This window comes from Sphingomonas sp. IC-11 (genome assembly GCF_021043365.1).
In the GTDB taxonomy this organism is placed as follows: domain Bacteria; phylum Pseudomonadota; class Alphaproteobacteria; order Sphingomonadales; family Sphingomonadaceae; genus Sphingomonas.
In genome coordinates this window covers 1,613,619-1,669,708 of sequence record NZ_JAJNDU010000001.1, presented here as the reverse complement: position 1 = coordinate 1,669,708, position 56,090 = coordinate 1,613,619, and the positions used below count along the sequence as shown (strand labels likewise).

Sequence of the window (56,090 nt, the reverse complement as noted above, 5' to 3'; positions counted from 1 at the left end):
GGCGGCATAGGCCCGACCCTGATCGCGGATCGGATCCAGGCTGGCGGTGATTACCACCGCCGGTGGCAGGCCGACGAGGTTGCCGATCATCGGCGAGCCCCGGAAGTCAGTGAAGTCTGCCTGGTAGTGCTCCGCGAACCAGATCATCGTTTCGCGGGTCAGCAGGTAGCCGTCTGCGAAATCATTAAACGAAGGATATTCCTTGTTCATGTCGGCGGCCGGATACATCGGTGCCTGTACGATGACGGGGACCTCGGCCGCATTGTCGCGCAGGCTCATTGCGGTCGTGATCGTCAGGGTTCCGCCGGCACTGTCGCCTGACAGGACGAGGCTGGTCGCAGTACGGCCGAGCTCAGCCGGATTGGAGGCCACCCAGCGTGCAGCCGCTTCACAATCAATCGGGGCGGCCGGCCAGCGATGCTCCGGGGCGAGGCGGTAGTCCACGGACACGACCGGCAGGTCGAGCTGGCGCGACATTTCCGCCGTAAAACTGGCATGCGTGTCAATGTTCCCGATGACGAAGCCGCCGCCATGAAAGAAGACAACCACCGGTCCCGGCTCTCGGGACGCGCGCACGTCGAAGAGGCGAGCAGGAATGTCCCCGGCAGGACCAGGGATCGTCAGGTCCTTGATCGTGGCGAGCTCACCGAGTGGAGGATCGGCGACGTCTTTCATCGCCAAGTACATCTGGCGCGCCGCCTCCGCGGTGCCTTCATGCGTTTTCGGCCCCGGCGTGCTATTCAGGAAGTCGAGAAACCCGCGCACGTCTGGCCGGACGTACGGGCCATCATTTGACGGCGCCGCATCTCCTTGCTCCTCGCGGATCAGCGTATCAGTCATTTCTCTCTCCTCAGGTTCGCTTTTGCTACCTATCTTGGCGCAGATGATCGCTGTCGTCCATCACCCCGATTACGTCCCGGAAGCGCCGCGGAAGAGCAATTATCGCTGGGGCAAGAACGGGGCGATCCGCGACCTTCTTCTGGCCGAAGGCGAGGCGATCGACTGGCATGAGCCCGACGCGGCGCCGCGTGACTGGATCGAGGCAGCCCATGATCCTGTCTATGTCGCGGAGGTACTTGAAGCGCGCGTGCCGCGAGAAAAGGAACGACGCATTGGCTTTCCGGTGACCTCCACCGTGGCGCGGCGCGCGAAGGTTGTGCCGGGCGGAACATATCGCGCGGCGCATCTCGCGCTTTCCCGTGGCTTTGCCGCCAACACTGCGGGGGGGAGCCACCACGCACTGTCGGAAACAGGCGCTGGCTATTGCGTCTTCAACGACCTCGCCGTTGCGGCCCTTCAACTCGCCAGAGAGGGGCGGCGTGTGCTGATCGTGGACGTTGATGTTCACCAGGGCGATGGCACGGCGGCGCTCACCGCAGGTCATCCGGACATCGCAACCTATTCCATTCACGCGGAAAAGAACTTTCCGGCGCGCAAGGCGCGTTCGACAGTGGACGTGCCGTTGCCCGATGGCGCAGATGACCTCGCTTACCTCGCCGCATTGAAATCGAGTTTGCCGCCGTTGGTCGACCAGTTCGCGCCCAACCTGATCCTGTACCAGGGCGGCGTCGATCCATTCGGTGGTGATCGTCTCGGCCGGCTGTCGCTGACGGAGGAGGGGCTGGCGCGACGAGATCTGTTCGTGGCTGATCTTGCGCTTCGCCATGGCTTGCCGCTCGCCTGTACGGTGGGGGGAGGATATGGCGATGACGTTCTGGCAATCGCCAGGCGTCACGTGGACGTCATTCTGCGGTTGGGTCGCGCCTATCAGGACGGCTGGCGCGCGGGAGCCGCGCTGACATCAGCTGTATAGGAGTGCGATGACCACTATCGTCTGGTTCCGCCAGGATCTTCGCCTTGAGGATCAGCCCGCGCTGCTCGCCGCCTCGGCCGCGGGTGCCGTCATCCCGGTCTATGTGCTTGATAACGAAGGACCCGGTGAGTGGCGGATCGGTGGAGCGCAGCGCTGGTGGCTGCACCACAGCCTTGCGGCGCTGGACGCATCATTGCAGGCGAAAGGCAGCCGGCTGGTCCTGAGAAGAGGGCCTGCCGCGGAAACACTTACGGCGTTGGCCGAGGAAGTCGGTGCGGAGGCGATCCACGCCGTTCGCCATTATGAGCCATGGTGGCGCGCGGCGGAGACGAAGCTTGGCGAGCGGTTGTGCTTGCACGAGGGGGGGCACCTCCGGCCTCCGGAGAGTATCACCACAGCAAGCGGTGGCCAGTTCCGGATGTTTTCGGCCTTCTTCCGGACTCTGTCGGCCAGCTTGCCGCCAGACCCGCCCTTGCCCGCGCCGGAGCAGCTGGCGGCGCCCGATCAGTGGCCGCAAAGCGAACGGCTCGAGGATTGGAAGCTGCTGCCCACGCGGCCGAACTGGGCCACCGGCTTTGACGTATGGACGCCGGGCGAAGAGGGCGCGAACGATGCGCTGGATACGTTCGCGGATGCGTTGCGCAATTACGCGGAAGGCCGGAACTTGCCGTCCGTGGAGGGCACGTCCCGCTTGTCGCCCCATCTCCATCATGGCGAAGTGTCGCCGCGACAGGTGTGGCATGCGCTCCCGGGAGAAGGAGAGGGGGCGGCATCGTTCCGCCGCGAACTGGCGTGGCGGGACTTCACGGCCGGGTTGATCCTGGGGTTGCCGAACTATGCGCGCGAGAATGGGCGACCGCATTTCGATCGGCTGCCCTGGCGCCATGCCCCTGCGGATCTGAAAGCGTGGCAACAGGGACGAACCGGCTATCCTATTGTCGATGCAGGAATGCGGCAGCTGTGGGCGACAGGCTGGATGCACAACCGGGTTCGCATGATCACGGCCAGTTTTCTGGTGAAGCACCTGCTGATCGACTGGCGCGAGGGCGAACGCTGGTTCTGGGATGCGCTGGTCGACGCGGACTACGGCAACAATGCCGTGAACTGGCAGTGGATCGCGGGCACCGGGATCGACGCGAACATGTTCGGGCGGATCATGGCCCCGCTGAGCCAGTCGGAGAAGTTCGACGCGGGCGCCTACATCCGTCGCTGGGTTCCGGCATTGCGCGGGCTGCCTGACGCGGTCATCCATGATCCGGAAGAAGCCGGTCGGCGACCCGCCGATTATCCGCCCAAGATCATCGGTCATCGCGAAGCGCGCGAACGGGCGCTGGCCGCCGGCCGGAAGGTGCGCTGACCTCTTCCGCGCTGGCCCGCGCCGGTGCATGAGCGCGCGATGCACGGGAAGGTCCAACTGGCGCAGTCACGAAGCCGCTGGGCGCGCAGCATTGCGCCCATCTTTCATCGCATCCTCGACCGAATCGATGACGGCCTGGAGCTGGGTGCGATCGAAGCGGCGCTGCCCGATGGCACGCGACGGTTGCTGGGCGGAAAGGGCGCTGGGCCGATCGCGCATGTGACGGTGGCGAACTGGCGGGCGTTGCGCCGGCTGGTGACAGGCGGCTCGATCGGCTGGTACGAAGCCTGGGCCGACGGCGATTGGACGAGCCCCGATCCAGTCCCGATCTTTGACCTGTTCATGCGCAACCGCACCACCCTGGGCAACGTGGCGCGGGCAAAGCGCGGGGCGCGAGTTGCCGCCCGGCTGATCCATGCTCTGCGCCACAATGATCGGCGCAATGCACGGCGGAACATCGCGGCGCATTACGATCTGGGCAACGATTTCTACGAAGCCTGGCTTGACCCAACGCTGACCTATTCCAGCGCGCTGTTCGCGCCGGGAGATACGCTGGAGGCAGGGCAGCACCGCAAGCTGGCCGCAATCCTGGATCGGCTGGACGTGCCGGCTGGTGGCACCGTGCTGGAGATCGGTTGCGGCTGGGGTTCGCTGGCGGAAGCGGCGGGGAAGCGTGGCATCAAGGTGCGCGCCATCACCCTGGCGCAGGAGCAGCAACGCCACGTCGCCGCCCGTACCCGCGGCCTGCCGGTGGCGGCGTCGCTGACCGATTACCGGGACGTCGAAGGAACATACGATGGCATCGCCTCCATCGAGATGGTCGAGGCGGTCGGCGAGCGTTACTGGGATGATTATCTCGCCGCGGTGTCACGCGCGCTGAAGCCCGGCGGGCGGGCGGCGATCCAGTTCATCAAGATCGCCGAAGATGTGTGGCCGGCCTATTCCAGCAACGTCGACTTCATCCAGGCCTGCGTCTTCCCTGGCGGCATGCTGATCCACGAACCGCGGTTCCGTGCGCTGGCGGAGGCCCACGGGCTGGCTTGGCGAGATCGCCACGCCTTTGGCGAAGATTACGCGGAGACGTTGCGGCAGTGGCGGATCCGGTTCGATGCCGCCGTGGCGGAAGGGCGCCTGCCGGCGCGCTTCGATCCCGGCTTCATTGACTTGTGGCGGTTCTACCTGATGTATTGCGAAGGCGGGTTTCGTGGCGGCGGCATCGACGTCGTGCAGATCACGCTGGCAAAGGAGGGGGCATGAAACGGATCGCCGTGGGAGCGGCGCTGGGCGCGATTCTGCTCAGCGGATGTGCGGTTCAGCAGGAGGCGAGCCCTGCCTCGACCGTAGCGACCGGGGCGTCAGCAATCGGGCAAACCGAAGCAGTCAGCACGGCCAAACGCGACACAGGTGCCGCGGCGATCACCGCCGGTGTGCCGATTACCGATGCCAACCGTGACAAGCTGCAACAGGTCGGTGCTGCGGTTCTGTTCTGGTCCCAGCAGCAGCGAGACCAGAACTTCCCGCATATGGAGGATCAGTTTCCGGTCCACGTCGTGAAGGCTGGCGACCGGGTCCGCCCGCTTCCGAACGGCAAGGCACTGCCGGTGCCAGCGGCGGAGATCGACGCCTATATCCAGAGCCAGAATGTTGCCGGCCTGATCGTGGTTCATGACGGGAAGGTGCGGCTGGAACGCTATGCCCGCGGGCTGACTCGCGAGGGCCGTTGGACCAGCTTCTCGGTGGCGAAATCCTTCACCTCAACGCTGGTGGGTGCGGCAATCCGGGACGGCTTCATCCGATCCGTGGAGGAGCCGGTCACGAAGTACATCCCCGACCTTTCCGGAAGCGCCTATGATGGCGTGACGATCGCGCAACTGCTGACGATGACCTCGGGTGTGAAGTGGAACGAGGATTATGCCGATCCGAAATCCGACGTGGCGCGGATGTTCTCCATTGCCGTGCCCCCCGGCATGGACCCCAGCGTCGCCTATATGCGCACCCTGCCGCGCGAGGCGGAGCCGGGCACGAAGTGGGTGTACAAGACCGGCGAGACGAACCTGATCGGTGTGCTGGTTGGCAATGCCGTTAAGAAGCCGCTGGCGACCTACCTTAGCGAAACCGTTTGGCGCCGATATGGCATGGAGCGTGACGCTTACTGGATGATCGATCCTGCCGGGCGTGAAGTGGCGGGTTGCTGCCTGTCCGTCTCGTTGCGGGACTACGCTCGCATGGGGCAGCTGGCGCTGGAAGGCGGCGCGGGCGTGGTTCCCACCGGCTGGTTTGCCGAGGCGACGCGCGCCCATGCCTCCACCGGGCGGCCCGGCTTCGGCTATGGCTATCAATGGTGGACCTATCCGGAGGATCGGTTCGGGGGGCAGGGGATCTTCGGCCAGAGCATCACCGTCGATCCGAAAAGCCGGACGGTGATCGCGATGGTATCCGCTTGGCCCAAGGCGACCGGGACCGACCTGTCGCAGGCGCGAATGGCTTTTCTGGAGAAGCTGTTTGCGGCCGCTCGGCAGTAGCGGCTCAGTAGCGTAGCAAGCCGCGGGAGCGGCGCTGATGCGCGCGCTGCCCTGGCGGTAGTCCGCCCGACGCGACTGATCGCGTCGGGCAGGAGGTCGATCAGCCGGGAACCCGTTCCCAGAGGCCGGTTTCGAAGCCGTTGATTACGAGCGCCGTAATGTGATCCGCCACCGCTTCCGGCGGCTTCACCGATGCCGGATCTTCGCCGGGATAGGCGCGGGCGCGCATCTTCGTGCGGGTGGCACCCGGATCGATAATCGCGGTCCGCACGCGGCTGATTTCGGAGACCTCGTCCCCATAGGCGCCGAGCAGCGTTTCGAACGCCGCCTTCGACGCGCCATAAGCGCCCCAGTACGCGCGCGGCTTGCGCCCGACGGACGAGGTGACGCCGATCACCTTGCCAGCGTCGGATTGACGAAGGAGCGGGTCGAAGGCCTGGATGAGCGCGGCCTGGGCCGAGACGTTCAGCGTCAGGACGGCGGCGAGCTCCTTCGCGTCGATCGCAGGCACCGCGGCGAGCGTGCCGAGCGTGGCAGCGTTGAGCACCATCACGTCCAGCGCCTTCCACCGTTCGGAAATCGCGGCGGCGAGCCGGGCGATCGAGTCCTTTTCCGTCAGATCAAGCGGAGCAATCGTGGCCGAGCCACCAGCGTCGAAGATCGTCTGCTCGACTTCCTCCAGCGCCTTCGCCGTACGGGCAGTGACGACAACATGGGCTCCCTGTGCGGCAAGGGCGATTGCCGTGGCGGCGCCGATCCCGCGGCTCGCGCCAGTGACGAGGGCGAGTTTGTTCTCAAGCGGCTTGTTCATCCAGAATCCCAGGCAGGCGGGTCCGCGCGCCGGCGGGAACCCGATGCGTGCCCTCGAGGCGAGGGCACGCCAAGGTGGTTAGGCGACGCGTTCCTCGAGCATCGCGAACTGATCCACGGCGGCAGTATCGTCATGGTCGGTCAACGTGGTCGGGTAATCGCCGGTGAAGCAGGCGTCGCAATAACCGGGGCGAAATTGCGACCGGCCCTTTTGCCCCAGCGCCTTGTACAGGCCGTCGATCGACACGAAGGCGAGGCTATCGGCATGGATGAAGTCGGTCATCGCGCCGAGATCATGGGTTGCCGCCAGCAGCTTGGCGCGTTCCGGCGTGTCGACGCCGTAGAAGCAGCTGTGCTTCGTCGGCGGGCTGGCGATGCGCATGTGCACTTCCGCCGCACCGGCCTCGCGCATCATCTGAACGATCTTGAGGCTGGTGGTGCCGCGGACGATGGAATCGTCGATCAGCACGACCCGCTTGCCCTGGATGAGCGCGCGATTGGCATTGTGCTTCAGCTTGACGCCGAGATGGCGGACCTTGTCACCCGGCTGGATGAAGGTGCGGCCGACATAATGCGAACGGATGATGCCGAGCTCAAACGGGATCCCACTTTCCTGCGCATAGCCGATCGCGGCGGGGACGCCCGAATCAGGGACCGGGATGACGAGATCAGCCTCGACCGGCGCTTCGATGGCGAGCTGCTGCCCGATCGATTTGCGGACGGAATAGACGGAGTGATCGTCCACGATCGAGTCGGGGCGGGAGAAATAGACCCATTCGAAGATGCACGGGCGCGGGGCGACGGGTCCGAAGGGGCGGATCGAACGCATTTCCGTGCCCTGCACGATCACCAGCTCGCCCGGCTCCACCGTGCGGACGAACTCCGCGCCGACCACGTCAAGCGCCACGGTCTCGCTGGCGAAGATGATCGAATCGTTGAGCTTGCCCATGACAAGCGGGCGGATGCCGAGCGGATCGCGGCAGGCAATCATGCCCTCCGGCGTCATCACGATCAGCGCATAGGCGCCTTCCACCTGCTTCAGCGCATCGATGAAGCGATCGAGCAGGGTGCGGTAGTTGGATGTCGCGACCAGGTGGATGATCGTTTCGGTATCGCTGGTCGACTGAAAGATCGAACCGCGCCGGATCAGCTCGCGCCGCACCTTCATGGCATTGGAAATGTTGCCATTGTGCGCCACCGCGAAGCCGCCACTGGCCAACTCGGCATACAGCGGCTGGACGTTGCGCAGCGCTGTTTCGCCGGTGGTGGAATAGCGGACGTGGCCACAGGCAACCTTGCCCGGCAGCGCACCGATCACGGCCTCGCTGTCGAAATTGCCGGCGACGTGGCCCATCGCCTTCTTGGTATGGAAGTTGGTGCCATCAAAGGAGGTGATGCCGGCGGCCTCCTGGCCGCGGTGCTGCAGGGCATGAAGCCCAAGCGCAACCAGGGCAGCTGCACCATCGGAGCCGGAGGCTCCAAAGATGCCGCACTCCTCGTGCAGATGGTCGTCGTCGAAAGGATTGGTGGTCAGCATGGCGTGGGGGCTCGCGTCGTGCGCGGTCCATATAGCGCTTGTCGCCGATTTGTCATGGGGGCGGAGCGAATGGATCGTCGATCGGTTGTTTGCGCGCGAGAGGAGACAGCCAATGGCCAAAGATCACGGCGCGCAAATCAAGGACGACCGGCTGTACGAGGAGCTGCGCAAAAAGGGCGAATCAAAGGAAAAGGCAGCGCGAATCGCGAATGCGAAGGCGAACGGGTCCCTCGATCACCGCAGCACTCGCCTGGAGGAGCGAACCAAGGACGACCTGTACGAAGAAGCGCAGGAAATCGGCATCCAGGGTCGATCAAAGATGAACAAGGCGGAATTGGTAGACGCGATCCGCAACCACAAGTGATCCCGCCCGACAGCGGACAACCAGGCTGGCGATTCGCCCCGCCGCCCGGATAAGAGCGCGCCATGACTGATGCGCGCGAACAGGGCCTGGCCCTTGATCCCAAATATGATGCGGCGGGCCTGGTGACCGCCGTTGTGACCGATTCAGCCACGGGCGAGTTGCTGATGGTCGCGCATATGAATGCCGAGGCGCTCGCGGCGACTCGCGAGACCGGGAAGGCGACGTTCTGGTCGCGTAGCCGCCAGTCGCTTTGGGTGAAGGGCGAGACCTCGGGCCATGTGCTGAGCGTGCGTGAGATGCGGATCGATTGCGACCAGGATGCCATCTGGATCATTGCAGAGCCGGCGGGCCCTGCCTGCCACACAGGTGCGCGATCCTGCTTCTATCGCCGCATCGTGCCCGACGGGCTGGAGCGCGTCGGTTGAGAGCAGTGCCGGCCGCGCTGGCGATTGGCCTTTTGCTTGCCGGTTGTGAACGGGGCAAACCGGATGCGGCAGATGGCGTTGGCGGCGCCGGGGCAGGAGCGGCGCTGGAGCAAGCGGCCATAGATGCAGGCATCGTCACTGATCCGGCAAAGCTGAATCCGGTAGGCGCGTATGCCTCCGAAACCGACCGTGTCTGCATCGTGCCCCAGGAGGGTGGCTACCGCGTGGGCGCCAGCGTCGACTATGGCGATCGCCAAAGCTGCGTTGCGCGGGGCACAGCCAGCGGGCGCACCAAGCTGCGGTTCGAGTTCGGCGACGAATGCACGTTCGAGGCAGATTTCGACGGCGGGCGAGTGTCCTTCCCCGCGACCCTTCCCAGCGCCTGCGACACCCGCTGCACTGGCCGCGCAACGCTGACAGCGCTGAGCGCCAGCCGGTTGAGCGACGCGGAGGCCGAGGCACGCGCCATGCGAGGACCTGACAAGCAGCCGCTCTGCGGTTGACGTTCACGTAAGCGGAAGTTAGATGATCCGGCATGTCGGTTGCTGGCGTTTTTGACTCGCTTCCGCCCCGCGCGGATCGAACCCACTTCACCATCAGCGATCTCGCCGCCGAGTTCAGCGTGACGCCTCGTGCATTGCGCTTCTACGAGGACGAGGGGCTGATTGCGCCGGAGCGGCGCGGCACGGCGCGGATTTATTCGCATCGTGATCGCGCCCGGCTCGCCTGGATCCTGCGCGGCAAGCGCGTGGGTTTCAGCCTCGCCGAGATCCGCGAGATGATCGACCTTTATGACATCGGCGACGGGCGGCACACGCAGCGCGCCGTCACCATCGCGCGTTGTCGCGCTCGCATTGACGCGCTGAACGCCCAAAAGCGCGACCTCGACGCCGCCATCGCCGAGCTAGAAGACTTCGTTTCCCTGATCGACTATCCCGAAAACAAGGACTGACCCCTCATGCCGCAATATACACCGCCGGTGCGCGACACCCGCTTCGTCCTGGAGCATGTCGTCGGCCTGTCCCGCTACGCCAACGTGCCCGGCTTTGCCGCAGCGACGCCGGACACGGTGGACGCCGTGCTGGAAGAAGGCGGGCGCTTCGTTGCCGAGGTGCTGTTCCCGCTGAACCAGTCGGGCGACCAGGAAGGCTGCACCCGGCATGAGGACGGATCGGTCACGACGCCGGCCGGTTTCAAGGAAGCGTACAAGCAGTTCGTCGAGTCCGGCTGGGGCACGCTGTCCGCGCCGGAAGCGTTCGGCGGGCAGGGGATGCCGCATGTCATCTCGACCGCGTTCCAGGAATATATGATCTCCTCCAACATGGCGTTCGCCATGTACCCGGGCCTGGCGCATGGCGCCATCGCGGCGCTGGTGGCGAAGGGCTCGCCGGAGCAGCAGGAGAAGTATCTGCCCAAGATGGTGTCCGGCGAATGGGGCGGCACCATGAACCTGACCGAGCCGCAGTGCGGCACGGACCTGGGCCTCATCCGCACCCGCGCCGAGCCGCAGGCTGACGGTTCGTACAAGATCACCGGCACCAAGATCTTCATCTCGGCCGGCGAGCATGACCTGACCGAGAACATCATCCACCTCGTCCTCGCCAAGACGCCGGGCGCGCCGGACAGTTCGAAGGGCATCAGCCTGTTCGTGGTGCCTAAGGTGATGGTGAACGACGACGGTTCGCTGGGCGAGCGCAACGCCGTCTCCTGCGGCTCGATCGAGCACAAGATGGGCATTCACGGCAACGCCACCTGCGTCCTCAACTATGACGGCGCGACCGGCTGGCTCGTCGGTGAGGAGATGAAGGGTCTGGCCGCCATGTTCATCATGATGAACGCGGCGCGTCTCGGTGTCGGCCTGCAAGGCCTCGCGGTCGGCGAGACGGCCTATCAGAATGCGGTGCAGTACGCCGAGGATCGCCGCCAGGGCCGGGCGCTGACCGGTGCTGCCGAGCCTGACGAGAAGGCAGACACGCTGTTCGTCCATCCGGACGTCCGCCGCATGTTGATGAACGGGAAGGCGTGGCTGGAGGGTCTGCGTGCGCTCTGCCTGTGGGGCGCGCTTCAGGTGGATCTCGAGCATAATGCCGAGGACGAGGCCGCACGCCAGGAAGCGGCTGATCTGATTGGGCTGCTGACCCCAGTCATCAAGGGTGTCGGCACCGACAAGGGCTACCAGATCGCGACCGATGCGCAGCAGGTCTATGGCGGCCACGGCTACATCCAGGAGTGGGGGATGGAGCAGTACGTCCGCGATGCGCGCATCGCGATGATCTACGAAGGCACCAATGGCGTGCAGGCGATGGACCTCGTGGGCCGCAAGCTGGCGATGAATGGTGGCCGCGCAATCCAGCTATTCTTCAAGATCGTGGCGCAGGAATGCGCGGCGGCGAAGAGCGGCCCGGCGGCCGATCTGGCCACCCGCCTCGAGAAGGCGCTGGGTGAGCTACAGGCCGCGACCATGTGGTTCATGGGTAACATCTCCAACCCGAACAACATCGGTGCTGGTGCCGTGCCCTACATGCATCTGCTGGGTGTCGTGTCGGTCGGCCTCATGTGGCTGCGCATGGCGGTGGCTGCGGCGGCGCTGAAGGACGCGGGCGAGGGTGATGCTGCGTTCCTCGAAGCGAAGCTGGTGACCGCACGCTTCTTTGCCGAGCGTGTGCTGCCGGAGGCGGGCTCCTTCCGGCGCCAGATCGAGGGTGGTGCCGAGGCGCTGATGGCCCTGCCGCCGGAGATGTTCCGCGCCGCGTGATCAGCGTTGGTACGATGTGACGTTCAATTCATGCCGGGGGCGTTCGCGCTTCCCGGCATGATTTTTCTCAGGTGAGGGTTGCCGACCTTCCTGTGTTCGTGAGGCACTCTTGCTGGCGGCCGGCGCGCGGGATGGAGATTTATCGGCCGGACCGCCTGTTTATTCGACCCCGGCGGCGTTCCCCGGCGGCGGCTCTATGGCATCAGCCTTGCGACGTACGCCTTCCAGCTCGGCGGGCCCGCGCACATTCTCTTGTGGAGCGGGAGCGGCACGAAGGGTCATTCGCTTCATGCAGGGGGCCCGTTTCTTGAACTCCTCGCAGTTCCACAGCGCCCGCTCGAAGTTGCTGCCGCGATCGCGGATGTAGCTGAACGACATGGCGTTCATCTGTTCGGGGGTGAGCGGGAGTGTGAACGCCATGGCGTCCGGCTCCGTCCAGCCCATGAACTTGCAGCGCGGCCGCTCACCGCAGGAGGCGAGCGCCATCCCCTGGAAAGTGTCGGCCTGCGAGGGATTGAGCATGGTCAGAAACGTGTCGCGATCGCCGGCGAGCGGCGCCGGGGTGCGGCCGAAGAACGGAACGGCCTCGGCCAACTGAACGTCATCAGCCAAGGGGGCGCCGCCGCGGTGATATTCCGAAATCGCCGCGAGCTGCGGGATGGTCGCTTCGCCCGGCTGCTGCCCGCGATTGAACGCGGGGCCAGTGCCCCACCAGCCAGTCCACCGGAAGAAGAGGTGCGTGTTGACCTCAGCGATTTTGTCCAGGCTTGAGCTCCAGTAAGGCACCACCCAGTCGGTGTGATAGTGCGTTGCCCAGCCAACCGGCTTGTACACGGATCCGCGAAGCGCCTTGGCGGCGATGTCCCGCGCGCGCGTCCATGCGGCAGGCGACGGGGTGCGGCGGAGCGCCCCATCGCAGGTGAAGGTGAACTGGCAGCCGGTGATCCGCTCCGCGCCCTGGAAAACCACGCCGCAGACCGTCTTCGGAAAGGCGGGGTGGCGCAGACGGTTCAGGACGACCTGAACGACGGCGCGTTCGCCAACGGCATCGTCGCCAGCCTCGTAATAAGCCGCGGCGGCGAGGCAATCTGTTGCGCGGGCGAATTCCTCCGTGCCGCCGACGAAGCGGAACGGGCGGGCCGGCGGCACGGGGCCCTTCACGAACGGAACGGCGGCGTTGATGGCGCGGGCATCCTCCGGCGCGATCTCGGCATACTCGACCGGCTCGACCGGCGGTGGCGCGGCCTGGGGAACAACAGCGCGTTGTGAAAGGATGATCGGCTCTCCGATCTCAACGGCAACGTGCGGCACCAGATGAGTGACGATCAGCGGCAAGGCGATCGCGGCAAGCGCGATGGCAGCAAGGATGAGGTGAAGCGGTCGAAAGGTCGGCACGGGGCGCGCTTAACCTAATTTCCCCGTGCGGCGAAGCTGACAGCGCTGCTGGCCGCTGCGCAAAGCCGCGACGTCCTCCCGAGACAATCCCGGGAGGACGCGTTCAAGGCGAACCGTGTTCGGATCGACATCGCAGCGGCTGAATGCAGTGCCTTACGCCTCCGGCAGGAACTCCGGCACCGACAGGTAGCGCTCGCCGGTGTCATAGTTGAAACCAAGGACGCGGGCACCGTCAGGCAGGTCAGGCAGCTTCTGGAGGATCGCCGCCAGCGTAGCGCCCGAGGAGATGCCGACGAGCATGCCCTCTTCGCGCGCGGCGCGGCGCGCCATGTCCTTGGCGACATTCGCATCCACCTCAATGACGCCATCCAACGCCTGAGTGTGGAGGTTTGCCGGAATGAAGCCTGCGCCGATCCCCTGGATGGGGTGCGGGCCGGGCTGGCCACCGCTGATGACGGGCGACGCCGCGGGCTCGACCGCGAACACTTTCAGGTTCGGCCATTCCCTCTTCAGGGTTTCAGCAACCCCTGTGATATGGCCGCCGGTGCCGACGCCAGTGATCAGCACGTCGATCGGGGCATCGCGGAAGTCGTTCAGGATTTCCTGTGCCGTCGTGCGGACGTGAACGTCGATATTTGCGGCATTTTCGAACTGCTGCGGCATCCAGGCATTGGGCGTGGTTTCCACCAGTTCCAGCGCGCGTTCGATCGACCCCTTCATGCCCTTTTCACGTGGGGTGAGATCAAAGGTCGCACCATATGCCAGCATCAGGCGTCGGCGTTCCAGCGACATGCTTTCCGGCATGACGAGGACGAGCTTGTAGCCCTTCACCGCGGCCACCATCGCGAGGCCGATGCCGGTGTTGCCGCTGGTCGGCTCGATGATCGTGCCACCGGGCTTCAGGTCGCCGGATGCCTCCGCTGCCTCGATCATGGCGAGTGCGATACGATCCTTGATCGAGCCCCCTGGGTTCGACCGTTCCGACTTGATCCAGACCTCTGATCCCGGGAACAGCCGCTGCACGCGAATGTGCGGCGTGTTGCCGATCGTCTCGAGGATCGTGTTCGCCTTCATGGCTGAGCTACTCCGTGCTGGGTTTCGGGCGGCACCACCGACAAGGGTGCCTCTGGCGGGTCAAAGGTTTTGGCTTGCTTCAGTTCCGGAAACAACCGCGACCACAAAAGGGTAACGGCGATCGCGCCGACGCCGCCAACCACCACGGCGCCGACGGGGCCAAGCAGTGACGCCATGAGGCCGCTTTCCGCCTCGCCCAGTTCGTTGGAGGCGGAAATGGTGAGCTGACTGACGGCACTGACGCGGCCGCGCATTTCATCAGGCGTGTGAAGCTGGATCAGCGAGCCGCGCACGTACATCGACACCATGTCTGCGCTGCCCGCCACAATCAGCGCGGCGAGGCTGAGCACGAAGTTCTTCGAGATCCCGAACGTCAGGATGGCGAGCCCGAAGATGACAACCGCGATCAGCATCTTGCGCCCGACATCGCTGGTCATCGGACGAAAGGACAGGAAGATGCCGGTCAGCGAAGCACCAATCCCCATGCCGGCGGCCAGCAAGCCAAGACCGGTGGGACCGACATGCAGGATGTCGCGTGCATAGATCGGGAGCAGGGCAGTCGCCCCGGCGAGAAGCACGGCGAACAGATCCAGCGTGATTGCCGCCTGTACCAGCCGGTTGCGCTTCACATAGGCAAAGCCGTCGACAATCCGGGCGAGCGGGCGCCGGTCCTTCTGCGCCGGAGGCTGCGGCACGCGGCGGATGGTGAGCAACATGACCAGCGCGAGCAGGAACATCGCAGCCATACCGGCATAAGCGGTGATCGGGCCGATCGCGAACAAGAGGCCGCCCACGCTGGGGCCGGCGATGAACCCGACCTGCATGGCAATGGAACCAAGCGCGATCGCGCTGGGCAGGCTTTCGCGCGGGACAAGGTTAGGCGCCAATGCGCCGTAGGCCGGGCCGGCGAACGCGCGCGCGACGCCAACCAGCACCGCGGCGCCGAACAGAACCGGCAGGCTGATCCATCCCTCCCACGTCGCCAGACCCAGCAACATCACATTGGCGGCAAGCAGGGTGGTGGTGCCCCGCACGATCCAGCGGCGATCGATCGTGTCCGCGATCAATCCCACGACCGGCGTCAGCAGGAACAGGGGAATGAACTGGGCGAGGCCGATCATGCCGAGCAGGAAGGCGGCCTCCCGGATGTCCATGGTTTCGCGCGCGAGGCTGTACACCTGCCAGCCGAGCACGATGGCGAGGGCCGATTGCGCAATGGTGCTGGCGAGGCGGGCCAGCCAATAACTGCGGTAATTGGCGATGCGGAGCGGATGAACAGCGGCTGACATGCACTGGCGGACTTAAGTCGCCCGTCGAACAGGCACAACGGGCAATGCCACGGCGTTGCGCGCGCCGCCCGTTGAGGCTTATAGGCCGGCTTCTCCCTTTTCCCCAGGAACCTGCGAGGTCCAGCCCCGTGGCAAGAACATCCCGCGCGAAGAGCGCCGAACCCCCCGTACCCAATCGTGAGCGCCCGAACGAGCCGCAGCCCTATGAAGCGTCGAAGGACGAGCTGCTGCAGTTCTACAAGGACATGCTGCTCATCCGCCGCTTCGAAGAAAAGGCTGGCCAGCTTTATGGCCTCGGCCTGATCGGCGGCTTTTGCCACCTGTACATCGGCCAGGAGGCCGTTGCGGTCGGCCTGCAGTCCGCGCTGACCGAGAAGGACAGCGTTATCACCGGCTATCGCGACCACGGCCACATGCTGCTCTGCGGCATCCCGCCCAAGGATGTGATGGCGGAGCTGACCGGGCGTCAGGCCGGCATCTCCAAGGGGAAGGGCGGCTCGATGCACATGTTCAGCGTCGAGCATAAGTTCTACGGCGGGCACGGCATCGTGGGCGCGCAGGTGTCGCTGGGCGCCGGACTTGGCTTTGCGCACAAGTACAACAACGATGGCGGCGTGTGCCTGGCCTATTTCGGCGATGGTGCGGCGAACCAGGGGCAGGTGTACGAAAGCTTCAACATGGCGGAGCTGTGGAAGCTGCCCGTCATTTTCGTCATCGAGAACAATCAATACGCCATGGGCACGAGCGTCAACCGTGCGTCGGCCGAGGACCAGCTGTATCGCCGTGGCGAGAGCTTCCGCATTCCGGGCATCCAGGTCGACGGCATGGACGTGCTCGCGGCACGCGGCGCAGCCGAGGCGGCGCTTGAATGGGTGCGATCCGGCAAGGGGCCGATCATCCTCGAGATGAAGACCTATCGCTATCGCGGCCACTCCATGTCCGACCCGGCCAAGTATCGCAGCCGCGAGGAAGTGCAGGCGGTTCGAGAAAAGTCCGATCCGATCGAGCATGTGAAGAAGCTGCTTGATGCGCAGGGCGTCAGGGAAGACGAGCTGAAGGCCATCGAGACCGAGATCCGCAAGGTCGTGAACGAATCTGCCGATTTCGCGGAGAGCACCCCCGAACCCGATCCCAAGGAACTGTATACCGACGTGCTGGTGGAGAAGTATTGAGATGGCGATCGACATCAAGATGCCGGCGCTCTCCCCCACGATGGAAGAGGGCACGCTCGCCAAGTGGCTCGTCAAGGAAGGCGACACGGTGAAGTCCGGCGACATCATGGCCGAGATCGAGACCGACAAGGCCACGATGGAGTTCGAGGCGGTCGACGAAGGCGTGGTCAGCAAGATCCTGATCGCCGAGGGCACCGACAATGTGAAGGTCGGCACGGTGATCATGCAGCTGGAAGGCGAGGGCGCCGACGCGGCGCCCGCGGGCACCAGCGATCCTGCCGCGACAAAGGAAGACACCGCCGCTCCGGAAGCCAAGGCGGACGAGAAGAAGGCCGACAAGGTCGAGGACTCCGCACACCCGGCGCAGGAGAAGGTTGAGACCGGCGCTCGGCAGATGTTCGAGGCGGCGAAGCACGACGCGGAAGTGACCGACCCTGCGGTCCCCGAAGGCACCGAAATGGTGAAGGTCACCGTTCGTGAGGCCCTGCGCGACGCGATGGCCGAGGAAATGCGCGCCGACGAGCGTGTGTTCGTGATGGGTGAGGAAGTCGCGCAGTACCAGGGCGCGTACAAGGTGACCCAGGGGCTGCTGGACGAGTTCGGCGACCGCCGTGTCATCGACACGCCAATTACCGAATACGGCTTCGCCGGCGTCGGCACGGGCGCCGCCATGGGTGGTCTTCGCCCGATCGTCGAGTTCATGACGTTCAACTTCGCGATGCAGGCGATCGACCACATCGTGAATTCGGCTGCAAAGACGAACTATATGTCCGGTGGGCAGATGCGCTGCCCGATCGTCTTCCGCGGGCCCAACGGCGCCGCCAGCCGTGTCGCCGCGCAGCACTCCCAGAACTACGGCCCATGGTACGCCAGCGTGCCGGGCCTCATCGTCATCGCGCCCTACGACGCGGCTGACGCAAAGGGGCTGCTGAAGGCGGCGATCCGCAGCGAGGATCCGGTAGTGTTCCTCGAGAACGAGCTGCTCTACGGCCGGTCGTTCGAAGTGCCCAAGCTCGACGATTGGGTTCTGCCGATCGGCAAGGCCCGCGTCATGCGAGAAGGCAAGGACGTGACGATCGTCAGCTATTCGATCGGCGTTGGCCTAGCGCTCGAAGCCGCCGAGAAGCTGGCCGGTGAGGGGATCGACGCGGAAGTGATCGACCTTCGCACGCTGCGCCCGCTCGACAAGGACACCGTGCTCAAGAGCCTCGCCAAGACCAATCGCATGGTCGTAGCCGAGGAAGGCTGGCCAACCTGCTCGATCGCCAGTGAGATCATCGCGATCTGCATGGAAGAAGGTTTCGACGACTTGGACGCCCCGGTCGTGCGCGTTTGCAACGAGGACGTGCCGCTTCCCTATGCGGCGAACCTCGAGAAGCTGGCGCTGATCTCGTCCGACAAGATCGTCGAAGGCGTGAAGAAGGTGACGTACAGGAAGTGAGTTGAGGGCCAGTGGCTGCCCGCCTCGGCTGTTGCCAGGCGGGTGGCCTCAGCTCGTATAAAGGTTGCAGGTCGCCCGCCGAGCGTAGGACACCGGATTGTAGATCTGCCGGAAATCCCGATTGTTTCGGACGATCATGGATGCGCGATACTGCATCCGGAAAGGCGTCGCCAACCACTCACTGACGAGTGGCTCGTAGAGATAGTTGATCTCGACATACATCACGGCAGAGTTGGGTGGCGCGCTCACCTTTTCCCCGGTCGGTCCCATGCCGCTTGTCATCACGGTGCCCGCATTGGCAAGCGTGGAGGTGGTGCCGGCCGTGATACTCGTCGTCCCGTAACTGGAGTCATATCCTTCACCGCGCATCTTTCCGATGCAGCGCTGCCAGTGAATGCGCTGAACCGGCGCCGTGTCGTAGCTCTGCTGCACATTTTCGAGGCTGGAGACGATTACCCTCCCGTTCTGGGTAAGGTTCATCCCGTCGCCTTGGATCCGAGCAGCCTGAAGGATGTCATTCATGTCTCCTTCCCGCATGGTTTCGACATTGTTCGTGCCAACCAGGCCCATGCGAGAGGCGTTGTCCGCCAGATTGAGAGCGATCTGGCTGAGGCGCATGTGTACGAGTGCCTGGTTGCCGATCTCCACGCCGTATAAGCCAAGAGCCAGGACGAGTGGCGCGCTGAACGCGAATTCCATGAGCGCGGCGCCACGACGATCGCGGCGCAGGCGGTTCGGCAGGGAAGACGGGATCAAGAGCATTTCCAAGTAATTGTGGGATCCGCGCGCGTGGCATATGGCTGGTTCTTCAGCAGTGCCTGTGCCGACACAGAGTTGTTGTCGCTCCATCCGAACAGCCGGGGTACCGGGAAGATGCGAGCATAGGTGATCTTGATCGTATAGAGCGTCACATCATTGGCCCCGCCCTGACCCGGACTGCCGGGGCCGGGGGACACATCCCACGAACCGTTTCTGTTGAGATCCTGATAACATTCAGTCGGGTTTCGCTGACCGTCATTATTATCGTCGTTGAACGGCTCTGGACCGGCGGCCGAGAAGACCTCGTAGCTCTGTCGGGTCGAGCAGAAGGTGCCCGACGGTGGCGTCGGCGCGCAATTCGGCGTGGGGCGCGGCATGATTGCCCCCATCATCTCCATGACGTCGCTATCGATTTCCGCGGTTTGTTGCGCGCCACCCTGTATTGCGGAATCGCGCGCGGCCTTCTGGATCGAGCCTTCCAGAAGTTCCTTGGCGTACATGTTATAGAGGAGGTCGCCGAGGCCCATCATCATCAGGCACATGACAGGGGCGATGAGCGCGAACTCAACCACCGTCACGCCGCGACGGTCATGGCGGAGACGCGATGCAAGCCTCACTTCGAGATCCGCAGCATCGCGACCTGTCGCGCAATCGTCTGAAACGCGCTGGTCAGCGCGGCATTGTCGCGCGCGTAATACGCCTGCCCCGGCGAAGCGCAGGTGGTGAGCTCGTTGTTCAGCGTTTGGCCGAATCCCACCACGAACACCGTGATCCCGCGCTCCTTGGCGGCGGAGCAAACTGCCACGAAGCGCTTGTTGTGGTAGTCGGTGAGATCGCCGTAGCCGCCAGAGATGCGCCGATCGTACTCCTCGATCCCGTACATGCCGTACAGCGAGACATTGGGTGCCATTTCACCGTCGGTCATAAAGACTATATAGCGGTTCGGCGCCTGGCGACCGGGGTGGGCGGCGGTGTAACTGGCAAACAAGCCAGTTGGGGAAATGAGGCGAGTGCCCCAGATCATCCCAACATCATGATAGGTGCCGCCGATAGCCTTGAAGTCCGTGGCGTTCACATAATTGGAAACCTCGGTACGGCTCATCTCGTCAAGCAATTGCACGCGTTTGCCACAAGAATGAAAGCCGCTCCTGATATTTTCAGCCCAGCCGTTCGCCGCATAAGGAGCAACACTAGTATAGTCTGTCGTGGCGACATGATTTGTGGGTACGAAGTCCCCGTAAGGATTGGTGCCGCTGCCCGAGTAGTTCGTCGCGGAAATACCGGGTCTGTAATAGGTCACATCCGGCCACATCGGGCGCCAGCGAGTATCATCTGACGTCGCGCGCAAATCAGGATCGAGATCTGGCGGCAAGTTGCTGGTGCTGAACGAGGTCTGGGCAGCTTGCGTTCTGCGCTCCTCGATGCAGCCCTGCCACCTGGTGGTTGCGCCGGTGACCTTGGTCGGATCTGTAACGACATCGCGCAAGATGAAACGACTAACGTCGTGAGTGACGGGTTCATAGCGCCAGTTAGGGCGAGCATACTGGCCAGTGACGGTACAGTCGCCCCAGGACCAGTTAGCTCGTGTCACATAAGCCAAGCCATTAGCAGTGTAGCCGGAATCGGGTTCCCGATTGGCGCGCGCCATGCAGTTGTTGTATGTTGTGTTGGAATAGGTTTGTGTAGAGGTGGAGCCGAAAAGGGTATCTCCGATGATCCGTCGCGATTGATAAGTCGTTTGCGATACGAGCGAGCCCTGCGGCAGATCAAACCCGACGTTCACAGTCGATGTATAAGGCACGAAACCGTAGCGCACCTTTGTTCGGGAATCGATGTTCGCAGCCATGGTGTCGTAAAAGCTGAGTACTGCGGATCGCAGGCCAGACAGTTTCGAGTTGGTCTTCTCCGTCGTGTAATAGGCGATCCCAGTACCGTCTGGACGCTGGTAGCTGACCGTCGACTGACTGCAACTGGACTCGGTCGCCAGGCACGCCATCGATCCGGTGGTATCCAGCACGAACATGATGTCTGTGTCGGCAATGTCGAATCGTGCCTCGCACGTGACGGTCAATGCCTGGCTGGTCTGTCCGAACATTGCCATGAGGGTCATTGGCACCTGTGTGGAGGCGGTGCCGGCGACCTGGTTGTCGCTCGTCTTGCTCGGGACGAAAGGGTATGGGTTGGACGTACTGGTATAGGCTGGCGTCCCCATCAGGCCGCTGGGAAAATTGCTGGCGAAGAATGCGCGGGCCTGAGTGACAGCATTGCTGTCCAGCGTGCTGCTGTTGCTGTCCAGCATGAACTTGCGGCCCGCCAGAACGCCGGCGTCGCAGGCCTGTTGGAGCCGGATCTTAACCAGGTACATGCGGCCGACATCCACCGCCGACCCGGTGAAGGCCGCAAGCGGGATGAGGAACGCCGCCATCATGGCAAGCGTATTGCCTCTGACATCGCGCCGCAGCCTCCCGAGAAAGTGCGCGGCTCCGTTGTTTTCCACTCGCTTCGAACCCTGCATGACCATAGTCGTCTTCACGATGCGCATTGCCGCAGGAGCCGCTAAGCCCGCCTCAAACGACATGGTTAACGACACGCAAACCTTCGGGATCGACCCTGCTGCCGGCCATCCGGAGCGCGCGCTCGCGCTCGGCTACGCGCCTCTTGCGGCCCACGACGGAATCGTGGCGCTCTTTGCTCTGGATGCGACGCTGGCGAAGCTTGCGATGGGGACGCGCGACCCGATGGTGGCGCAACTGCGACTGACGTGGTGGCACGAGGCGCTGTCGGCGCTTGGCACCGGGCGGTCGCCTGCTCAGCCGATCCTGCGGGCGCTTTCCGAGGCGCAGGCTAATGGCGCTGCGCTTGCGCAAATGGAGGTCGGTTGGGAACGGTTGCTTGCGGCGCCCGATGATGAAGCGCTGTCCGCTTTCAGCGAGGAGCGCGGCATTCTGTTCGCAGAGGCGGCGCGCCTTGCCAGGGCGCAGGACGACGTAGTTGCGGCGGCCAGGGGATGGGCGCTCGCCGATCTGTCGCGCATCACGGTGGATGCCGGTCTTTCCGCGCGCGCGGGTGCGTTGGCGCGGCCCCTTCTGCAACGTGCCGCGGCGCAGCGGTGGAGCCCGGCCGGACGTTTTCTAGGCGCGTTGGTCCATGTGGCCCAGGCCGATCTTCTCGGCGAGAAGGCCGCGGGCGCGCCGCTGAGGGTGCTCCGCCTGGCCTGGCACCGGATGAGCGGCCGCTAGGCTTGCCGGTTCGGCCGGAGCCGCTAGCATGCCGCGTGGGGGAGAGCGGGGCATGTGGCGATATCTGGCGGGGGGACTTGCAGCGCTGTTGATGGTGGCTGCCGGGTGGACGCTGTTTTCTGGCCGGGCGCGCACCGAGCCCGTTTTGCCCCCGATGCCGCCGGCGGTGACGACAAACCAGGCGCAGCAAGGGGCTGCTCCGGAAGCGCCGGTGCCTGAAGCAAGCGAGCGGACGCGGGAAGAGAAGCGGTTCGACCGCTACGACAAGGATCGCGACGAGCGGATCACGCGTGAGGAGTATCTCGCGAGTCGTCGCAAGGCCTTTGCCAAGCTAGACGTGAATGGCGACGGGCGGCTTTCGTTCGAGGAGTGGGCGGCGAAGTCGATCGGCAAGTTCACCGCCGCGGATCGCGACAAATCCGCCGCGATGGACCGCGCTGAGTTCGCCACCACCGCGGTGAAACGCAAGGCAAAGACCAAGCCGAAGTGCCTGTGCCCGACCGCGGGCGCCGGGGAGGATGACTGAGGCCATATGGCCGCCGACGCCGGTGCAACAATTGCCGAACCGGCGCAGGTGAGCGGTGGTCAGCCCTCTAGCCACTTCCCAAGCGCTTCACGGGCGCGGTCGGTGTACATCTTCTTGCGATCCGCCTTCTTCGTGCGGCCCTCGATCGGCGGGAAGAGGCCGAAATTGACGTTCATCGGCTGATACGTTTCCGCTACCGCGGCGCCGGTGATGTGGTTCAACAGCGCACCGAGCGCGGTTTCCACCGGCGGCGGGGCCATGGTGCGCCCGCCGAGCTCGGCCGCCGCAAAGCGCCCGGCCAGGAGACCGATGGCGGCGCTTTCGACATAGCCTTCGCAGCCGGTGATCTGCCCGGCGAAGCGGACATTGGGGCGGGACTTCAGCCGCAACTCCGGATCCAGCAGCTCGGGCGAGCGCAGGAAGGTGTTGCGGTGGAGGCCGCCGAGCCGGGCGAACTCCGCCTTTTCCAGCCCCGGGATGGTGCGGAACAGGCGCACCTGTTCGGCATGTTTAAGCTTCGTCTGGAACCCGACGATGTTCCACAGCGTGCCGGCGGCATTGTCCTGCCGCAGCTGGACGCAGGCATAGGGCCAGCGGCCATTGGGGTGTTCCGGCGTCGCAGTGCGCGGATCATCGAGGCCGACGCCCTTCATCGGGCCGAAGCGCAGCGTCTCGCGCCCGCGCTCCGCCATCACCTCGATCGGCATGCAGCCTTCGAAATAGGGCACGTTCTCCCATTCGCGCGGCACGCTCTTCTCGCCGGCGAGCAGCCCTTCGACGAACGCCTCATACTGCTCCCGATTGAGCGGGCAGTTGATGTAATCGGTGCCGTCGCCCTTGTTCCAGCGGGACTGGAACCACGCTTTCTCCATGTCGATCGACTCGCGGTACACGATCGGCGCGATGGCATCGAAGAAGGCGAGCGCGTCCTTCCCCGTTTCACTGGCGATCGCCTGCGACAGGCCCGGCGCGGTCAGCGGCCCGGTGGCGATGATCGCCGGCCCTTCCGGCAGCGCATCGACCCGCTCGCGCACGATCGTGACGTTGGGATGGGCGGCGAGCGCGGCGGTGACGCCGGCGGAAAAGCCATCGCGATCCACCGCCAGCGCGGAGCCGGCCGGCACCTTGTGCGCGTCCCCCTCACGCAGGATCAGCGAGCCAAGCGCGCGCATTTCCTGATGGATGAGGCCGACGGCGTTGCTTTCGGCATCGTCCGACCGGAAGCTGTTGGAGCAGACGAGCTCCGCCAGATGATCGGTATGATGCGCCGGGGTGTTCTCTCCCGAGCCGCGCATTTCGGACAGGCGGACCTTGAAGCCGGCTTCGGCGAGCTGCCACGTGGCTTCGCTACCGGCGAGGCCGCCGCCAATGACGTGGATGTCGTAAGTCATGGAGGGGCGTTTAGGCGGGCCGAGTGCGAAAAGGAACGTGCCTGCGAAAAACGGCGAAAATCCGCGCTTTCTGAAAATCCGCCGCGCGCGAATGTTGAGGAAGTTGAGGCGATAGCGCGCTTTTTTCCAACAGCCTCAACATTCGCGGGGTAGGGCGGGGCGTGGATCATGGCGCGGATCATACGCCCCGGCGGGCATGTAGGACAGGAAGGCGGATCGGCGCCGGGGGGCTGCCGGGATCGGCCGTGCGTCGGGCTGGCCGGTAGGCGCGCCGCCGGGCGGCGGAAGGGGCGGGTGCATGGGGCGGCGCGGCGATGAACCGGGCGGGCAGGACGGGCGTTCAGCGGCCATGGCAACCCGCATCCACACCCCCGCTCGCGGCACGTTGAACGCTGCTTCCATCGCCGTGCTGCTGGCGGCGGCGTTCCAGATCCTGACGCCGCTGCTGCCGCAACTGGGGGTGGGGAGGCCAATCGGCGACCAGTCCGATGCGGTGCGCACGCTGATCACCCCGGCAGGCTGGGCCTTTTCGATCTGGGGGCCGCTGTACCTCGGCTCGACCCTGTTCGCGATCTACCAGCTGCTGCCGGCGCAGCGGGACAATCCGCTGATCGCGCGCATCCGCTGGCCGGCGGCGGGCGCGTTCCTCGGCAACGGCCTGTGGGCGGCGTACACCCAGGTGTTCGGGCTGAGCGCGATTTCCTCCGCGATCATCATCCTGACGCTGGCGTGCCTTGTCGCCATCTATCGCGTGTTCGCGAGCGGCGGGCGCGGCACCGGGCAGTCCGGCAGCGGGCGGCTCAGCACCGGCGAGCGCTGGCTCGCCTATGTGCCGCTGAGCGCGCTGACCGCGTGGCTGACAGTGGCGACGACGGTGAACATCGCCGCGAGCCTGCGCTTTCACGGCGTGGAGGGCGGCGCGGCGGCACCGATGATCGCAGGCGCAGTGGTGGTCGTGACCGGCGTGATCGCCGCCACCGCACTGATCCGCGGGCGCGGCAACCTGCCTTTCGCGCTTGTGTTCCTGTGGGCGCTGGCGGCGATCTTCGCAGCCGGCGGGCAGGAGGTGGCGCTGGTGGCGGGCGCGACGGCGGTTGCGGCGGTGCTGGTGGTTGCGGGGTTGGTGATGGGGATGCGGCGGGGGTGAGGGAAGAGCCAATCCACTGGCGCTTTCAGCAAGAAGCAGGAAGCGTGCGGTCCGAGGTGAAGATCCGACGTTGTTCTGTCCGTTGTTGTTGCGCGAGAGCCGTGGACGCCGCTAAGAAAAACAATAATCCGACAGTTATCATCGGTCGCAGGGGAGAGGCATGCTGTGGTGATATGTGGGGTGGACATTAAATCGAAGACGGCCAACTTAGTGCTCGTTTCACGCGACGACGATGTGAATGTTCACGTTAAAAGCACTACAAAGAAGCTTGAGCTCAACGACGACCGCGACACCGGAGCGCTGGTTACGCTGAAAGCAGCCATCGAGGCCTTCGCATTGAAGCATAACGTCGAAGAGTTCGTTATTAAATCACGACAATCCTCTGGGCAGATGGCAGCTAGCGGCGTGACGTTCAAGATCGAGACTTTATTTCAGCTTTCAGGAACGTCCGTAGAATTTGTAAGCCCCCAGACCCTTTTAAAATTTTCGAAGACAAATGAAGGTGGCGTTCCGTCCAGTTTGGCGAAATATCAAGAAGAGGCCTTTCGTGCGGCCGCTTGGCGGATTTCAGGTAAATAGATGGGCATGCCTATAGGATTTAAGATCCTGCCAGACAAGATTTCGAGAGTGGTCGAGAGCTTGTCACAAAAAATAGAATTCGAGCGGGTTATTGAAAAAGGAGGTAACGGATACGTCGTAATTGGGACGAACAGACAGCTAAACAGAAGAATAGTTGTGAAATTCTATTATTGGGGGGACGGAGTGCATGCCGAGCCGCGCATTCTTGCTGAATTGGCCTCTCCAAACATTCTTGACATTCACGATGCTGCTCCGATTGATGATGACGATGCCTACTTCATAACTCCCTTTTGTGAGAGCGGGGACTTGGACGATGTGCTCGCAACTGGAAGTGTCGGCGTGCGGCGGGCTGTCGATATGCTCCTGCAGGTAGCCAGCGGGGTAAGTTACATACACGGTAAAGGCTTCGTTCATCGTGATCTGAAGCCTTCCAATGTATTTCAACAAGATCCGGATCGCCTAGTAATAGGAGATTTCGGCTCGGTCGTGAAGAAGGGTGCTGGCGGTTTCGCAGAGACTAGGTCGCGTCATTCGCTTCTTTACCGGACCCCAGAAGAAATCGTTGCTAATCGCGCCTACGAGCAAAGTGATATATACCAACTCGGAATTCTGCTGTACCAAATCCTTGGGGGCGCCCTCCCATACGATCTTATGGATTGGCTGAACGGACAGGAGAGAGCTTGCTACAGCAAGTTGCCGCACCCCGATAATGAGATATATGCATCGAAGTGCTTTGAAGAGAGACTGATACTCAAGGGTAAGCTGCTAGCTTACGACAGTCTGCCGGAGTGGTGTCCGGACGATCTGAAAAAGGTCATTCGGGTCTGCTGCAATATTTCATATGAGAAGAGATATGAAAGCGCATCAGCGCTTATTGGCGTGCTAAATAACATGCGGGCTTCTTTGCCGGACTGGCGTTGCGAGCCAACCGCAGTGCTTCATCGAAGAAATGCAAAATTCAGGATTGTAGGTGGACCTGGAAAGTACACCATAGAAAAGATGGTCAATCACGGCGTGGGGTGGAGGAAGGTTCATGCTGTCAAGCCCACCACGCTGCGTGAGGCTGTCAAGGAAGCAGAGAAACTCTAAGTAAAGACGGCTTGTCGCATCTTACCCTTTGTCACTACTGACTTCGATCGGCGTCGACTTTCGCATGATGCAGTTAGTAACGGCCGTCACCCCGCCGCCTTCGCCAGCCCCTTCGACAATTGCAGCGCACCATGCAGCCGCGCGGCGGGGTCCGCCCAGTTGCGTGTCAGGGCTAGCTTCGAATCCGGGCGCAGCTTCGCGATCGGGCCGAGCTTTTCGACATAGGCGAGGAGGGCGGGGACGTTGGGCGGCGTATCGTCGTGGAAGCTGACGAGCGCGCCCTTGGGGCCGACGTCCATCTTCGCGACGCAGGCCTTCTTGGCGTTCAGCTTGATCTCGATCACCTTGACGAGATTGTCGGTCGCCTCCGGCAGGGGGCCGAAGCGGTCGATCATCTCGGCGGCGAAAGCGTCTAGGTCGGGCTTCGTATCGAGATCGTTGAGGCGGCGGTACAGGCCCATGCGCAGATCGAGATCGGGCACGTAATCCTCCGGGATGAGGATCGGCGCATCGACGGTGATCTGCGGCGAGAAGTCGCGCGGGCGGCTGGCGAGGCCGCCGGCGCGCGCGTCCATGATCGCTTCCTCCAGCATCGACTGGTAGAGCTCGTAGCCGACTTCCTTGATGTGGCCGGACTGTTCGTCCCCCAGCAGGTTGCCGGCGCCGCGGATGTCGAGATCGTGGCTGGCGAGCTGGAAGCCGGCGCCGAGGCTGTCGAGATCGGAGAGGACCTTCAGGCGCTTTTCCGCCGCATCCGTCATCTGCCGTTCGGGGGGCGTGACCATATAGGCGTAGGCGCGCGTCTTCGACCGGCCGACGCGGCCGCGCAGCTGGTATAGCTGCGCCAGGCCGAAGCGATCGGCGCGGTTGACGATCAGCGTGTTGGCGGACGGGATGTCGATGCCGCTTTCGATGATCGAGGTGGAGATGAGCACCTCGAACTTCTTCTCGACGAAGGCGGACATGCGCTCCTCCACCTCGGTCGGCGCCATCTGGCCGTGGGCAATGACGTAGCGGACCTCGGGCACTTCCTTGCGCAGGAATTCCTCGATGTCGGGCAGATCGGCGATGCGCGGGGTGACGAGGAAGCTCTGGCCGCCGCGGTAATGTTCGCGCAGCAGCGCCTCGCGCAGGACGACCGGATCCCACGGCATGACATAGGTGCGCACCGCGAGGCGATCGACCGGCGGCGTCTGGATGACGGAGAGCTCGCGCAGGCCGCTCATCGCCATCTGCAGCGTGCGGGGGATGGGCGTGGCGGTGAGGGTGAGGACGTGGACGTCCGCCTTCAGCGCCTTCAGCCGTTCCTTGTGGGTGACGCCGAAGCGCTGCTCCTCGTCGACGATGACGAGGCCGAGGCGCTTGAAATCGACGTTCTTGGCGAGGAGCGCGTGGGTGCCGACGACCACGTCGATCGTGCCGCTGGCGAGGCCTTCCTTGACGCGCTTCGCCTCCGCCGCGGGGACGAGGCGGGAGAGGCGGCCGATCTCGATCGGATAGCCTTCGAAGCGCTGGGTGAAGTTGAGGTGGTGCTGGCGCGCGAGCAGCGTCGTCGGGCAGACGACCGCGACCTGCATGCCGGCCATCGCCGCGACGAAGGCGGCGCGAAGGGCTACCTCGGTCTTGCCGAAGCCGACGTCGCCGACGATGAGCCGGTCCATCGGCTTGCCGGCGGAGAGATCGGCGAGCGTTTCCTCGATCGCGCGATCCTGATCGTCGGTCTCCTGATAGGGGAAGCGATCGACGAAGCTGGGATAGCCGCTGGCGTCGGGCGCGGCGACCTCGCCCTGGCGCAGCGCGCGCAGGGCGGCGGTGGCGATGAGATCACCCGCGATTTCGCGGATGCGCTCCTTCATCTTCGACTTGCGGCGCTGCCATGCCTCGCCGCCGAGCCGGTCCAGCGTCGCGCCTTCCTCGCCGGCGCCGTAGCGCGAGAGGACCTCGAGGTTCTCGACCGGCACGTAGAGCTTGTCGCCGCCGGCATATTCGAGCTGCACGCAATCGTGCGGCGCCTTGGCGACGGGAACCTGGGTCAGGCCGACGTAGCGGCCGATCCCGTGATCGGTGTGGACGACGAGATCGCCGGGCGAGAGCGTGGCGAGCTCGGCCAGGAAGGCGTCGGCGGACTTGCGGCGCTTGGCGCGGCGGATCAGCCGGTCGCCCAGCATGTCCTGTTCGGTGAGGACCGCGACCTTGGGCGCGGTGAAGCCGTGGTCGAGCGGCAGGACGATGAGCGCGGTCTGCGTCTCGCCGACGCCCTGCGCCTCCTGCCATGTTTCAACCGCCTTCGCACCGGTGAGGCCATGGTCCTTGAGAAGATTGCCGAGCCGATCGCGTGCGCCGGTCGAGTAGCTCGCGAGGACGGGCGTGCGGCCTTCCTTGCGTAGCGCCTTCAGGTGATCGACCACCGCCTCATAGACATTGGCATGGGCGGCGCGCTCGGGCGCGAAATCGCGCGGGCCGTCGACGTCGAAGTCGACCACGGTGGCGGATTCGGGCTCGTGGAACGGCGTGGTGACATGCGCCGTCGCGGCGGCGAGCGCGTCCTCCCATTCCTTGGGCGGCATGTAGAGCGTCTTGGCGGGAAGCGCGCGGTAGCTGCCGGGCTGCGCTGCCTCGGCGCGCTTGCGGTTCTCGTAATAATCGGCCACCGCCTCGAACCGCGCCTCGCCCGCGGCCTTCACGCCGCCGTCGCGCACGACCAGCGCATCCTCGCCGATATGGTCGAACAGCGTCTCGAGCCGCTCCTCGAACAGCGGCAGCCAATGTTCCATGCCGGCCAGGCGGCGGCCTTCGCTGACCGCCTGGTAGAGCGGGTCACCCGTCGCGGTGGCGCCAAACGTTTCGCGATAGCGGCTGCGGAAGCGCTTGATGCTTTCCTCGTCCAGCAGCGCCTCGGAGGCGGGGAGGAGGGTGAAGCCGGGGATCTTGCCGGTGGTACGCTGATCGGCAGGGTCGAAGGTGCGGACGCTCTCGATCTCGTCGCCGAAGAAGTCGAGCCGAAGCGCCTGCGTCTCGCCCGAGGGGAAGAGATCGACCAGGCCGCCGCGCACGGCATATTCGCCGGCGTCGTGCACCGTATCGGTGCGCACATAGCCGTTGGCGGAGAGCAGCGCGGCGAGCTTGTCGCGTGCGATCCGCTCACCCGGTTTCAGGTTCGCGACCAGCTGGCGGATGCGGAACGGGGTGAGCGTGCGCTGCGTGGCGGCGTTGACGGTGGTGAGGACGAGCTGCGGCGTCTTGGGGGTCGCCTGCAGCTTGTGCAGCGCGCCGATCCGCTCCGCCATGACGCGCAGGGAGGGCGAGGCCCGGTCATAGGGCAGGCAGTCCCACGCGGGATATTCGACGATCTCGATCTCCGGCGCGAAGAAGCGAGCGGTGCCCGCGATCGCGCGCATCGCCGCTTCGTCCGGCGCGATGAACACCGCCCGCGTCGTCGCCGCGCGGGCGAGATCGGCGAGCAGGCTGGGCAGGAAGCCGGTCGGCACGCCCGAGAGGGTGAGCGGCGTCTTGGCGGAGAGAATCGTCTTCAGATCGGGCAAAGGCGGGTCCGTTCGTATCGGGCGGCGGCAGGTAGGGGCTTGGTCAGGCGCCGGGCTGGCTGCCCGGGGTGGCGAGCGCGAAATCGACGCGGCGCATCGTCTGCATCATCTCGCCTTCCCATTCGGGCGGGCAGGGGATGGAGCCGATCGCCCAGCCCATGATGTCCACGTCCTGCTCCTCCAGCAGGCGTTCGAACCATTGCAGCTGTTCTTCGGACCAGCTGGCGTGATGCGCATCGAAGAAGCCGCCGATCATGAAATCGGCCTCGCGCGTGCCCCGGTGCCAGGCGCGGAAGCGGGTGCGCCGCAAACGAGTTTCTTGATCCATCAGGGGCTCCAACGACACTTGGCCGGCCGTGGTTTCGCACGGTCGGCTACGATTATTCACCCGCTCGCCTGACAGGATCGATGCGAACGGCTAGGCGTGGCGCAAGAGATAGTCATGCGACCCGATATCCTCAATCCACTGTTCGCCGAAGTCACCGCGCTAAAGGGCGTCGGGGCGGGGCTGGCCAAGCCGCTTGACCGGCTGGGGCTGGCGCGGGTGGTGGACGTGCTGTTCCATCTGCCGAGCGGCTGGATCGATCGCCTGCCGCGCGACGAGCTGATGGCGCAGGATGCGGGACGCACGATCGCGGTCACGCTGACGGTGCGCGACATCCGCGTCTCCTCCTCCCCCCGCGGCCCGACGCGGGTGCAGGCGGCGGACGGCTACGGCAACATCGTCAGCCTCGTCTATTTCGGGCGATCGAGCGGGATGGTGCGCAAGCTCTACACCGTGGGCGAGCCGGTGCGCGTGTCGGGCAAGCTGGAGACGTACGGCCAGGACTTGCAGATCATCCACCCCGAGATCGTGGATGGCGACGACAGCTTCCGCGAGCGCGAGGCGGTCTATCCCTTGTCGGAAGGGATCACGTCGCGCCGCGTCGGCGGACTGGTCAATCAGGCGATCGCGCGGGCGCCGGAGCTTGGCGAATGGATCGAGCCCGGGCTGCTGGCGCAGCGTGACTGGCCGGGATGGAAGGAAGCGCTGGCGCGCGTCCATGCCGATCCGGCCGACGCGGTGGCGCGGGCGCGCATCGCCTATGACGAGATATTCGCCAACCAGCTGGCGCTGTCGCTGGTGCGGCAGGATACGCGGCGGCGGCGCGGCCGCGCGCTGAAGGGCGACGGGCGGCTGCGCGACATGCTGCGCCTGCCCTACGCGCTGACTGGGGCGCAGGCCCGGACGGCGCGCGAGATCGAGGGCGACCTGGCGCAGGATGCGCCGATGCTTCGGCTGCTGCAGGGCGACGTGGGATCGGGCAAGACCCTGGTCGCCGCGCTTGCGCTGCTGATCGCGGTGGAGGCGGGGGCGCAAGGTGCGCTGCTGGCACCGACCGAGATCCTGGCGCGGCAGCATTACGACACGCTGCGCGAGACGCTCGCCGGGCTGCCGGTGAACATCGCGGTGCTGACGGGGCGCGACAAGGGCCGCGCGCGCGAGGGCGTGCTGATGGGGCTGGCGGACGGGTCGATCGACATATTGATCGGCACGCACGCGATCTTCCAGGATGCGGTGAACTACCGCGACCTGGGGCTGGTGGTGGTGGACGAGCAGCACCGCTTCGGCGTGGCCGAGCGGCTGGCGCTGTCCGCCAAGGGCAAGACGACGCCGCACCTCTTGGCGATGACCGCGACGCCGATCCCGCGCACGCTCGTGCTCGCGCAGCATGGCGAGATGGACCAGAGCCGTCTGGACGAGATGCCACCCGGGCGCGAGCCGGTGGAGACCCGCGTCATCAGCGAGGAGCGGCTGGACGAGGTGGTCAATGCGCTCGGTCGGCATCTGGCGGAGGGCAAGCAGGCCTATTGGGTCTGCCCGCTGGTGGAGGAAAGCGAGAAGAGCGACCTTGCCGCCGCAGAAGCGCGCGCGGCGTCGCTGGCGGGGCGCTTCGGCGATCGCGTCGGGCTGGTGCATGGCAAGATGCGGCCGGCGGAAAAGGACGCAGTGATGGCGCGGTTCGCCGGCGGCGAGCTTGGCGTGCTGGTGGCGACCACGGTGATCGAGGTGGGCGTGAACGTGCCCAATGCGACGCTGATCGTGATCGAACATGCCGATCGCTTCGGCTTGGCGCAGCTCCACCAGCTGCGCGGGCGGGTGGGGCGCGGCGGCGGGCAATCGCGCTGCCTGCTGCTGCGCGGCAATGCGCTGAGCGAGACGTCGCGCGCGCGGCTGGCGCTGATGCGCGAAACGAATGACGGCTTCATGATCGCGGAGGAGGATCTGCGGCTGCGCGGCGGCGGCGAGTTGCTCGGCACGCGGCAATCGGGCGAGGCGGCGTTCCGGCTTGCGACGCCCGAGCTGCTCAATGAGCTGCTGCCGATCGCCTATGATGACGCGCGGCTGCTGATCGATCGTGACGGCGGGCTCTCCGGCGCGCGCGGGCAGGCGGCGCGGGTGGCGCTGTATCTGTTCGAACGAGACGCGGGCGTGGCGCTGCTGCGGTCCGGCTGATAACGCCGCGACATGCCGGTGCTGCTGCCGTTCCTGTTCGCCATCGCCGCCGGCCTGTGCGTGGCGGTGCAATCGCCGAGCAATGCGATGCTGGCGCGCGCCACGGGATCGGTGTGGTTCGCGTCGCTGATCTCCTTCACGGGCGGGCTGACGCTATTGCTTGCGATCTGGGCATTGTTCGACCGGACACCGCTCGCTGCCGTGCGACAGGCGCCGCCCTGGGCGTGGATCGGCGGGCTGTACGGCGTCGTGTTCGTGGCGGCGGTGGCCTATGCCACGCCGCGGCTCGGGCTGGCGGTGACGCTGACCGTTACGCTGGCAGCGCAACTGACGATGGCAGTGGCGCTGGATCATTTCGGGCTGCTTGGATTGAAGCAGGAACCGGTGACGCTGACGCGGCTGGCGGGTCTGGCGTTGGTGGTGGCGGGAGTGTTCCTGGTCCGGCGGTAACAGCGCGCCGTCGCAGGTAATTACATCGCCTGCTAAAAAACGCCATGTTTTCGCGACTTGTCCCGTTTGCCGCGATGATGCTGGGCGGCTGTTTCGCTGGGGAGAACGGCCGCCCTCTCCGTGGCGCAGCGCAGGCCGGCGCGCTCGACCCTGCAGCAGCCGAACGTGCTTATGCGAATTGTCCCGGCGCTTCTGAATTGGCGGCGGCTGTCGATGTATCCTGGTCACCCCGCGTCAGTCGCCTGCCAGATCATCGCACCTTTCGTGAGAGAATGAAGGTACCGCTACCCGAAGGGGGCAGCCGGATCCTGTTCTGGTCATCGGGGGCATACCACAGCATGGTCTCGTCCCGCGTCGTTGCCGTGCGTGATTGGCAAGGGAAGTGGCACACGAGCGGCTTTAGTGAAGCCACATCCATGCTGGCGGACATCGAGCCCAGTCGTATGACGCTCGAACGAAGCCTTTCTTCGGAAGAGGGCCGCGCACTCGATCAGCTATTGGCCGATCCCTGCCTCTATGCCTCTCCAACGTTCCAACGGAACCCCAACATCGTCGCGGGCGGGGCCGAGCAGACCATGGAAATCGAGACGCCGGGACGCCGTTGGATCAGCAGTTGGTTCGGCCGCCGCACGCCACAACAGGCAGGGGTGATCAACCAGATCACCCGATAGTATCCTTCGGTGCGCGAGGCGCCACCCACCATCCGCCTTCCCGCGCCCGCCTAGAGGCGCCGGATCGCTGCCGAGGACGGCGATTACCCCGCGACCAGCAGGCCGTGGTGCTTCTTGCCGGCGGAGATGCGGACCGGCTCGCCGCCGGCGGTGACGGTGGCGGCTTCGTCGGACACCTTCTCGCCGGCGACGCGTGCGCCGCCCTGCTTGATCAGGCGGCGCGCCTCGCCCTTGGAGGCGCAGAAGCCGAGGCCGACGAGAACGTCGACCAGCGGCACCTCTCCGCTCGCCGCGAAGCTGGGGAGCGCGTCGCCGCTGGCGCCTTCCTCGAAGGTCTTGCGCGCGGTTTCGGCGGCCTGCTCCGCTGCCTCGCGGCCGCGGCACATGGCGGTCGCCTCGTTGGCGAGGATCTTCTTTGCCTCGTTGATCTCCGCGCCTTCCAGCTTCTCGAGGCGGGCGATCTCCTCCTCCGGCAGATCGGTGAACAGGCGAAGGAAGCGGCCAACGTCGCGATCGTCGGTGTTGCGCCAGAACTGCCAGTAATCAAAGTGCGGCAGCTGATCCTCGTGCAGCCACACGGCGCCTGAAACGGTCTTGCCCATCTTCTGCCCGTCGGCCGTCGTGAGGAGCGGCGTGGTGACGCCGAACACCTCGGTGCTGTCCATGCGGCGCGCGAGTTCGATGCCGTTGACGATATTGCCCCATTGATCGCTGCCGCCCATCTGCAGCCGCACGCCGTGACGCAGCGACAGCTCGCGGAAGTCATAGGCCTGCAGGATCATGTAGTTGAATTCGAGGAAGCTGAGCGATTGCTCGCGATCGAGGCGCAGCTTCACCGAATCGAACGACAGCATCCGGTTGACCGAGAAATGCTGCCCGACCTCGCGCAGGAAGGGGATGTATTCGAGCTTGTCGAGCCAGTCGGCATTGTCGACCATCACGGCGTCAGTCGGCCCGTCACCGAACGTGAGGAACCGTTCGAAGATGCGGCGGATCGAGGCGACGTTGGCGCCGATGCGATCCTCCGTCAGCAGCTGGCGCGATTCTTCCTTGAACGACGGATCGCCGATCTTGCCGGTGCCGCCGCCCATCAGGACGATCGGCTTGTGCCCGGTCTGCTGCAGGCGGCGCAGCAGCATGATCTGGACGAGGCTGCCGACGTGGAGCGACGGCGCGGTCGGATCAAAGCCGATATAGCCCGGCACCACCTGCTTCGTCGCGAGCGCATCGAGCGCGGCCGCGTCGGTCATCTGGTGGATGTAGCCGCGATCGGTGAGGACGCGGAGGAGATCGGACTTTGCTTCGGTCATAACGCGCCGCACATGCCTTTCCCCGGCCGCTCCCGCAAGCGGGCGGGGCGTCGTGGCTACCGCTTGGGTAGCTGGCTCGTCGGATCGACCGGGTTGCGGCCCTTGCGCAATTCGAAGTGAAGCTCAGGCTGATCGGCGAAGCCTGTGTCGCCGGACAGCGCGATCGTCTGGCCCTTCTTCACCGCCTGGCCGCGCTGGACGAGCAGCTTGGAGGCGTGGCCGTAAACGCTGGTCCAGTTCTCGCCATGGCGAACGATGATGAGGCCGCCCAGCGCCGCGATGCCGTCGCCGACATAGGCGACGGTACCATCCGCCGCGGCACGTACCGGCGTTTCGGTCGGCACCGCGATCTTGATGCCGTTGTTGCGCTGGCCGCTGGCGCCGGCGCCGAAGCGGCCGACGATGCGGCCGTCGACCGGCCACATGAACCGGCCAGGGCTGCTGGTAGGCGGAGCGACCGCCGCCGTCGCAGGAAGGACGCGGCGCGGCGTCGCCACGGCCTTCGCCGGCGCCTGGTTCTCGGCGATCGCCGGTTCGCCGCCGGTGATGATGTCGTCGATGTCGAGGCGGAAGGCCGCGGCGCGTTCGGCGGCGCTGCGCGGGCGCGCGTCGCCCGGGATCAGGATACGCTGGCCGGTGCGCAGGATGTAGGGCTCGCTGAGGGCGTTAGCGGCGACGATGTGCGACCATTCGACGCCATAGGCTCGGGCGATCGCGATGCCGGTCTGGCCGGAACGCACGAGGTGATAGCGGCCGCCGGGGATGCGCAGCCGCTGGCCGGCGTAGATGACGAACGGGGCGGACAGGCCGTTGGCGCGCGCTATCGCTTCGGAGCCGGCGCCGGTCCGCTCCGCGATGGCGCGCAGCGAGTCGCCGGAACGCACGACATAGGTTTGATCCGGAACCTGGCGCGCATCGTCCGCCACTCCGCGCTGCTCCCACGCGGGCGGCGGGGCGGGAAGCTGATCCACCTGCTCCTGCGGCCGCGGCCCGGGACGGGGCGGCGGATAACTGCCGCCCGTATCGGGACGCGGCGGAGTGGGCCGCGCCGGGCGGTCGACCGAGGGAATGCATCCCGCCAACGCGATCGCGAGCGGCAGCGCAAGCGGGATACGGTTCGTCATTACCGCTGCATTAACCCTGGACGGGCCGCGGCTCCAGTCGGTTCAAGCCGCCGAGATACGGCTGCAGCACCGAAGGCACCGCGACCGACCCATCGGCCTGCTGGTAATTTTCCAGGATCGCCACGATCGTCCGGCCGATCACCAGGCCGGAGCCGTTCAGCGTGTGGACGAAGCGGGTCGCCTTTTCGCCTTCGGGGCGGAAGCGCGCGTTCATGCGCCGCGCCTGGAAATCGGTGCAGGTGGAGCAGGACGAGATCTCGCGGTAGCGATCCTGGCCCGGTAGCCACACTTCGATGTCATAGGTGCGGGCAGCGGAGAAGCCCATGTCGCCGGTGCACAGCTTCATGCGGCGGAACGGCAGCTCCAGCCGGCTCAGCACGTCCTCCGCCGCGGCGGTCATCCGCTCATGCTCCACCTCCGACTGATCGGGTTCGACGATCGAGACCATCTCCGCCTTGTCGAACTGATGCTGGCGGATGAAGCCGCGCGTATCGCGCCCGGCCGCGCCAGCCTCCGAGCGGAAGCAGGGGGTGAGGGCAGTGAAGCGCAGCGGCAGATCGGTCGCGGCGAGGATCTTCTCGCGCACGATATTGGTGAGGCTGACCTCGCTGGTCGGGATCAGCCAGCGACCGTCGGTGGTGCGGAACAGATCCTCGGCGAATTTGGGCAGCTGGCCGGTGCCGAACATCGCCTCGTCCCGCACGAGGAGCGGCGGGATCACTTCCTCATAGCCATAGTCGTGCGTCAGCACGTCGAGGCCGAACTGGCCGAGCGCGCGGGCGAGCTTCGCGACATGGCCGTGCACCAGCGTAAAGCGCGCACCTGACAGCAAGGCACCGGTCTCGAAATCGAGGCCAAGGGCAGGGCCGATCGCGTCATGCTCGCTGATCGCGAAATCGAACGCCGGGCGCTGACCGCGTTCGTGGATCAGCTGATTGTCGTTCTCGTCCGCGCCATCGGGCACGTCGGCGAGCGGCAGGTTGGGAAGACCGGCGAGGAGGCTGTCGAGCTCTCCGCCGAGCCGCGCTTCCTCCGCCTCCAGCTCGGGCAGCCGCTGCTTGAGCATGGCGACTTCCGCCATCAGCGCGGCGGCGGTGTCCTCGTCCTTCTTCGCCTTGGCCGCGCCGATCGCCTTCGACGCCTCGTTGCGGCGGGCTTGGCCGACCTGCAGCTCCGTCACCACCTCGCGGCGGCGGCGATCCAGATCGAGGATGGTGGCAGCGTCCGCCGGCTTGCCACGGCGCGCCATGGCGGCGTCGAAGGCGGCGGGATCATCACGGATCAGGCGAATGTCGAGCATGGCGCGGGGCTATGCCGAGGGTGCGGGGTTCAGGCAAGCCGTGCAGCGGCGTCGAGTAGAGGAGCAAAAGGCAACCCGCATGCGCGTCAAGGCGTTGGTTGGGCAACACGGCATGCAAGGAGGTACGATCATGCAAGTCCCGCACAACTCCGTCGTTCTAGTGGCAGACGGCCGCAAGCTGCTGTTCCTGCGGAACGAGGGAGATGACGTGTACCCGAACCTGACGGTGGAGCATGCGGAAGAGCGCCCCAATCCGGCGGACCGCGATCAGAAAACCGATGCCGCGGGTGCCGCTTCCTCCACCCAGTCCGGACCGGGAGCGCCGGCGGTTGCACAGAACGGATCCATGCACGCGCGAGGCGGCGGGGCTCAATTTGCGCCGGCGCGCGGCACATTGGGCGAAACGGATTTCCACCAGCTTGAAGAGGATCGTTTTGCAGCCGACGCGGCAGAGCTGCTGAAAAAGCGGGCGCTATCCAACGATTACGAAAAGCTGATCGTCGTTGCGCCGCCCAAGACGCTGGGGGAGTTGCGCAAGCACTACCACAAGGAAGTCACGGACCGGCTTGCCGGCGAGCTGTCGAAAGACCTGACGGGGCATCCGATCACCGACATCGAGCAGGCGCTGCTGAACGCGTGATGCATAAAGGCTGCGCACCCTGGTGAGGGCGCGCGGCCGATTGTTCGTGGCCAGTCAGGCCTTGGCCGAAGCTTTCCGGGCGAACCGTAAACGTACCGCCAAACCTGCTGCAGCAACGCCGAAAAGGATCATCATCGGGGGCGCGGGCACGGGAGAGGGATTGCCGCTGCTGTTGCCGCCGTGGCCCCCGTTGGACGACCAACCCCCGTTGGATGACCAATGGCCACCGTTCGAACTCCACCCCTTGGACGATGAACCGTAAGAAGAGCTCGAGGTCGACGACGAGGTCGAGGTCGAGGTGGAAGATGAGGTGGAGGACCCACCGGTCGACGTGGAGCTCGAGGTCGACGAGCCGCCGGTCGAGGTTGAGGTCGAGGAGCCACCGGTAGAGGTCGACGTGGAGGATCCTCCCGTCGACGTTGATGAGCCTCCGGTTGAGGTGGACGAGCCCCCCGTCGAAGTTGAGGATCCGCCAGTCGAAGTTGACGAACCGCCGGTCGAGGTCGAGCCGCCGCTGGAGCTGGACGTCGACGAAATCACGATGCCGCTTGATCCGCTGACACCGCCAGAGCCGCCGAAGAAGCCACCTGCAAAGAAGCCGCCGCCGCCGACGCCGCGTCCCCAGCCACCGCTGACGACGGGTGCAACATCGCCCCCGCCGCTGGCAATCGCCGGACCGACGGGCAATGGCACTGGGACGGGGGCTGCCTGTGCTGCCACCGTGACGACCGTCGGCGCGCAGGCGGCGGGCGCTGCCGCCACCACGCGGCGCACGGCGGTGCGCCGGGCGGGCGTACGCCGGACGATCCGCTTCTGCGGCGCGACCTTCGCCACCTTCGTATAGGAGCTGCGCGCCTTTTGCGTTTGGGCGACATGCACTGCGCCGCCGCCGATCACTGCACCCCCTACGGTGCACGCGCAGAGTTTCGCCAAGGCCATCCGCACTGACATGATGTCACTCTCTCATTCCCAGGCGGCGCTACGTGCCGTCCTGTGTTCTATTCAGGATCTGCTTGCGGCCAACGTGCAGAACAAAGATTTAAACTCAACTGCAATGACCGTCCCGGCGGGGGTTTTTACGCGAGCGACGCAAGTAGGACCGCGCTTTCTACGTTAACGTACCATGGCGGGACACGTTGAAAGGTCCTGTCTGTTCACTGCCGGGCAATGCCGCGTCGAGTACGCATTTTTCCACGCTCGCGAATGCTTGTGAGTTTCCCGGTCGGCGTTTATAGGCGCGCCACGGGGCCCTCGGGGTGCAACGACACCCTGACGCGGGCGGGGAGACGGGTTGATGGCGACGGCTTACAATCGCGTGGATCAGTTAAGTCCTAAAGATCTTGGGGCTGCAAACGACGACGGTTATCGTCCGCATCCGGACGAGCCTTTCATGAACCCGCGTCAGCAGGAATATTTCCGAGCCAAGCTGTTGGCGTGGAAAGATGCCATTCTGCGAGAATCGCTGGGTACGCTCTCGCAGCTGCAGATCGATTCGCTTCGCGAGTCCGACCTCAACGATCGCGCATCGAGTGAGACCGACTGGTCGATCGAATTGCGCACGCGCGATCGGCAGCGCAAGCTCATCGGGAAGATCGAAGCTGCGTTGCGCCGCATCGATGAAGGTGAGTACGGCTATTGCGAGGTTACGGGCGAGCCGATCAGCCTGGGCCGGCTTGAGGCGCGACCGATTGCCACCATGACGGTGGAAGCGCAGGAGCGGCACGAGCGCAACGAGAAGATTTCTCGCGAGGATTGATCGGGCGCGGCCGCTCGGATTGGCCCGTTCGTGATTCGACAAGAATTGGGACGTACTTTGACGAGCATGGACTCCGCGGCCGGCGTATTCTTGGACACCACCGCTGTTGGCGGTGATGATCGAGGGCGGGACAGCCTGTTTCTGTTGGCGCGGCTGAAGGTGGCTGGCGTGGATGGCGAAACCACTGTTCGCGTCCGCAATCTATCGAGCGGTGGCTTGATGGTGGAGCTTCCGGAGCCAGTAGCACCCGATTCGGTCATTCAGATCGAGCTTGCCGCTTTAGGGTGGCTCGCCGGGCGAGTCGCGTGGCAGACCGAAGGGCGCGCAGGGATCGCGTTCGACAAGCCCATTGATCCGCAGCTCGTGCGTAAACCGGTGGGTCTGGCGTAGGCGTAAGTAAGTGCAGGGCAGGCGGAAGTGCTTGCCGGAGTAAACGGCGCACCTCGATAGGCGCGATTACTCACCGTCCGGGCTGGACGGCCCGGCATCGTTTGTGCCAATGCGCGCATCCGATCACGCGGGTGTGGCGGAATTGGTAGACGCAGCGGACTCAAAATCCGCCTCTGGCAACAGATTGTCGGTTCGAGTCCGACCACCCGTACCAGTCGAGGGCTCGACGTTCCGGCCCGGATCGGGCATCGCCCATTGATGTCAGCAATTGCTCTGCTTCGCGCAAAGACGGCGGCGTCCCACGAGGCAGTCGACTCGGTTTTCGGCGGCCATGATCTGAACAATCCCCTGTCGTACCAGCGTTTCCTGGAAGCGCATGGGCGCGCGCTGCCGCACGCGGAGGCGATGGCGGCTGCGGTATGGCCAGCGTTGCGACTCCGCACACCGCTATTGGCTGCCGATCTTGCCGCGCTTGGTTCGCCTGCGGAATTGGCTGTGAGTACCAGGAATGAACAGGGGCCGTCCCAATGGGGCGCGCTTTATGTGGTTGAGGGATCGCGTCTGGGTGGCGGCGTTCTGGCGAAACAGGTCGGACCGGGAATGCCGGTCGCCTATTTGTCTGCCGTTCACCAGCCAGGGGAGTGGCGAGCGATTCGGCATGCCATCGACGCTGCCGCCGCCGATCGGGACCAACATTGGCTGGACCAGATGGTGGCGGGTGCTCTTGCCACCTTCGAGCTTTACGAGGCCGCTACGCGGCACGCACGCGCATAGCGGCCTCAGTTTCTGTCCGGCGAGGTGAGGGCAACCTCAGCCGGGGTTGCGCGATGCCCCCAACGGCGTCAGCGCGGCTCGTCTTCGATGGGAGCAGTGAGGATCGCTCGCAAACCGGGGCTATTTTCGGCATGGTCGAGCGTTCCGTTGAGGCGAGCCATGACCGCTTGCATCATCCGGCTGCCGAACCCGCTTCGCTCCCCGGTGATGCCGACACCATGGTCCGCCACGATCAAGCGGAAACGATTGCGGTGCTGCTCCAACGCGATATCGATCGGCCCGGTGCCGCCGGGGTAAGCATATTTGGTGGCGTTGATGACAAGTTCCGATGCGATCAGGCCAACGCTGACCGCGCGATCGGTCGGGATTAGCATGGGTGTAAGATCAACCGTCATCTGAGATGACCATTCCTCGCCCAGCGAGCCCTTCAGGTCTCCGACCAACTCCTCGAGATAACGCGCCAGGTCGATCGTCTCGATCTGGTCATCGCGATAAAGCCGGCGGTGAACCAATGCTACGGACGAGAGCCGGGACCGGGCCTCGATCAACTGGTCCGCCACCGGCCCGGGACCAGCCTCGCGCGCCTGCAAGGAGAGGAAGGCGGACACGAGCTGAAGGCTGTTCTGAACCCGGTGGTCCACCTCCTTCATCAGCACGTCCTTTTGCGCCAGGGCGAGGTCCTTTTCCGTAACGGCTCGCTCCAATTCGCGAAACAAGCGTTGGCGCTCCCTGGCTTCATTGGCTGCGCGCAACGCCCGACGCAGGCGATGCGCCGACTCGGTCTGCTCCAGTGTCCAACGCCGTGAGCGACAGCGTACGGTTTCGCGCCACGTCTCGAAGGATGTGCGCGGGGTCAAAATGGCGTCGGGATTGTGCTGGACGCCCTTGTGCGGATTGCCCGCCCATTCGATCTCTTCGACCTGCTCGGCGCGGAACCAAAGCAGGATCGACTGCTCTTCCGGCACCGGCAGCGCCATGACTCCGCTCGCCTTCTCGGCGAACTCTGCCGCTTCCCGGAGATGGCCGGCTAAATGGTGGGTGACGAAGGCGTCGGTGGTGTTCCGCTCCGCCAGCCAATTTCCGATGCTGGCGATAGCGGCATCGTCCGGACAGTGGCCATAGCGATCGATGCCGCCGGGGTGGATGACCGCCACGCCATCGCTGTCCATCATTCGCTGAAGATCATCGTGACGGCTTGCCACGGCGCTGGTGAGCGGCGGCTTGAACGCGGGTACCAGCGAGTCCTCGGCCGCCCGAAGCGACAGCCGCTCACGATAGCTATCGGCTTCTTCCCGAGCGCGGATCTGGCGCGCCAGACCGCCCGCGAGAGCGAGCGCGGCGAGACGGACATCCAGGGGCATCGCCCTTGCGGTGCGATGGTGGCAGGCGATCAGGCCCCAGAGGATCCCGTCCTTGACGATCGAGATCGAGGCGGATGCGCCGACATCCATGTTGCGAAGATACTGCAGGTGTATCGGCGAAACGCTCCGCAACGACACATCGCTGAGGTCAAGCGACTCGTAGCGCGCCGGGCGCAGTGGCGCCGGTTCGTAACCGACATCCGGGATAACGCGCACCCTGTTTCGGACATACAGGGCCCGCGCCTGACGCGGTATGTCGGCAGCCGGGAAGTGGTGGTGCATGAAGCTATCGAGGGACTCGTCGCGAGCTTCCCCGACCACGCGGCCGGCATCGTCATCAAGGAACCGATAAACCATCACTCGATCGAAGCCGGTCAGCGTCCGAAAGGCGCTCGCCGCCCGAGCGCAAAGCGTGCGGAGATTGGGCGCGCGTTCAAAGCCGGCGGCGATCGCGTCCATCCAGCCGAGCATCTCACCGGCGAGCAGCGGGTGTTCGGACGCAGGCTCTAGCTCGACGACCAAGTGATCGCCTGTTCGGTGAAGCGTGACGTCGAAAGTCTGCCCCGCCATCTCGACGGAAGCGCCGCGGATCGACCCGCCCGGGCCGGCTGAGGGAACAGATTGCAACAGGGCCGACACGTCCTGCGCAAGCAATTCCGAAAGCGAGGCGCCGAGCCAACCTGGGCCAAACGCCGACTCCAGCGATCCCGCGCCAGCCTCAACCGCGAGGCTGGCGTGATCAGCAACAAGGAGCAATCCGTGGGGTTGGATCGCGCCCGGGATATGAATCGGCTCGCGATCGCATGCGGTCAGGTCGGGCGCGGCCCGCTCATTCAGGCTCGCCATAGCCCTCCCTCAGTGCGACTGGAGGAGGGGAATGGCCCAGATGAACGTGCCGCGCAACTATTTGATGTCAGGCCCGTCGCTTACTCCGCCGCTTCGGCGTAGCGGCTAATCATGGATTGGAGGCGGCCCTCGATGATCTGCTCCGCCTCGGCAATGATGCGGTCGACCAGTTCCTTTACGGTCGGTACGTCGTGGATCAGGCCCTGTACCATGCCGGCCGACCAGATACCGTCCTGCGTGTCGCCATTCTCCATTGCGGCGCGACCGCGAGCGCCCGCGACGAGATGCTGGACGTCCTTGAACTCGGCACCCCCCTTGCGCTCGATGGCCACGACTTCCTGGCTGACCTTGTTCTTCATCACGCGAGCGGTGTTGTGTAGCGTGCGGAAGATGAGATCGGTCTGACGCTCGTCATTCTCGACCATCTGCTGCTTGAAGCTGTCGGGAATCTGCGCCTCCTGCGTGACGCAGAAACGCGTGCCCATGTTGATGCCGTCGGCGCCCAGCGCCAGCGCTGCGACGAGGCCGCGTCCATCGCCAAAGCCGCCAGACGCGAGCATCGGCACCTTGATCTTGTCTGCCGCTGCCGGGATCAGGATCAGGCCGGGGATGTCGTCCTCGCCCGGGTGGCCGGCGCATTCAAAACCGTCGATCGAGATCGCGTCTGCGCCCATCCGCTCGGCCGACAAAGCGTGGCGAACCGCGGTGCACTTGTGGATCACCTTGATCCCGTGCGCCTTGAAATCGTCGATATGCTCCTGCGGCTTGTAGCCGGCGGTCTCGACCACCTTGATCCCGCCTTCGATGATCGCGCGGCGATATTCGGCATAGGGCGGGGGCGTGATGGTCGGCAGGATCGTCAGGTTCACGCCGAACGGCTTGTCCGTGAGATCCTTGGTGCGCTGAATTTCCTTCGCCAGATCCTCCGGCGTCGGTTGAGTAAGCGCCGTGACGAAACCGAGTGCGCCCGCATTGGCGACCGCGGCGACCAGGTGAGCCTTACCGACCCACTGCATGCCGCCCTGCGCGATTGGATATTCAACTCCGAACGCCTCAGTGAACCGCGTCTTGAGCATTTCCCTCTCCCATGGGCGCCTCGTCGGGCGCGCTAACGTAACAGATGTTATGCCGATCGCGGCAGGGCCGCAAGTCCGCTCGGCGTGCGGTTGGCCCGCCCCGTCAGCGGCCGTGCGCACCGATGCGCAAGCGGCGGCTGGGGCGGGGCGGGCCGCCGATCAGAAGACGCTGCCCAGCGCCTGCTTGCCCGAGCGCGGGCGGATCTGGCTGTTGCGATAGTCGACGTCGTTCCAGTCGAGTTCCTTGAACTCCTGCCGCCGGGGGCCGAGGTAGCCGAACAGGAAGGCCGCGACCTTGCGCATCTGGATCTCCTCCGCGCCTTCGGTGATGCGATAGCGGCGGTGGTGGCGATAGATGTGCTCGAACGCCTTGTGCCGCGAATAGCCGATGCCGCCATGGACTTGCATTGCGCGATCCGCCGCCTCGCAGCACAGGCGATTGCCCCAGTAATTGCACATCGACACCTTGTCCGAGAGGCGCTTCTCCACCTCATGGTGCGGCATCTGATCCATTTCCCACGCGGTCTTGCGGATCAGCAGGCGAAGCATCTCGGCCTGGGTCGCGAGTTCCACCAGCGGGAACTGGATCGCCTGGTTGCGGGCGAGATCCTCGCCGAACGGCTTGCGTTGCCGCGCGTAGCGGATCGATTCCTCGATGCAGTAGGTCGCGGCGCCCAGCGATGATGCGGCCTGGCGGATGCGGTTCTCGTGCACGAACGCCTGCGCGACGGGGAGGCCGTTCTCGGGATCGCCGAAGATCGTCGTCTCCGGCACCCACACGTCCTTGAAGCTGACGCGCGGGTGATCGGTTGGCATGTTGAAGGTCCAGAGATATTCCTCGATCTGGACGCCCTCGTCATCGGTCGGCACCAGGAAGCAGGTGATGCCCTTGGCCGCGCCGTCATCGCCACTGGTGCGGGCGAACAGGGCGCAATGGGTCGCGACGTGCATTCCCGTCGTCCACATCTTCTCGCCATTAATGACATAGCCGGGCACGCCGTTGCGCGATTCCGGCACCGCGCGCGTCTCCATATGGGTCGCGTCGGAGCCGTGATACGGCTCGGTCAGGCCGAAGGTCACCCGGCGGGTGCCGTTCAGCGTACCGGTGATAAACTCTTCCTTCTGCTCCTCGGTGCCGAAATCGTCGAACATCTTGGCGAACGGGTTGTTCGCCACGATGCTGTGTTCGGTCTGCAGATCGTTGTGGAGGCCGAGGCCCTTCGCGGCGAGATATTCGCGGATGACGCACATCCACAGGTTCGACCCGCCCTTGCCGCCGAACTTGGGATCCATCGCGAAGCGCAAATGCCCCGCCTTGTCGGCGCGGCGCTTCGCCTCGCGCATCAGCTCTTCCCATTCGTGGCGCGGCAGGCCGCCGGCCTCGAAATCGGTCCGCGCATATTCGCGGCGGTGGTCGAAGAAGCGGACGTTATCGTCGGCATCCTCCAGCGGCTTGATCTCCGCCTCGATGAACGCATCCAGCTCCTTGAGATAGTCGAGCAGATCCTGCGGCAATCCGAAATCCATGGCCCTCTCCCGAATTAAGTCGACTCTTTTAACTTGCGTAGCGGCCTCTCACGGATTTTAAAGCCCCTAATTCAAACAAGCCGAGGGGCGATGGCGGAGAGGCTTTCGAAAGACGAGTTGGCGCGGCGATTGTCCGCGCTTGCACCGCGCATGGCCCCCGGGGCTGAGCGGGTCGAGAATCTGGTACGGCTGACCGGCGGCGCGAGCATGGAGACATGGGCGTTCGATGCGGTGGGTGAGGGCGAGGCGAAGACGCCGCTGATCCTTCGCCGCCGCACGCGGATGGTGATGAACTCCGCCGTCTCGAAACCGCCGCTGCGTCGCGAGGCGGAGGCGATCGCGCTTGCCGTTGAGGCGGGCGTTCCCGCACCGATCGTCACCTATGTCTGCGACGAGGAGGCCGACGGGCTGGACGAGGCCTATGTCATGCACCGCGTGGCCGGCGAGACGCTGGGCAAGAAGATCACCAGCGATCCCGCTTTCGAACCGGCGCGCGGCAAGCTCGCGCGGCAATGTGGCGCGGCGCTCGCCCGGATCCACTCGGTCGCGCCGCTTGATGGCCTCGACCAGACCGACGCGGAAACCACCCTTGCCAATTACGAAGCGACCTGGCGCGCCACCGGCGCGGTACGCCCGACGATCGAGGCGGCATTCCGCTGGCTGGAAAAGCGGCTGCCGAAGGAGAAGGTGACGTCCCGCTTCGTTCATGGCGATTTCCGGAACGGCAACATCATGGTCGATCCCAACGAGGGCCTCGTCGCCGTGCTAGACTGGGAGTTGGTGCATGTCGGCGACCCGGCGGAGGATCTGGGATGGCTGTGCACCAACAGCTGGAAGTTCGGCCGGCCCGATCGCTACGTCGGCGGTTTCGGCGACGTGCAGGACCTGCTCGATGGCTATGCCGAGGCGGGCGGCGAGCCGATCAACGCGGCGCGAGTCGATTTCTGGTCGATGCTCGGCAGCCTCAAATGGGGCGTCATGACGATGGGCATGTACGCAAGCTTTGCTTCCGACCCCAGCGCCGGGCCGGAGCGCGGCGTGATCGGGCGCCGGCTGTCCGAAACGGAGGCAGACATCGTGGCGATCATCGAGAGGAACGCGGCATGATCACGCATCCTACGGCGCAGGAACTGGTGGCAGGGGTCGCGCAATGGCTGCCGGTGGATGGCAGCGCGAGCGTCTTTGGCCTTCGCGTGGCGCGAAATGCGCTGGAGATTGCGGCGCGCGACATGGCGATGAGCCCGACTGCGGATGCGCGCGCGGTAGGGCGGATGCGCGCGCTGCTGAACCGGGACGGCACGCGTGACGAGCTGGACAAGGCGCTGGTGGAGGCGATCCGCAGCGGGGCGATCGCCCCTGACGACCCTGCTCTGGTGGCGCATCTCAAGGCGACGGCGCTGGACACGATCGCGATCGACCAGCCCAAATATGCCCATACGCTTGGCGCGCCCGCCTGAAGCACTATAGGCCATAACGATCATCTCCGTTCGCCCTGAGTTTGTCGAAGGGCGTGTCGTTCGGCTCGATGCTGCTTGGCACGGGCCGCGACAGGCTTAGCCCGGACGGGGCGGAGCGTTTCGCTCCTGGCACTATGGTGGAGTAGATTATGGCCGGCATGGGCGCGTTCGACTGGGCGGATCCGTTTCTGCTCGACGAGCAATTGAGCGAAGACGAGCGGATGGTGCGCGATACGGCGCGCGCCTATGCGCAGGAGAAACTGGCGCCGCGGATCATCGATGCGTTCGCCAACGAAGTGACCGACCCCGCGATCTTCCGCGAGATGGGCGAGCTCGGCCTGCTGGGGCCGACGATCCCGGAGGAATATGGCGGCGTCGGCGCTTCGTACGTCGCCTACGGCCTGGTCGCGCGCGAGGTGGAGCGGATCGATTCGGGCTACCGCTCGATGATGAGCGTCCAGTCCAGCCTCGTGATGTACCCGATTCATGCCTATGGCTCGGAAGAGCAGAAGCGCAAATATCTGCCCAAGCTCGCGAGCGGCGAGTGGATCGGCTGCTTTGGCCTGACCGAGCCGGATGCGGGATCCGACCCCGGCGGCATGAAGACCCGCGCGGTGAAGACCGACGGCGGCTACCGCATCAGTGGCAGCAAGACCTGGATCTCGAACGCGCCGATCGCCGACGTGTTCGTCGTGTGGGCGAAGAGCGATGCGCATGGCGGCGGCATTCGCGGCTTCGTGCTCGAGAAGGGCATGAAGGGGCTGTCGGCGCCGAAGATCGAGGGCAAGCTGTCCTTGCGCGCCTCGATCACCGGCATGATCGTGCTGGATGATGTCGAGGTGGGTGAGGATGCGCTGCTCCCCGATGTTCAGGGCCTCAAGGGGCCGTTTGGCTGCCTCAACCGCGCTCGCTACGGCATCAGCTGGGGCGCGATGGGCGCGGCGGAATTCTGCATGCACGCCGCGCGGCAGTACGGCCTCGATCGCCACCAGTTCGGGCGGCCGCTGGCGGCGACCCAGCTTTACCAGAAGAAGCTGGCAGACATGGAGACCGAGATTGCGCTCGGACTGCAGGCCTCACTGCGCGTCGGGCGGCTGATGGACGAGGGGCGGTTCGCGCCGGAAATGGTCTCGATCGTGAAGCGCAACAACGTCGGCAAGGCGCTCGATATCGCCCGCGTGTCGCGTGACATGCACGGCGGCAACGGCATCTCGGGCGAATATCAGGTGATGCGCCACGTGATGAACCTGGAAACGGTGAACACCTATGAGGGCGCGCATGACGTGCATGCGCTGATCCTGGGCCGGGCGATCACGGGAATCGCCGCGTTCTGAGTTTCGTCACCCGGATCTGATCCGGGGTCCCGCTCCCATTTCATCTGCCGGGAAGAAGGGTGAGCGGGACCCGGCTCAAGGCCAGGGTGACGAGAGATGACCAAGGAAACACCGCTCAAGGGCATTAAGGTGGTCGAGCTTGCCCGCATCCTGGCGGGGCCCTGGGCCGGGCAGATCCTGGCTGACCTCGGCGCCGAGGTGATCAAGGTGCAGAGCCCCGCGGGCGACGATACGCGCACCTGGGGCCCGCCGTTCGTGGAGCATCAGGGCGACCGGGCGGCGGCTTATTACCACGCCTGCAACCGCGGCAAGGCAAGCATCGTCGCCGATTTCACCAAGGCCGAGGACGTGGCGCGTGTGAAGGCGCTGATCGCCGATGCCGACGTGGTGATCGAGAACTTCAAGGTCGGCGGGCTCGCCAAATACGGGCTCGATTACGCCAGCCTCGCGCCGGATCATCCGCGCCTCGTCTATTGCTCGATCACCGGCTTCGGCCAGACCGGGCCCTATGCCCATCGCGCCGGCTATGATTTCATCATCCAGGGGATGGGCGGGATCATGTCGCTGACCGGCGAGCCGGACGGTGCGCCGCAGAAGATCGGCGTCGCCTTCGCCGACATCATGACGGGGCTGTATGCGACGATCGGCATTCAGGCGGCGCTGATGATGCGTGCTCGGACGGGGCGGGGGCAGCAGGTGGATTGTGCGTTGCTCGACACGATGGTCGGGGTGCTCGCCAATCAGGCCGCGAACTATTTTGCCAGCGGCGAGAACCCGGCGCGGATGGGCAATGCCCATGCGAACGTCAGCCCCTATGCGGTGTTTCCGACCAGCGACGGCTGGTTCATCCTGGCGGTGGGCAATGACGCGCAATATCACCGCTTTGCCGCGATCGTCGGCATCGGCCCGGATCCGCGCTGGGACACCAATGCCGGCCGGATCGAGCATCGTGTGCCGCTGTTCGCGCTAATCGAGGAGCGCTGCCGCACGTTTACGCGTGACGACCTGTTGGCGAAGCTGGAGGTGGCGGGGGTGCCCGCGGGGCCGATCAACACCGTCGAGCAGGCGCTGAACGATCCGCAGGTGCAGGCACGCGGGATGGTGCTGCCGGTGAACGACACGCGGCCGATTGCGGGGCTGCGCACGCCGATCCAGTTCTCGGACGCGGATCTGGCGCTGGACAAGGGCGCGCCGCCGCTCTGCCGCGGATAGGCGGAGGCTCCTACATCGGACGGAACGTGCCGGTGGGCACGCTCTTCGACAGGCGCAGCTCGAAGCTGGCAGCTGGTAAGGCAGCATAACTTTTGTTGTGCTCGTCGCCTTCGCGCGATACGCCTTCCGGTAAATCAATCGGGAGAGACACATCGTGAGCAACGCGCCACTCGCCGGCATTCGTATCGTTGAGTTCGCCGGGATCGGCCCTGGCCCGTTCGCCGGCATGATGCTGGCGGACCATGGCGCGGAAGTGATCCGGATCGATCGCCCGGTGAAGGGCGGCAGCGGCATTTCGATCGACAGCAAGGACCCGCTGCTGCGCAGCCGCAAGTCGATCGGCATGGACCTGAAGAACCCCAAGGCGATCGAGGCGGTGCGCAAGATCGTGAAGGGCGCGGACGCGATCATCGAAGGATATCGCCCGGGCGTGATGGAGCGGCTTGGCCTGGGGCCGGACGTGCTGCTCGCGGACAATCCGAAGCTCGTCTACGGCCGAATGACCGGCTGGGGCCAATATGGCCCGATGGCGCCGGAGCCGGGCCACGACATCAACTATATCGCGATCTCGGGCGCGCTTCATGCCTTCGGGCGCAAGGGCGAGAAGCCGACGCCGCCGATCAACATGGTCGGCGACTTCGGCGGCGGCGGCATGTTCCTGGCGTATGGCATGCTCGCCGCGCTGCTCCATGCAGCGCGGACCGGCGAGGGGCAGGTGGTCGATGCCGCGATGACCGATGGCTCCGCGGTGCTGATGACAATGATGTGGGGCTTCCGCGGCATGGGCCGGTGGAGCGACGAGCGCGGTACCAATCTGCTCGATACCGCGGCGCATTTCTACGACACCTATGAGACGAGCGACGGCAAGTTCATCTCGCTCGGCGCGATCGAGCCGCAATTCTATGCCGAGTTCCGCAACGTCATGGGGCTGAGCGACGAGAAATGGGCCGCGCAGATGGACGCGAGCCAGTGGCCGGCGCTGAAGGATGAGCTGACCGCGCAGTTCAAGACCAGGACGCGCGACGACTGGGTCGCGGCGTTCAAGGGGCATGACGTGTGCTTCGCGCCGGTGCTTGGCTTCGACGACGCCTACAATGATGAACACAACAAGGCGCGCGGCACCTTCACCGAGGTGAACGGGATCAAGCAGCCCGCGCCGGCGCCGCGTTATTCCAAGAGCGAGACAGTGGCGCCTACGCTGGGCGGCGAGCGCCGGGACGCGGAGGTCCTGCGCGAGCTTGGCTTCGACGATGCCGAGGTGGCGGCGCTGGGCTACTGAGGGAGCAAGTGATGGCCGCTAGCGCGCACTACCTGACCTCCGCCGAGGATCGTGACGGCAACGTCTGGGTCGTGCGCGCCGACGATGATGCCACCGCGCATCACGTGGCAGACCTGTTCCGCCTCAGCGACCATGTGCGCGTGACGATCATCTCGCCGGACGACCCGCTCGATCTGGATTGAGCGCGGCCCGCGTTCGGGTAGAGCGGGGACATGCCGAGATTGACCGTCAACAACGAGGCGATCGAATATCGCCTCGACCCGGCCACGCCGCTGCTGTGGGCGCTGCGCGATGCGTCCAACCTGACGGGCGCCAAATATGGCTGCGGCACCGGAAGCTGCGGCGCGTGCACCGTCGATGTCGACGGGCGCGCCGTCCGATCCTGCCAGGTGACGCTGGCGGAGGTGGAAGGGAGCTTCGTCACCACCGTGGAAGGGCTGTCGCGGGAGCGCGCGCACCCGGTGCAGGCGGCGCTGCTGGCCGGCAACGTCGTCCAGTGCGGCTATTGCATCCCAGGCATCGTCATGGCGGCCGCGGTGCTGATCAAGAACGACCGGGATCCGTCGGAGGCGAAGATCCGCCGCGCGATCACCAACATCTGTCGATGCGGCATCTATCCCAGGCTGGTGGAGGCGATCCAGCGCGCGGCCAGCGCCGCACGTGGTGACGAGACCTTGCCAACCGCCACCCGGCCGGGGATCGACCCGGCGGAAGCGGCGAAGAGCGTGCCGGCGCTCAGTCCTCGGTGATCCGGCTCGTCATGCGCGTGTCGCGCATGCGGATGTAGATCACCAGCGACACCGCGATCATGCCGGTGACATACCAGTAGAAGCCGCGTTCCCAGCCCGCGTTCTTGAACGACAAAGCGACATATTCCGCGGTGCCGCCGAACAGGGTGTTAGCGAGCGCATAGGGGAGGGCGACCCCAAGCGCGCGGATGTTGGCCGGGAACAGCTCCGCCTTCACCACCGCGTTGATCGAAGTGTATCCAGTGACGATCACCAGCGCGGCCATCACGAGAAGGCCGGCGACGAACGGGCTGCGCACCGTCTCCAGCGTGGCGAAGATCGGATAGGTGGCGAGCACGCCGAGCACGCCGAAGCCGATCATCAGCGGCTTTCGCCCGATGCGATCGCTGAGGCCGCCGGCGAGCGGCTGAAGGCACATGAAAACGAAGAGGGTGGCGGCGTTGATCTGGCTCGCCGTTTGGCGATCGAAGCCGCTGGTGTTGACCAGGAACTTCTGCATGTAGATCGAGTAGGCATAAAAGGCGAGCGTGCCGCCGGCGGTGAGCAGCATCACCGTCAGCGTTTCGCGAGGGTGATGCGTGACGAGCGTCCAGAAGCCCGACTTTGGCCCTTCGGCGCGCTTGAAGCTTTCGGTTTCGGCGAGCCCGCGCCGGATGCGGAAGACGACGATCGCCAGCACACCGCCGACCGCAAACGGGATGCGCCAGCCCCAGGCGTCGAGCGCGGCCTCGCTCATCACCGATTGCAGCACCAGAAGGACGAGGAGCGCGGTGAGCTGGCCCGCGATCAGCGTGACATATTGGAAGCTGGAGAAGAAACCGCGGCGATCCCGCCCGGCCATTTCCGATAGGTACGTCGCGCTGGCGCCATATTCACCGCCGACCGAGAGCCCCTGCATCAGCCGGGCAACGACCAGCAGGGCGGGGGCGAAGACCCCGATCGTCTCATAGCCCGGCGTGATCGCGATCAGGAACGAGCCCGCGCACATCAGCGTGACGGAGAGGGTGAGGCCCGCCTTGCGCCCGCGGCGATCGGCATAGACGCCCATCACCCAGGCGCCGATCGGCCGCATGACGAAGCCGACGGCGAAGACCGCGGCCGCGCTCAGGAGCTGCGCGGTCTGATCGCCTTCCGGAAAGAAGTGCGGCGCGAAATAGAGCGTGAAGGCGGCATAGGCGTACCAGTCATACCATTCGACGAGGTTGCCGGTGGAACCGCCGATGATCGACTTGAGGCGCGGGTTCATGCTGACATCGCTCTTCACCTAACCGATGATCCACGCCGACGCGGCTGGCGCGAGGGCTTAGCCACAGCTGCCGCTCGCGGAAAAGGGGTTGATGCGTCACGACACTGGCCTGAAAGGACATAAAAAAGAGGGAGAGGCATCATCGAAAGCCTGTTGATCGCAAATCGCGGTGAGATCGCGATCCGCATCGCGCGTGCCGCCGCATCGCTGGGTTTAAAGACGGTCGCGGTGTACTCTGCCGATGATGAGAGCGCACCGCATGTACAGGCGGCGGACCGCGCGGTTGCGCTGAGCGGCGAGGGTCCGGCAGCCTATCTTTCGGTTGATGCCATTGTCGCAGCGGCGGTTTTTGAGGGGTGCGGAGCGGTTCACCCAGGGTATGGCTTTCTCAGCGAAAACCCTGAGCTCGCGCGGGCCTGTGCTGACGCGGGGCTGACGTTCGTCGGTCCCAATCCTGATCTTTTGAGTCTGTTTGGGGACAAAGCAGCAGCGAAGCGGCATGCGCGTGCGGTGGGCGTGCCGGTACTTGCCGAGGGGGCAGAGGCAAGCGGGCCGGTAGTGGTGAAGGCGCTGGCCGGCGGCGGCGGGCGCGGCATCCGCGTGGTGCACGACCCGGCGACGCTGGCGGCGCAGATCGAGGCGGCGGGGGCGGAGGCGCTGGCGGCGTTCGGATCGGCCGAGGTGATGGTCGAACGCTATATTCCGGCGGCGCGGCATATCGAGGTGCAGCTTGCCGCCGACGCTGCCGGCCGCGTGATCGCGTTGGGCACGCGCGACTGTACGGTGCAGCGACGGCACCAGAAGCTGATCGAGATCGCGCCGGCGCAAACGATCGATCCGGCGCTTGCCGAACGGATCGAGCGTGCGGCGGAGCGCCTGCTGGAAGACACCGGCTATGTGGGTCTCGCGACGGCGGAGTTCCTGGTCGACAAGGAGCGCGCCGCTGATGATCCGGAGGCCTTCGCCTTCCTGGAGGTGAACCCGCGGCTTCAGGTGGAGCATACGGTGACCGAGGAGGTGACCGGGCTCGACCTGGTGGCGCTTCAGCTGCGCCTTGCCGAGGGCTGCAGCGTGCCGGCGGAGCGGCCGGGCGCGCGCGGGGTGGCGATCCAGCTGCGCATCAATGCCGAGACGATCGGCACCGACGGCATGCCGCGCGCGCCCGGCGGCTCGATCAGCAACGTCGAGGCGCCGGGGGGGCCGGGTATCCGCATCGACGGCGCGCTGAAGGCCGGGATGGCTGCCAATCCGCGGTTCGATTCGTTGCTCGCCAAGCTGATCGTCCATGCGCCCGACTGGGAGGCAGCGCTGGCGCGGGCGCGGCGTGCGGTGGCGGAGTTCGAGATCGCGGGTGTGGCCACGAACCTTCCGCTCCACGCCGCGCTGCTGGCACGCGAGGAGGTGGCGGCGGGCGCGGTCGACACCGGCTGGTTTGATCGCAACGTCGGCGATTTTGCGGCGGCCGCGACCCCGGCCGCCCCGGTCGACGCGCAGGCGATCGTCGCGCCGCTGGCGGGCGTGGTGGTGGCGATCGGCGTGCAGCCGGGTGATCGGGTGGCGCGCGGTGCCGAACTGGGGACGATCGAGGCGCTGAAGATGCAGCATGCCGTGGTGGCGACACACGGCGGCGTGGTGCGTGCGGTGACCGCGATGCCGGGGCGGGTCATCGACGAGGGCGCGGTGTTCGTCTCGATCGAGCCGGTGGATGGTGACGAGGGCGTGGCGGCCGAAGCTGCAGCGCTCGACCTCGACCTGATCCGCGACGATCTTGCAGAGGTGCGGGCACGCCATGCGCTGGGGCTGGACGAACATCGCCCCGCGGCAGTGGAGCGGCGGCGGCGGACCAATCAGCGCACCGCGCGTGAGAATATCGACGACCTGTTCGATGCCGGCAGCTTCATCGAATATGGCGCGCTGGCGATCGCGGCGCAGCGGCGGCGGCGGAGCCTCGACGATCTGATGCGCAACACGCCCGCCGACGGCCTGATCGGCGGGATCGGCACGGTGAATGCCGCGGATCATGGCGAGGAAGCGGGCAAGTGCCTCGGCCTCGCCTATGACTATACCGTGCTGGCGGGCACGCAGGGCCACATGAACCACCGCAAGACCGATCGGCTGCTCGGCATTGCGGGGGACCTGAAGCTGCCGATCGTCTTCTATACCGAGGGCGGCGGCGGCAGGCCGGGGGACGTTGATTCGGTCGGCGCCACGGGGCTCGACGTGCCGACGTTCAGCCGCTTCGCCGGGCTTTCCGGCGTTGCGCCGCGGATCGGCATCACGTCCGGCTATTCGTTCGCCGGCAATGCGGTGCTGTTCGGCAGCTGCGACATCACCATTGCGACGCGCGATGCGCATATCGGCGTCGGTGGTCCGGCGATGATCGAGGGCGGGGGGCTCGGCGTCTATTCGCCCAAGGAAGTCGGGCCGGTCGAGGTACATTGGTCGAGCGGCGCGATCGACGTGCTGGCCGAGGATGAGGCGGAGGCGACCGATCTCGCGCGTCGGCTGTTGTCGTTCTTCCAGGGGCGCGTGGCGGGCGGTGAAGCGCCGGACCAGCGCCTGCTGCGCCATGTGGTGCCGGAGAACCGGCTGCGCGTGTTCGACATTCGCCGTGCGATCGACGGGCTGTTCGACACTGGTTCGTTCATCGAGCTGCGCGGTGGCTGGGCGAAGGGGATGATCACCGGGCTGGCACGGCTAGACGGCCGTGCAGTGGGCGTGATCGCCAATGATTGCCGCTACTTGTCGGGTGCCATTGATGCGGAAGGTGCAGACAAGGCGGCGCGCTTCTTTCAGCTGTGCGACGCATTCGGGGTGCCGATCGTCTCGCTGTGCGACACGCCGGGCTTCATGGTGGGGCCGGAA

The 56,090-nt window shown here is 65.3% G+C and carries 51 protein-coding genes and 1 tRNA gene (2 of these 52 cut by a window edge); 33 read left to right on the top strand and 19 right to left on the bottom strand.

Going from position 1 to position 56,090, the window contains the following annotated elements; genetic code table 11:
- Positions 1-840: the 5' portion of an alpha/beta hydrolase gene (locus LQ954_RS08090; RefSeq protein WP_231022599.1), read on the bottom strand. 183 nt of this gene lie to the left of the window's left edge; the window shows 840 of its 1,023 coding nt (coding positions 1-840); it begins with the start codon at positions 838-840; the stop codon falls past the left edge of the window.
- A 43-nt stretch (positions 841-883) separates the two neighbouring features.
- On the opposite strand from LQ954_RS08090, the gene LQ954_RS08085 reads away from it, so the two are divergent.
- Genes LQ954_RS08085 through LQ954_RS08070 form a run of 4 tightly spaced genes read left to right on the top strand, consistent with a single transcriptional unit; the run spans position 884 to position 5,692 of the window.
- Entirely contained in the window at positions 884-1,813 is a 930-nt protein-coding gene (locus LQ954_RS08085; protein ID WP_231022598.1) for a histone deacetylase family protein, read from the top strand.
- Positions 1,814-1,820: 7 nt separating this feature from the next.
- Positions 1,821-3,170, top strand: a complete 1,350-nt coding sequence (locus tag LQ954_RS08080; protein ID WP_231022597.1) for a cryptochrome/photolyase family protein — start codon at positions 1,821-1,823, stop codon at positions 3,168-3,170.
- 39 nt (positions 3,171-3,209) lie between these two features.
- A complete protein-coding gene (locus LQ954_RS08075; protein WP_231022596.1) occupies positions 3,210-4,427 on the top strand; it encodes an SAM-dependent methyltransferase in 1,218 nt (405 codons plus the stop codon).
- Positions 4,424-5,692 carry a serine hydrolase domain-containing protein gene (locus LQ954_RS08070; protein WP_231022595.1) on the top strand — a complete coding sequence of 423 codons (1,269 nt, stop codon included), beginning with the start codon at positions 4,424-4,426 and terminating at the stop codon, positions 5,690-5,692. Before LQ954_RS08075 ends, LQ954_RS08070 begins: the two co-directional genes overlap by 4 nt.
- A gap of 100 nt (positions 5,693-5,792) precedes the next feature.
- On the opposite strand, the gene LQ954_RS08065 is transcribed toward LQ954_RS08070, so the two are convergent.
- Entirely contained in the window at positions 5,793-6,503 is a 711-nt protein-coding gene (locus LQ954_RS08065; protein WP_231022594.1) for an SDR family NAD(P)-dependent oxidoreductase, read from the bottom strand.
- A 78-nt stretch (positions 6,504-6,581) separates the two neighbouring features.
- Positions 6,582-8,039 (bottom strand): amidophosphoribosyltransferase, encoded by a 1,458-nt coding sequence (gene purF, locus LQ954_RS08060; RefSeq protein ID WP_231022593.1) that lies wholly within the window; start codon positions 8,037-8,039, stop codon positions 6,582-6,584.
- A 112-nt stretch (positions 8,040-8,151) separates the two neighbouring features.
- Here purF and LQ954_RS08055 point away from each other — a divergent pair, with 112 nt between their 5' ends.
- The 5 genes from LQ954_RS08055 to LQ954_RS08035 all read left to right on the top strand — a co-directional run bounded on the left by LQ954_RS08055 (position 8,152) and on the right by LQ954_RS08035 (position 11,583).
- Complete coding sequence (locus LQ954_RS08055) at positions 8,152-8,403, top strand: Rho termination factor N-terminal domain-containing protein (protein ID WP_227769967.1); 252 nt, start codon at positions 8,152-8,154, stop codon at positions 8,401-8,403.
- A gap of 62 nt (positions 8,404-8,465) precedes the next feature.
- A complete protein-coding gene (gene hisI, locus LQ954_RS08050) occupies positions 8,466-8,828 on the top strand; it encodes a phosphoribosyl-AMP cyclohydrolase (RefSeq protein ID WP_231022592.1) in 363 nt (120 codons plus the stop codon).
- On the top strand, positions 8,825-9,331 hold the full coding sequence (locus LQ954_RS08045; protein ID WP_269142140.1) for a hypothetical protein: 507 nt from the start codon (positions 8,825-8,827) through the stop codon (positions 9,329-9,331). The genes hisI and LQ954_RS08045 overlap by 4 nt, the downstream gene beginning before the upstream one ends.
- 32 nt (positions 9,332-9,363) lie before the next feature.
- Positions 9,364-9,780, top strand: a complete 417-nt coding sequence (locus LQ954_RS08040) for a MerR family transcriptional regulator (protein ID WP_227769969.1) — start codon at positions 9,364-9,366, stop codon at positions 9,778-9,780.
- 6 nt (positions 9,781-9,786) lie between these two features.
- Complete coding sequence (locus tag LQ954_RS08035) at positions 9,787-11,583, top strand: acyl-CoA dehydrogenase C-terminal domain-containing protein (RefSeq protein ID WP_227769970.1); 1,797 nt, start codon at positions 9,787-9,789, stop codon at positions 11,581-11,583.
- Positions 11,584-11,742: 159 nt separating this feature from the next.
- Here the strand turns inward: LQ954_RS08035 and LQ954_RS08030 are convergent, their stop codons facing one another.
- From LQ954_RS08030 to LQ954_RS08020, 3 genes are all read right to left on the bottom strand, one after another.
- Positions 11,743-12,978, bottom strand: a complete 1,236-nt coding sequence (locus LQ954_RS08030) for a cell wall hydrolase (RefSeq protein WP_231022591.1) — start codon at positions 12,976-12,978, stop codon at positions 11,743-11,745.
- Positions 12,979-13,131: 153 nt separating this feature from the next.
- Positions 13,132-14,052 carry a cysteine synthase A gene (cysK, locus tag LQ954_RS08025; protein ID WP_227769972.1) on the bottom strand — a complete coding sequence of 307 codons (921 nt, stop codon included), beginning with the start codon at positions 14,050-14,052 and terminating at the stop codon, positions 13,132-13,134.
- Positions 14,049-15,341: an MFS transporter gene (locus LQ954_RS08020; RefSeq protein ID WP_231022590.1), complete on the bottom strand. Its 1,293-nt coding sequence runs from the start codon at positions 15,339-15,341 to the stop codon at positions 14,049-14,051. Before LQ954_RS08020 ends, cysK begins: the two co-directional genes overlap by 4 nt.
- Before the next feature lie 44 nt (positions 15,342-15,385).
- On the opposite strand from LQ954_RS08020, the gene pdhA reads away from it, so the two are divergent.
- Both pdhA and LQ954_RS08010 read left to right on the top strand, forming a co-directional pair.
- Complete coding sequence (gene pdhA, locus LQ954_RS08015) at positions 15,386-16,513, top strand: pyruvate dehydrogenase (acetyl-transferring) E1 component subunit alpha (protein ID WP_265333961.1); 1,128 nt, start codon at positions 15,386-15,388, stop codon at positions 16,511-16,513.
- Position 16,514: 1 nt separating this feature from the next.
- Positions 16,515-17,954, top strand: coding sequence for a pyruvate dehydrogenase complex E1 component subunit beta (locus tag LQ954_RS08010; protein WP_231022589.1), 1,440 nt, complete (start codon positions 16,515-16,517; stop codon positions 17,952-17,954).
- Positions 17,955-18,002: 48 nt separating this feature from the next.
- Here LQ954_RS08010 and LQ954_RS08005 read toward each other — a convergent pair whose 3' ends face one another.
- Genes LQ954_RS08005 through LQ954_RS07995 form a run of 3 tightly spaced genes read right to left on the bottom strand, consistent with a single transcriptional unit; the run spans position 18,003 to position 21,255 of the window.
- Positions 18,003-18,716: a TadE/TadG family type IV pilus assembly protein gene (locus LQ954_RS08005; RefSeq protein ID WP_231022747.1), complete on the bottom strand. Its 714-nt coding sequence runs from the start codon at positions 18,714-18,716 to the stop codon at positions 18,003-18,005.
- Entirely contained in the window at positions 18,707-19,330 is a 624-nt protein-coding gene (locus LQ954_RS08000) for a TadE/TadG family type IV pilus assembly protein (protein ID WP_231022588.1), read from the bottom strand. The genes LQ954_RS08005 and LQ954_RS08000 overlap by 10 nt, the downstream gene beginning before the upstream one ends.
- Positions 19,327-21,255: a pilus assembly protein gene (locus tag LQ954_RS07995; protein ID WP_231022587.1), complete on the bottom strand. Its 1,929-nt coding sequence runs from the start codon at positions 21,253-21,255 to the stop codon at positions 19,327-19,329. The genes LQ954_RS08000 and LQ954_RS07995 overlap by 4 nt, the downstream gene beginning before the upstream one ends.
- Here LQ954_RS07995 and LQ954_RS07990 point away from each other — a divergent pair.
- Both LQ954_RS07990 and LQ954_RS07985 read left to right on the top strand, forming a co-directional pair.
- Positions 21,227-21,952 (top strand): squalene/phytoene synthase family protein, encoded by a 726-nt coding sequence (locus LQ954_RS07990; protein WP_231022586.1) that lies wholly within the window; start codon positions 21,227-21,229, stop codon positions 21,950-21,952. The two genes, LQ954_RS07995 and LQ954_RS07990, sit on opposite strands and share 29 nt — an antisense overlap.
- A gap of 52 nt (positions 21,953-22,004) precedes the next feature.
- Entirely contained in the window at positions 22,005-22,478 is a 474-nt protein-coding gene (locus LQ954_RS07985; protein WP_227769980.1) for an EF-hand domain-containing protein, read from the top strand.
- A gap of 59 nt (positions 22,479-22,537) precedes the next feature.
- On the opposite strand, the gene trmFO is transcribed toward LQ954_RS07985, so the two are convergent.
- A complete protein-coding gene (gene trmFO, locus LQ954_RS07980) occupies positions 22,538-23,869 on the bottom strand; it encodes a methylenetetrahydrofolate--tRNA-(uracil(54)-C(5))-methyltransferase (FADH(2)-oxidizing) TrmFO (RefSeq protein ID WP_231022585.1) in 1,332 nt (443 codons plus the stop codon).
- 298 nt (positions 23,870-24,167) lie between these two features.
- On the opposite strand from trmFO, the gene LQ954_RS07975 reads away from it, so the two are divergent.
- The 3 genes from LQ954_RS07975 (at position 24,168) to LQ954_RS07965 (ending at position 26,684) form a co-directional block, all read left to right on the top strand.
- Positions 24,168-25,016: a hypothetical protein gene (locus tag LQ954_RS07975; protein ID WP_231022584.1), complete on the top strand. Its 849-nt coding sequence runs from the start codon at positions 24,168-24,170 to the stop codon at positions 25,014-25,016.
- A 180-nt stretch (positions 25,017-25,196) separates the two neighbouring features.
- Positions 25,197-25,595, top strand: a complete 399-nt coding sequence (locus LQ954_RS07970; protein ID WP_231022583.1) for a DUF3010 family protein — start codon at positions 25,197-25,199, stop codon at positions 25,593-25,595.
- A 6-nt stretch (positions 25,596-25,601) separates the two neighbouring features.
- On the top strand, positions 25,602-26,684 hold the full coding sequence (locus LQ954_RS07965) for a serine/threonine protein kinase (RefSeq protein WP_231022582.1): 1,083 nt from the start codon (positions 25,602-25,604) through the stop codon (positions 26,682-26,684).
- 86 nt (positions 26,685-26,770) lie between these two features.
- On the opposite strand, the gene mfd is transcribed toward LQ954_RS07965, so the two are convergent.
- Together mfd and LQ954_RS07955 are read right to left on the bottom strand one after the other, a co-directional pair.
- Positions 26,771-30,226 carry a transcription-repair coupling factor gene (mfd, locus tag LQ954_RS07960; protein WP_231022581.1) on the bottom strand — a complete coding sequence of 1,152 codons (3,456 nt, stop codon included), beginning with the start codon at positions 30,224-30,226 and terminating at the stop codon, positions 26,771-26,773.
- Positions 30,227-30,269: 43 nt separating this feature from the next.
- Positions 30,270-30,554: an FAD assembly factor SdhE gene (locus LQ954_RS07955; protein ID WP_046411778.1), complete on the bottom strand. Its 285-nt coding sequence runs from the start codon at positions 30,552-30,554 to the stop codon at positions 30,270-30,272.
- Positions 30,555-30,668: 114 nt separating this feature from the next.
- Between LQ954_RS07955 and recG the strand changes: the two genes are divergently transcribed.
- The 3 genes from recG (at position 30,669) to LQ954_RS07940 (ending at position 33,844) form a co-directional block, all read left to right on the top strand.
- Positions 30,669-32,723: an ATP-dependent DNA helicase RecG gene (recG, locus tag LQ954_RS07950; protein ID WP_231022580.1), complete on the top strand. Its 2,055-nt coding sequence runs from the start codon at positions 30,669-30,671 to the stop codon at positions 32,721-32,723.
- A 12-nt stretch (positions 32,724-32,735) separates the two neighbouring features.
- Positions 32,736-33,173 carry a DMT family transporter gene (locus LQ954_RS07945; RefSeq protein ID WP_227769988.1) on the top strand — a complete coding sequence of 146 codons (438 nt, stop codon included), beginning with the start codon at positions 32,736-32,738 and terminating at the stop codon, positions 33,171-33,173.
- Positions 33,174-33,445: 272 nt separating this feature from the next.
- Positions 33,446-33,844: a hypothetical protein gene (locus LQ954_RS07940; RefSeq protein WP_231022579.1), complete on the top strand. Its 399-nt coding sequence runs from the start codon at positions 33,446-33,448 to the stop codon at positions 33,842-33,844.
- 83 nt (positions 33,845-33,927) lie between these two features.
- On the opposite strand, the gene tyrS is transcribed toward LQ954_RS07940, so the two are convergent.
- The 3 genes from tyrS to serS are packed head-to-tail and all read right to left on the bottom strand — an operon-like array spanning position 33,928 to position 37,578.
- Complete coding sequence (gene tyrS / locus LQ954_RS07935) at positions 33,928-35,154, bottom strand: tyrosine--tRNA ligase (protein WP_231022578.1); 1,227 nt, start codon at positions 35,152-35,154, stop codon at positions 33,928-33,930.
- Positions 35,155-35,210: 56 nt separating this feature from the next.
- Positions 35,211-36,278 carry a M23 family metallopeptidase gene (locus tag LQ954_RS07930; RefSeq protein WP_231022577.1) on the bottom strand — a complete coding sequence of 356 codons (1,068 nt, stop codon included), beginning with the start codon at positions 36,276-36,278 and terminating at the stop codon, positions 35,211-35,213.
- A gap of 10 nt (positions 36,279-36,288) precedes the next feature.
- A complete protein-coding gene (gene serS / locus LQ954_RS07925) occupies positions 36,289-37,578 on the bottom strand; it encodes a serine--tRNA ligase (RefSeq protein WP_231022576.1) in 1,290 nt (429 codons plus the stop codon).
- A gap of 130 nt (positions 37,579-37,708) precedes the next feature.
- Between serS and LQ954_RS07920 the strand changes: the two genes are divergently transcribed.
- The 6 genes from LQ954_RS07920 (at position 37,709) to LQ954_RS07895 (ending at position 41,138) form a co-directional block, all read left to right on the top strand.
- Positions 37,709-38,218 carry a host attachment family protein gene (locus tag LQ954_RS07920; protein ID WP_227769993.1) on the top strand — a complete coding sequence of 170 codons (510 nt, stop codon included), beginning with the start codon at positions 37,709-37,711 and terminating at the stop codon, positions 38,216-38,218.
- Positions 38,219-38,528: 310 nt separating this feature from the next.
- Positions 38,529-39,062: a hypothetical protein gene (locus tag LQ954_RS07915; protein ID WP_227769994.1), complete on the top strand. Its 534-nt coding sequence runs from the start codon at positions 38,529-38,531 to the stop codon at positions 39,060-39,062.
- A 450-nt stretch (positions 39,063-39,512) separates the two neighbouring features.
- Positions 39,513-39,974 carry an RNA polymerase-binding protein DksA gene (gene dksA, locus LQ954_RS07910; protein WP_227769995.1) on the top strand — a complete coding sequence of 154 codons (462 nt, stop codon included), beginning with the start codon at positions 39,513-39,515 and terminating at the stop codon, positions 39,972-39,974.
- Between the two features lie 66 nt (positions 39,975-40,040).
- Positions 40,041-40,364 carry a PilZ domain-containing protein gene (locus tag LQ954_RS07905; RefSeq protein ID WP_231022575.1) on the top strand — a complete coding sequence of 108 codons (324 nt, stop codon included), beginning with the start codon at positions 40,041-40,043 and terminating at the stop codon, positions 40,362-40,364.
- 127 nt (positions 40,365-40,491) lie between these two features.
- A tRNA-Leu gene (locus LQ954_RS07900) sits at positions 40,492-40,578 on the top strand.
- Between the two features lie 44 nt (positions 40,579-40,622).
- Complete coding sequence (locus LQ954_RS07895) at positions 40,623-41,138, top strand: hypothetical protein (RefSeq protein WP_231022574.1); 516 nt, start codon at positions 40,623-40,625, stop codon at positions 41,136-41,138.
- 68 nt (positions 41,139-41,206) lie between these two features.
- Here LQ954_RS07895 and LQ954_RS07890 read toward each other — a convergent pair whose 3' ends face one another.
- The 3 genes from LQ954_RS07890 to LQ954_RS07880 all read right to left on the bottom strand — a co-directional run bounded on the left by LQ954_RS07890 (position 41,207) and on the right by LQ954_RS07880 (position 45,948).
- Positions 41,207-43,345, bottom strand: coding sequence for a histidine kinase dimerization/phosphoacceptor domain -containing protein (locus tag LQ954_RS07890; protein ID WP_231022573.1), 2,139 nt, complete (start codon positions 43,343-43,345; stop codon positions 41,207-41,209).
- A gap of 80 nt (positions 43,346-43,425) precedes the next feature.
- A complete protein-coding gene (locus tag LQ954_RS07885; RefSeq protein WP_227769999.1) occupies positions 43,426-44,421 on the bottom strand; it encodes an NAD(P)H-dependent flavin oxidoreductase in 996 nt (331 codons plus the stop codon).
- A gap of 159 nt (positions 44,422-44,580) precedes the next feature.
- Positions 44,581-45,948, bottom strand: a complete 1,368-nt coding sequence (locus LQ954_RS07880; protein WP_231022572.1) for an acyl-CoA dehydrogenase family protein — start codon at positions 45,946-45,948, stop codon at positions 44,581-44,583.
- Between the two features lie 90 nt (positions 45,949-46,038).
- Between LQ954_RS07880 and LQ954_RS07875 the strand changes: the two genes are divergently transcribed.
- The 7 genes from LQ954_RS07875 (at position 46,039) to LQ954_RS07845 (ending at position 51,979) form a co-directional block, all read left to right on the top strand.
- Complete coding sequence (locus LQ954_RS07875; protein ID WP_231022571.1) at positions 46,039-47,055, top strand: phosphotransferase family protein; 1,017 nt, start codon at positions 46,039-46,041, stop codon at positions 47,053-47,055.
- On the top strand, positions 47,052-47,405 hold the full coding sequence (locus LQ954_RS07870; RefSeq protein ID WP_227770002.1) for a DUF6285 domain-containing protein: 354 nt from the start codon (positions 47,052-47,054) through the stop codon (positions 47,403-47,405). The genes LQ954_RS07875 and LQ954_RS07870 overlap by 4 nt, the downstream gene beginning before the upstream one ends.
- Positions 47,406-47,554: 149 nt before the next feature.
- Positions 47,555-48,739: an acyl-CoA dehydrogenase gene (locus LQ954_RS07865; RefSeq protein WP_231022570.1), complete on the top strand. Its 1,185-nt coding sequence runs from the start codon at positions 47,555-47,557 to the stop codon at positions 48,737-48,739.
- A 96-nt stretch (positions 48,740-48,835) separates the two neighbouring features.
- Positions 48,836-49,951: a CaiB/BaiF CoA transferase family protein gene (locus LQ954_RS07860; protein WP_231022569.1), complete on the top strand. Its 1,116-nt coding sequence runs from the start codon at positions 48,836-48,838 to the stop codon at positions 49,949-49,951.
- A 154-nt stretch (positions 49,952-50,105) separates the two neighbouring features.
- Positions 50,106-51,230 carry a CaiB/BaiF CoA transferase family protein gene (locus tag LQ954_RS07855; RefSeq protein ID WP_231022568.1) on the top strand — a complete coding sequence of 375 codons (1,125 nt, stop codon included), beginning with the start codon at positions 50,106-50,108 and terminating at the stop codon, positions 51,228-51,230.
- A gap of 11 nt (positions 51,231-51,241) precedes the next feature.
- Positions 51,242-51,412 (top strand): hypothetical protein, encoded by a 171-nt coding sequence (locus LQ954_RS07850; protein ID WP_227770006.1) that lies wholly within the window; start codon positions 51,242-51,244, stop codon positions 51,410-51,412.
- Between the two features lie 30 nt (positions 51,413-51,442).
- Positions 51,443-51,979 carry a (2Fe-2S)-binding protein gene (locus LQ954_RS07845; protein ID WP_227770007.1) on the top strand — a complete coding sequence of 179 codons (537 nt, stop codon included), beginning with the start codon at positions 51,443-51,445 and terminating at the stop codon, positions 51,977-51,979.
- Here LQ954_RS07845 and LQ954_RS07840 read toward each other — a convergent pair.
- Complete coding sequence (locus LQ954_RS07840) at positions 51,966-53,225, bottom strand: MFS transporter (protein ID WP_231022746.1); 1,260 nt, start codon at positions 53,223-53,225, stop codon at positions 51,966-51,968. The genes LQ954_RS07845 and LQ954_RS07840 overlap by 14 nt on opposite strands.
- A gap of 153 nt (positions 53,226-53,378) precedes the next feature.
- Between LQ954_RS07840 and LQ954_RS07835 the strand changes: the two genes are divergently transcribed.
- Positions 53,379-56,090 carry the 5' portion of an acetyl-CoA carboxylase family protein gene (locus tag LQ954_RS07835; RefSeq protein WP_231022567.1) on the top strand. 432 nt of this gene lie beyond the right edge of the window, so 2,712 of the gene's 3,144 nt are visible here — the first part of the coding sequence; the start codon lies at positions 53,379-53,381; its stop codon lies off the right edge, out of view.

Excerpts from the sequence above, each read along its gene's own strand:
- LQ954_RS07990 (WP_231022586.1), top strand. The coding sequence starts at position 21,227 with ATGACCATAGTCGTCTTCACGATGCGCATTGCCGCAGGAGCCGCTAAG.
- LQ954_RS08020 (WP_231022590.1), bottom strand. The coding sequence starts at position 15,341 with ATGTCAGCCGCTGTTCATCCGCTCCGCATCGCCAATTACCGCAGTTAT.
- LQ954_RS07840 (WP_231022746.1), bottom strand. The coding sequence starts at position 53,225 with ATGAACCCGCGCCTCAAGTCGATCATCGGCGGTTCCACCGGCAACCTC.
- LQ954_RS08080 (WP_231022597.1), top strand. The coding sequence starts at position 1,821 with ATGACCACTATCGTCTGGTTCCGCCAGGATCTTCGCCTTGAGGATCAG.
- LQ954_RS07845 (WP_227770007.1), top strand. The coding sequence starts at position 51,443 with ATGCCGAGATTGACCGTCAACAACGAGGCGATCGAATATCGCCTCGAC.
- LQ954_RS08070 (WP_231022595.1), top strand. The coding sequence starts at position 4,424 with ATGAAACGGATCGCCGTGGGAGCGGCGCTGGGCGCGATTCTGCTCAGC.
- LQ954_RS08010 (WP_231022589.1), top strand. The coding sequence starts at position 16,515 with ATGGCGATCGACATCAAGATGCCGGCGCTCTCCCCCACGATGGAAGAG.
- LQ954_RS07885 (WP_227769999.1), bottom strand. The coding sequence starts at position 44,421 with ATGCTCAAGACGCGGTTCACTGAGGCGTTCGGAGTTGAATATCCAATC.
- LQ954_RS08035 (WP_227769970.1), top strand. The coding sequence starts at position 9,787 with ATGCCGCAATATACACCGCCGGTGCGCGACACCCGCTTCGTCCTGGAG.
- LQ954_RS08055 (WP_227769967.1), top strand. The coding sequence starts at position 8,152 with ATGGCCAAAGATCACGGCGCGCAAATCAAGGACGACCGGCTGTACGAG.
- pdhA (WP_265333961.1), top strand. The coding sequence starts at position 15,386 with ATGCCACGGCGTTGCGCGCGCCGCCCGTTGAGGCTTATAGGCCGGCTT.
- LQ954_RS07860 (WP_231022569.1), top strand. The coding sequence starts at position 48,836 with ATGACCAAGGAAACACCGCTCAAGGGCATTAAGGTGGTCGAGCTTGCC.
- LQ954_RS07985 (WP_227769980.1), top strand. The coding sequence starts at position 22,005 with ATGTGGCGATATCTGGCGGGGGGACTTGCAGCGCTGTTGATGGTGGCT.
- dksA (WP_227769995.1), top strand. The coding sequence starts at position 39,513 with ATGGCGACGGCTTACAATCGCGTGGATCAGTTAAGTCCTAAAGATCTT.
- serS (WP_231022576.1), bottom strand. The coding sequence starts at position 37,578 with ATGCTCGACATTCGCCTGATCCGTGATGATCCCGCCGCCTTCGACGCC.
- LQ954_RS07930 (WP_231022577.1), bottom strand. The coding sequence starts at position 36,278 with ATGACGAACCGTATCCCGCTTGCGCTGCCGCTCGCGATCGCGTTGGCG.
- LQ954_RS07875 (WP_231022571.1), top strand. The coding sequence starts at position 46,039 with ATGGCGGAGAGGCTTTCGAAAGACGAGTTGGCGCGGCGATTGTCCGCG.
- hisI (WP_231022592.1), top strand. The coding sequence starts at position 8,466 with ATGACTGATGCGCGCGAACAGGGCCTGGCCCTTGATCCCAAATATGAT.
- LQ954_RS07945 (WP_227769988.1), top strand. The coding sequence starts at position 32,736 with ATGCCGGTGCTGCTGCCGTTCCTGTTCGCCATCGCCGCCGGCCTGTGC.
- tyrS (WP_231022578.1), bottom strand. The coding sequence starts at position 35,154 with ATGACCGAAGCAAAGTCCGATCTCCTCCGCGTCCTCACCGATCGCGGC.
- LQ954_RS07865 (WP_231022570.1), top strand. The coding sequence starts at position 47,555 with ATGGCCGGCATGGGCGCGTTCGACTGGGCGGATCCGTTTCTGCTCGAC.
- LQ954_RS07870 (WP_227770002.1), top strand. The coding sequence starts at position 47,052 with ATGATCACGCATCCTACGGCGCAGGAACTGGTGGCAGGGGTCGCGCAA.
- LQ954_RS07940 (WP_231022579.1), top strand. The coding sequence starts at position 33,446 with ATGAAGGTACCGCTACCCGAAGGGGGCAGCCGGATCCTGTTCTGGTCA.
- cysK (WP_227769972.1), bottom strand. The coding sequence starts at position 14,052 with ATGAAGGCGAACACGATCCTCGAGACGATCGGCAACACGCCGCACATT.
- LQ954_RS07975 (WP_231022584.1), top strand. The coding sequence starts at position 24,168 with ATGGGGCGGCGCGGCGATGAACCGGGCGGGCAGGACGGGCGTTCAGCG.
- LQ954_RS08075 (WP_231022596.1), top strand. The coding sequence starts at position 3,210 with ATGCACGGGAAGGTCCAACTGGCGCAGTCACGAAGCCGCTGGGCGCGC.
- purF (WP_231022593.1), bottom strand. The coding sequence starts at position 8,039 with ATGCTGACCACCAATCCTTTCGACGACGACCATCTGCACGAGGAGTGC.
- LQ954_RS07905 (WP_231022575.1), top strand. The coding sequence starts at position 40,041 with ATGGACTCCGCGGCCGGCGTATTCTTGGACACCACCGCTGTTGGCGGT.
- LQ954_RS07920 (WP_227769993.1), top strand. The coding sequence starts at position 37,709 with ATGCAAGTCCCGCACAACTCCGTCGTTCTAGTGGCAGACGGCCGCAAG.
- trmFO (WP_231022585.1), bottom strand. The coding sequence starts at position 23,869 with ATGACTTACGACATCCACGTCATTGGCGGCGGCCTCGCCGGTAGCGAA.
- recG (WP_231022580.1), top strand. The coding sequence starts at position 30,669 with ATGCGACCCGATATCCTCAATCCACTGTTCGCCGAAGTCACCGCGCTA.
- LQ954_RS07965 (WP_231022582.1), top strand. The coding sequence starts at position 25,602 with ATGCCTATAGGATTTAAGATCCTGCCAGACAAGATTTCGAGAGTGGTC.
- LQ954_RS07895 (WP_231022574.1), top strand. The coding sequence starts at position 40,623 with ATGTCAGCAATTGCTCTGCTTCGCGCAAAGACGGCGGCGTCCCACGAG.
- LQ954_RS08085 (WP_231022598.1), top strand. The coding sequence starts at position 884 with ATGATCGCTGTCGTCCATCACCCCGATTACGTCCCGGAAGCGCCGCGG.
- LQ954_RS07850 (WP_227770006.1), top strand. The coding sequence starts at position 51,242 with ATGGCCGCTAGCGCGCACTACCTGACCTCCGCCGAGGATCGTGACGGC.
- LQ954_RS07955 (WP_046411778.1), bottom strand. The coding sequence starts at position 30,554 with ATGGATCAAGAAACTCGTTTGCGGCGCACCCGCTTCCGCGCCTGGCAC.
- LQ954_RS07995 (WP_231022587.1), bottom strand. The coding sequence starts at position 21,255 with ATGCGCATCGTGAAGACGACTATGGTCATGCAGGGTTCGAAGCGAGTG.
- LQ954_RS08065 (WP_231022594.1), bottom strand. The coding sequence starts at position 6,503 with ATGAACAAGCCGCTTGAGAACAAACTCGCCCTCGTCACTGGCGCGAGC.
- LQ954_RS07880 (WP_231022572.1), bottom strand. The coding sequence starts at position 45,948 with ATGGATTTCGGATTGCCGCAGGATCTGCTCGACTATCTCAAGGAGCTG.
- LQ954_RS08040 (WP_227769969.1), top strand. The coding sequence starts at position 9,364 with ATGTCGGTTGCTGGCGTTTTTGACTCGCTTCCGCCCCGCGCGGATCGA.
- LQ954_RS07890 (WP_231022573.1), bottom strand. The coding sequence starts at position 43,345 with ATGGCGAGCCTGAATGAGCGGGCCGCGCCCGACCTGACCGCATGCGAT.
- LQ954_RS08005 (WP_231022747.1), bottom strand. The coding sequence starts at position 18,716 with ATGCTCTTGATCCCGTCTTCCCTGCCGAACCGCCTGCGCCGCGATCGT.